At 34.1% G+C, this 57,671-nt stretch carries 43 protein-coding genes and 1 pseudogene (2 of these 44 running past the window's edge); 34 read left to right on the top strand and 10 right to left on the bottom strand.

Going from position 1 to position 57,671, the window contains the following annotated elements; translation table 11 throughout:
- The 3 genes in view from BM239_RS00790 to BM239_RS00780 are tightly spaced (at most 23 nt apart) and all read left to right on the top strand, a layout consistent with a single transcriptional unit that may run on beyond the window.
- A protein-coding gene (locus BM239_RS00790; RefSeq protein WP_092205754.1) for a heavy metal translocating P-type ATPase crosses the window boundary here: on the top strand, window positions 1-644 show its end. 1,615 nt of this gene lie to the left of the window's left edge; 644 of the gene's 2,259 nt are visible here — the last part of the coding sequence; the start codon falls outside the window, past its left edge; its stop codon occupies window positions 642-644.
- Window positions 645-667: 23 nt separating this feature from the next.
- The gene (locus BM239_RS00785; RefSeq protein WP_092205753.1) at window positions 668-880 is read left to right on the top strand and encodes a heavy-metal-associated domain-containing protein; all 213 of its coding nucleotides are present in this window, start codon (window positions 668-670) and stop codon (window positions 878-880) included.
- Window positions 881-895: 15 nt separating this feature from the next.
- On the top strand, window positions 896-1,669 hold the full coding sequence (locus BM239_RS00780) for a M90 family metallopeptidase (RefSeq protein WP_092205752.1): 774 nt from the start codon (window positions 896-898) through the stop codon (window positions 1,667-1,669).
- 116 nt (window positions 1,670-1,785) lie between these two features.
- Here BM239_RS00780 and BM239_RS00775 read toward each other — a convergent pair whose 3' ends face one another.
- Genes BM239_RS00775 through BM239_RS00765 form a run of 3 tightly spaced genes read right to left on the bottom strand, consistent with a single transcriptional unit; the run spans window position 1,786 to window position 4,783 of the window.
- Entirely contained in the window at window positions 1,786-2,565 is a 780-nt protein-coding gene (locus BM239_RS00775; RefSeq protein ID WP_092205751.1) for a hypothetical protein, read from the bottom strand.
- 3 nt (window positions 2,566-2,568) lie between these two features.
- On the bottom strand, window positions 2,569-3,513 hold the full coding sequence (locus tag BM239_RS00770; protein ID WP_245758164.1) for a hypothetical protein: 945 nt from the start codon (window positions 3,511-3,513) through the stop codon (window positions 2,569-2,571).
- Between the two features lie 55 nt (window positions 3,514-3,568).
- On the bottom strand, window positions 3,569-4,783 hold the full coding sequence (locus BM239_RS00765; RefSeq protein WP_092205749.1) for a site-specific integrase: 1,215 nt from the start codon (window positions 4,781-4,783) through the stop codon (window positions 3,569-3,571).
- Window positions 4,784-5,181: 398 nt separating this feature from the next.
- Between BM239_RS00765 and BM239_RS00760 the strand changes: the two genes are divergently transcribed.
- Window positions 5,182-6,165 carry a DNA topoisomerase IB gene (locus BM239_RS00760; protein ID WP_092205748.1) on the top strand — a complete coding sequence of 328 codons (984 nt, stop codon included), beginning with the start codon at window positions 5,182-5,184 and terminating at the stop codon, window positions 6,163-6,165.
- A 45-nt stretch (window positions 6,166-6,210) separates the two neighbouring features.
- Here BM239_RS00760 and BM239_RS00755 read toward each other — a convergent pair whose 3' ends face one another.
- The 5 genes from BM239_RS00755 to BM239_RS00735 form a co-directional block, all read right to left on the bottom strand.
- Window positions 6,211-7,803 carry a Kelch repeat-containing protein gene (locus tag BM239_RS00755; protein WP_092205747.1) on the bottom strand — a complete coding sequence of 531 codons (1,593 nt, stop codon included), beginning with the start codon at window positions 7,801-7,803 and terminating at the stop codon, window positions 6,211-6,213.
- Between the two features lie 225 nt (window positions 7,804-8,028).
- Window positions 8,029-10,932, bottom strand: a complete 2,904-nt coding sequence (locus BM239_RS00750; RefSeq protein ID WP_092205746.1) for an alpha-amylase family glycosyl hydrolase — start codon at window positions 10,930-10,932, stop codon at window positions 8,029-8,031.
- Between the two features lie 64 nt (window positions 10,933-10,996).
- The gene (locus BM239_RS00745; protein ID WP_092205745.1) at window positions 10,997-12,346 is read right to left on the bottom strand and encodes a SusF/SusE family carbohydrate-binding protein; all 1,350 of its coding nucleotides are present in this window, start codon (window positions 12,344-12,346) and stop codon (window positions 10,997-10,999) included.
- A gap of 19 nt (window positions 12,347-12,365) precedes the next feature.
- Window positions 12,366-13,910 (bottom strand): RagB/SusD family nutrient uptake outer membrane protein, encoded by a 1,545-nt coding sequence (locus tag BM239_RS00740; protein ID WP_092206733.1) that lies wholly within the window; start codon window positions 13,908-13,910, stop codon window positions 12,366-12,368.
- Window positions 13,911-13,920: 10 nt separating this feature from the next.
- Window positions 13,921-17,040, bottom strand: a complete 3,120-nt coding sequence (locus BM239_RS00735) for a SusC/RagA family TonB-linked outer membrane protein (protein WP_092205744.1) — start codon at window positions 17,038-17,040, stop codon at window positions 13,921-13,923.
- Window positions 17,041-17,274: 234 nt separating this feature from the next.
- Between BM239_RS00735 and BM239_RS00730 the strand changes: the two genes are divergently transcribed.
- From BM239_RS00730 to BM239_RS00690, 9 genes are all read left to right on the top strand, one after another.
- Window positions 17,275-18,315, top strand: coding sequence for a LacI family DNA-binding transcriptional regulator (locus BM239_RS00730; RefSeq protein ID WP_092206732.1), 1,041 nt, complete (start codon window positions 17,275-17,277; stop codon window positions 18,313-18,315).
- A gap of 131 nt (window positions 18,316-18,446) precedes the next feature.
- Entirely contained in the window at window positions 18,447-19,820 is a 1,374-nt protein-coding gene (locus tag BM239_RS00725; protein ID WP_092205743.1) for an MFS transporter, read from the top strand.
- Window positions 19,821-20,477: a beta-phosphoglucomutase gene (pgmB, locus tag BM239_RS00720; protein WP_092205742.1), complete on the top strand. Its 657-nt coding sequence runs from the start codon at window positions 19,821-19,823 to the stop codon at window positions 20,475-20,477.
- Window positions 20,478-20,532: 55 nt separating this feature from the next.
- On the top strand, window positions 20,533-22,839 hold the full coding sequence (locus BM239_RS00715) for a glycoside hydrolase family 65 protein (RefSeq protein ID WP_092205741.1): 2,307 nt from the start codon (window positions 20,533-20,535) through the stop codon (window positions 22,837-22,839).
- A complete protein-coding gene (locus BM239_RS00710; protein WP_092205740.1) occupies window positions 22,840-24,705 on the top strand; it encodes a glycoside hydrolase family 13 protein in 1,866 nt (621 codons plus the stop codon).
- A gap of 8 nt (window positions 24,706-24,713) precedes the next feature.
- On the top strand, window positions 24,714-28,196 hold the full coding sequence (locus tag BM239_RS00705; RefSeq protein WP_245758163.1) for a TIM-barrel domain-containing protein: 3,483 nt from the start codon (window positions 24,714-24,716) through the stop codon (window positions 28,194-28,196).
- Between the two features lie 5 nt (window positions 28,197-28,201).
- On the top strand, window positions 28,202-29,641 hold the full coding sequence (locus BM239_RS00700; RefSeq protein ID WP_092205739.1) for an alpha-amylase family glycosyl hydrolase: 1,440 nt from the start codon (window positions 28,202-28,204) through the stop codon (window positions 29,639-29,641).
- A gap of 3 nt (window positions 29,642-29,644) precedes the next feature.
- Window positions 29,645-31,300, top strand: coding sequence for an alpha-amylase family glycosyl hydrolase (locus tag BM239_RS00695; RefSeq protein ID WP_092205738.1), 1,656 nt, complete (start codon window positions 29,645-29,647; stop codon window positions 31,298-31,300).
- 128 nt (window positions 31,301-31,428) lie between these two features.
- A complete protein-coding gene (locus BM239_RS00690; RefSeq protein ID WP_092206730.1) occupies window positions 31,429-33,804 on the top strand; it encodes a GAF domain-containing protein in 2,376 nt (791 codons plus the stop codon).
- Here BM239_RS00690 and BM239_RS00685 read toward each other — a convergent pair.
- Window positions 33,801-34,994, bottom strand: a complete 1,194-nt coding sequence (locus BM239_RS00685; RefSeq protein WP_092205737.1) for a Pycsar system effector family protein — start codon at window positions 34,992-34,994, stop codon at window positions 33,801-33,803. The genes BM239_RS00690 and BM239_RS00685 overlap by 4 nt on opposite strands.
- Before the next feature lie 303 nt (window positions 34,995-35,297).
- Between BM239_RS00685 and msrB the strand changes: the two genes are divergently transcribed.
- From msrB to BM239_RS00630, 11 genes and pseudogenes are all read left to right on the top strand, one after another.
- A complete protein-coding gene (gene msrB, locus BM239_RS00680; RefSeq protein WP_092205736.1) occupies window positions 35,298-35,744 on the top strand; it encodes a peptide-methionine (R)-S-oxide reductase MsrB in 447 nt (148 codons plus the stop codon).
- Between the two features lie 23 nt (window positions 35,745-35,767).
- Entirely contained in the window at window positions 35,768-36,007 is a 240-nt protein-coding gene (locus BM239_RS00675; RefSeq protein WP_245758162.1) for a glutaredoxin family protein, read from the top strand.
- Window positions 35,992-37,566: a protein adenylyltransferase SelO gene (locus BM239_RS00670; RefSeq protein ID WP_245758161.1), complete on the top strand. Its 1,575-nt coding sequence runs from the start codon at window positions 35,992-35,994 to the stop codon at window positions 37,564-37,566. The genes BM239_RS00675 and BM239_RS00670 overlap by 16 nt, the downstream gene beginning before the upstream one ends.
- Before the next feature lie 36 nt (window positions 37,567-37,602).
- Complete coding sequence (msrA, locus tag BM239_RS00665; protein WP_092205734.1) at window positions 37,603-38,097, top strand: peptide-methionine (S)-S-oxide reductase MsrA; 495 nt, start codon at window positions 37,603-37,605, stop codon at window positions 38,095-38,097.
- A gap of 28 nt (window positions 38,098-38,125) precedes the next feature.
- Window positions 38,126-38,405 (top strand): annotated as a pseudogene (locus BM239_RS00660) (DUF427 domain-containing protein).
- A gap of 3 nt (window positions 38,406-38,408) precedes the next feature.
- Entirely contained in the window at window positions 38,409-38,954 is a 546-nt protein-coding gene (locus BM239_RS00655; RefSeq protein ID WP_092205733.1) for a peptide-methionine (S)-S-oxide reductase, read from the top strand.
- Window positions 38,923-40,140: a bifunctional alpha/beta hydrolase/OsmC family protein gene (locus BM239_RS00650; protein WP_092205732.1), complete on the top strand. Its 1,218-nt coding sequence runs from the start codon at window positions 38,923-38,925 to the stop codon at window positions 40,138-40,140. The genes BM239_RS00655 and BM239_RS00650 overlap by 32 nt, the downstream gene beginning before the upstream one ends.
- A complete protein-coding gene (gene egtB / locus BM239_RS00645; protein ID WP_092205731.1) occupies window positions 40,141-41,286 on the top strand; it encodes an ergothioneine biosynthesis protein EgtB in 1,146 nt (381 codons plus the stop codon).
- A gap of 1 nt (window position 41,287) precedes the next feature.
- On the top strand, window positions 41,288-42,229 hold the full coding sequence (locus BM239_RS00640) for an L-histidine N(alpha)-methyltransferase (RefSeq protein WP_092205730.1): 942 nt from the start codon (window positions 41,288-41,290) through the stop codon (window positions 42,227-42,229).
- Complete coding sequence (locus tag BM239_RS00635; protein WP_245758160.1) at window positions 42,214-45,921, top strand: metallophosphoesterase; 3,708 nt, start codon at window positions 42,214-42,216, stop codon at window positions 45,919-45,921. Before BM239_RS00640 ends, BM239_RS00635 begins: the two co-directional genes overlap by 16 nt.
- A 75-nt stretch (window positions 45,922-45,996) precedes the next feature.
- Window positions 45,997-46,866 (top strand): acyl-CoA thioesterase, encoded by an 870-nt coding sequence (locus BM239_RS00630; RefSeq protein WP_092205729.1) that lies wholly within the window; start codon window positions 45,997-45,999, stop codon window positions 46,864-46,866.
- Here the strand turns inward: BM239_RS00630 and BM239_RS00625 are convergent.
- Window positions 46,863-47,651, bottom strand: a complete 789-nt coding sequence (locus BM239_RS00625; protein WP_143094864.1) for a hypothetical protein — start codon at window positions 47,649-47,651, stop codon at window positions 46,863-46,865. The two genes, BM239_RS00630 and BM239_RS00625, sit on opposite strands and share 4 nt — an antisense overlap.
- Before the next feature lie 72 nt (window positions 47,652-47,723).
- On the opposite strand from BM239_RS00625, the gene BM239_RS00620 reads away from it, so the two are divergent.
- The 10 genes from BM239_RS00620 to BM239_RS00575 form a co-directional block, all read left to right on the top strand.
- On the top strand, window positions 47,724-48,416 hold the full coding sequence (locus BM239_RS00620; RefSeq protein ID WP_092205727.1) for a glycerophosphodiester phosphodiesterase: 693 nt from the start codon (window positions 47,724-47,726) through the stop codon (window positions 48,414-48,416).
- On the top strand, window positions 48,413-49,624 hold the full coding sequence (locus tag BM239_RS00615; RefSeq protein ID WP_092205726.1) for a BaiN/RdsA family NAD(P)/FAD-dependent oxidoreductase: 1,212 nt from the start codon (window positions 48,413-48,415) through the stop codon (window positions 49,622-49,624). The genes BM239_RS00620 and BM239_RS00615 overlap by 4 nt, the downstream gene beginning before the upstream one ends.
- A 122-nt stretch (window positions 49,625-49,746) precedes the next feature.
- Window positions 49,747-50,277, top strand: a complete 531-nt coding sequence (locus tag BM239_RS00610; RefSeq protein WP_092205725.1) for a DUF1697 domain-containing protein — start codon at window positions 49,747-49,749, stop codon at window positions 50,275-50,277.
- A gap of 9 nt (window positions 50,278-50,286) precedes the next feature.
- Window positions 50,287-51,396, top strand: coding sequence for a diphosphomevalonate decarboxylase (locus BM239_RS00605; protein WP_092205724.1), 1,110 nt, complete (start codon window positions 50,287-50,289; stop codon window positions 51,394-51,396).
- Between the two features lie 63 nt (window positions 51,397-51,459).
- Complete coding sequence (locus BM239_RS00600) at window positions 51,460-52,389, top strand: mevalonate kinase family protein (protein WP_092205723.1); 930 nt, start codon at window positions 51,460-51,462, stop codon at window positions 52,387-52,389.
- Window positions 52,390-52,399: 10 nt separating this feature from the next.
- Window positions 52,400-53,305, top strand: coding sequence for a geranylgeranylglycerol-phosphate geranylgeranyltransferase (locus tag BM239_RS00595; protein ID WP_092205722.1), 906 nt, complete (start codon window positions 52,400-52,402; stop codon window positions 53,303-53,305).
- 93 nt (window positions 53,306-53,398) lie between these two features.
- A complete protein-coding gene (locus tag BM239_RS00590; protein WP_092205721.1) occupies window positions 53,399-54,274 on the top strand; it encodes a pseudouridine synthase in 876 nt (291 codons plus the stop codon).
- A gap of 336 nt (window positions 54,275-54,610) precedes the next feature.
- On the top strand, window positions 54,611-56,011 hold the full coding sequence (locus BM239_RS00585) for a type III PLP-dependent enzyme domain-containing protein (RefSeq protein WP_092205720.1): 1,401 nt from the start codon (window positions 54,611-54,613) through the stop codon (window positions 56,009-56,011).
- Complete coding sequence (speB, locus tag BM239_RS00580; protein WP_092205719.1) at window positions 56,001-56,942, top strand: agmatinase; 942 nt, start codon at window positions 56,001-56,003, stop codon at window positions 56,940-56,942. Before BM239_RS00585 ends, speB begins: the two co-directional genes overlap by 11 nt.
- Window positions 56,932-57,671 carry the 5' portion of a deoxyhypusine synthase family protein gene (locus tag BM239_RS00575; protein ID WP_092205718.1) on the top strand. Its footprint extends 235 nt past the window's final position, so the window shows 740 of its 975 coding nt (coding positions 1-740); the start codon lies at window positions 56,932-56,934; the stop codon falls past the right edge of the window. The genes speB and BM239_RS00575 overlap by 11 nt, the downstream gene beginning before the upstream one ends.

Below are 57,671 nucleotides of genomic sequence, written 5' to 3'. Positions count from 1 at the left end.
TGCAAACAGCAGAAAGCCTCGAAGAGCAAGCGAAAACAGTCATTTTCTATGGAAATGATGAACAAGTGCTGGCGATACTCGCTATTGCAGACAAGATTAAGCAAACTTCAAAAAAGGCCATAGCAACGCTTCAAGAACGAGGCATTGATGTCTATATGCTTACAGGAGATAATAATAAAACTGCATCTGCTGTCGCAAAACAAGTAGGAATAACAAATTACCAAGGCGAAGTGATGCCTTCAGAGAAAGCAGCTTTTGTGGAAAAACTGCAAGCTGATGGTAAGATAGTAGCTATGGTTGGTGATGGCATCAATGATTCCCACGCTTTGGCACAAGCCAATGTAAGTATCGCAATGGGTAAAGGTTCGGACATAGCAATGGACGTTGCGAAAATGACATTGATAACGTCTGATTTGCAATCTATTCCAAAAGCGTTGGAACTATCAAAAAGAACCGTATTGGGCATACGTCAGAATCTATTTTGGGCATTCATTTATAATCTCATTGGTATTCCAATTGCAGCAGGCGTTTTGTATCCCGTAAATGGATTCTTATTGGACCCAATGATAGCAGGAATGGCAATGGCATTCAGTAGCGTATCTGTAGTTCTAAATAGCTTAAGGCTTAAACGAATAAAACTTTAATATTAATTATAAATTCAAATACAATGAAAACTTTAAAATTTAAAACAAATATCAATTGTGGCGGTTGTGTGTCAAAAGTTACCCCTTTTTTAAACAAGCAAGAAGGTGTAGAAAGCTGGGAAGTGGATACGAACAATCCCGATAAGATACTAACCGTAGAAACCGATAGTGCGACGGAAGAAGAAGTGAAGGTTACTTTGCAAAAAGTAGGGTTCAAAGCGGAATCCATAGATTAATACTTCTGAATAAGGATGGTTTATGTAATTCTCTTAGGTGTCGTCATTTTTTTTGCCATTCATTTTTACAGAAAAGCAAGGCGACGAAAGGTTAAACCTTTTCCAGAACATTGGCACGGGTTGTTATTAGAAAATGTGCTCTATTATCGCAATCTTTCAGAAGAAAATCAAAAGGTTTTTCAACAGCGAATGATGCAATTTTTGAGCGAAGTCTATATTGACGGAGTGAAATTGGAATTGGAAGAGCTCGATAAAATTCTAATTGCTGCGAGTGCGGTAATACCCGTGTTTGGCTTTAAAGAATGGCATTACACCAATTTAAGCGGAATACTTTTATATCCTGACAATTTTAATGAGGATATGCAATTTGGCAGTAGGGATAAATCTCGCAATATTGGTGGGATTGTAGGGAACGGACGATTTGAAAAGCAAATGATTTTGTCCAAGAAAGCGTTATACCACGGTTTCAATAATAAAAGTGATAAAAACAATACTGGCATCCACGAATTTGTACACCTAATAGATAAGCTCGATGATAGAACGGATGGGGTACCAGAACGATTATTGCAGCACCAATATGCGATACCGTGGTTAAACCTAATCCATAAAGAAATGGAAGCGATTAACGATAACCATTCCGATATTCGTAAATATGGCGGTACAAACCAAGCGGAATTTTTTGCGGTTGCGTCAGAGTATTTTTTTGAGCGTCCAGACTTGTTAAAAAAGAAACATCCGGAACTTTATGGGATGTTGGTGGAATGTTTTAGGCAAGAACCGAGCACTTGATAAAATGAATAGACAAACTATAGAGACTTCAGTTTACAATCTCGTGTAATGTGCTCAAACGTTAGTTTACTATGATGTCGGCATATCCCGCAAGTTCCTATACGTTTCAAATTATCTTATGAATCCAGTTTTTTGATTTTATCAGTTAGTTCTTCAGGTTGTAAAACTGGTATTGCTTCACGCTCTACACGCAATCCTAATCCTTTGGTCTGATTTATATGGTTCGTAGTAAATTGATTAATGTGGACGTAAATAATTCCAATATCATCACTCATTCGGGTTTGCCAGTCAAAACCATACAATTCTTTTAGCCATTTTGAAGTAGTAGTTCTGAATATAACATTGGGGTTTTTGTAATGCCGACCATCATCCAATAGTATGATTAGCAGATAAACCCTGTTGAATCCAATTTTGGTATATCCATTTGCCTGAATAGTTCCCTTTTTTTGAACGCTTGTAATCTTGTTTATCTTTGGTGGTTGATTTTCAAGCGATTCGGTTTTTACTATTTTACATTCTATTCCAACCGCATTTTGTTCCTTTCCTTGCTCATACAGAAGAATGTCAATATCCCCAGGCATTTTGTTTGGGATTGTGATAGGTTCTTTAACGCCACAATGGTATTTCACCGAATTTGATGATGGAAATACATTGCTAAATAACATCCTTTTGAAATCTCGATTTCCCATAAGCCAATTAACAGCTTGGTCTTCACTATCAAAAGTTCTGGTAACACTTACATCTGGCTTGGGATTGTTTACGAAAAATGAAATGGTCGAAGAACCATCAAGAGGTTGTCTGTCCGAAAACACATATTCTGTTACCTCATATTCCAGTGGTGGTTCTTTTCGGAAAAATTGAACTATTCTATTTTTAATGTCTGCCCATATTCCCATACGTTAAAATGGAAATATTTGGTCAGTAAATTGTTTAAATATGTCGCTGGCCAAAGTTTTGTCAAAGGCTTTGGCTGCGACCAAATCGCCAAGTTTTGATTTTAATAACTGACCAAACGATTTTTTGCTTAGATGCGGAATGTCATTGCGCAACTCATCAAACTCATCGAAGATGATTTGTTGACCATATCCTGATTTTTTAATCTCGGATAATATCTCTTTCAAAAGTTCTTTTAATTCTTCATCAGAATCACTAATTTTTGAGTAGTCGGGTACCTGTGCTTTTCTGGCTTGTTCAATGGCATACTTTCCCTCAAGTTTTAGTTTGGCATTTACCTCACGACCATTCATAGTCTCAATAAGGCCTCGTTCTTCAAGCATTCTACCATAGTCCCAATCTTCACTACGCCCACTCAACTTTAGGCCGTTACCTTCAAGAATCCACTTAATAGAGTAGTATTTCCCATCATTATACAGTTCATATAGTTTAGAAAGTATAAGGTCAAGAATGCCTTCGGTATCAAGGTTTTTACGCTCTTCTAAATCAATGTCATCAGCTCGCACAATAGCATCTGAAATGGATAATATTTTTAAATAGTAATCAAGCCCATTAATTTCATCTTTGATGGTTTGAATAGTGTTTTTGACTCTTTGGTCGACACCTAATTTCATTCCGAAATTATACTCTTGTTGAGCCTTAAACTCGTATGCAAAATTGGTGTGTTCAGGGTCAAAAGAAGCCTTTACATAACTGATTACATCGTTTTCCCACGATTGTTTTTCCTCTTTCAACTCATTTAATAAATCCTCAGTTCTTGCTGCTTTATATTTTTCAAGAAGCGCATTTCCTTTGGACTGAAAACTTTCAAGACTGCTTTTAAATTCAGTCCATTTAACCTTTAACACCATAAACATAAAATTATGCTGGCAAAGGTAAGGGAATGGCAATTGAATATGTTGAAATATGACTTTAAAATATTTTCAGATGGCTGCTAATAATAGTTCAAAAATTTACCACACTATCCAAAGCATCATCTGCTTCTTTGTGAATAAAATTAGCTTGATAGTTCAATGTGGTTTTTAAATCGCTATGACGATACAATTTTTGCAGCATTAAGGGATGGATGGTATCACCAGCGATATTACCAAAAGTATGCCTTGCAATGTGCATAGTAACCTTCTTATCTATTTTTGCCTTTTTCGCAATGGATTTTAGGTTGTCATTGAATTTTTTGGTGGCTGTCTTTCTTTTGTTATAGATGTCTTTTGCATCATCAAGATTCGCTTTTTTTAATTCTGGGAAGACAAAATCCGTTGCATATCTCTTATCATCTCTGTAATAATCCAAAATCTTTAAAACTTTAACGGGAATTTTCAAGGATAGTAACTTTGAGTTTTTGTTCATTCTATAATGCAATCTGCCGTCATATATGTCTGACCACTTTATCCATAGCACATCAGTAACTCGCATTCCTGCAAAATTGAAGCTGAAAAGCCAAACGTTTCTTGTGTGCATTTCGGCTAACGTTAAATTATCAAGAGCCTCTATAGCTCTTACTTCAATAATATTCAACCCAATTTTATTTGTTTCCGGAAATTTAATTTTAATCTTATCACCACCAAAAGGGTACAATTCCCTACTAACAATTTTAAGCTTTATTGCCCTATTGAACAATAAGCGGATAAATACCAGTATATTCATTATTGACGTTTCGGCTAGAGAATGTTCAACTTTTAGATATATCATCAATTTCTTGAGGAAACGCTCGTCGATTTCCTGAAAAGAAAGTTGTTTGGATTTATTGAATTTTAAGATATAACTTACCAAAGCACTATCTGTGGATAGGCGGTTTAATTTTTCAGCAGCTTTCAATTCATCGAGATGCTCTTGGGCAAGTTCAAAAAAGGTAGAAGTATTACCCAATGCGTATAGCTCTTTTTTGATTTGGTTTGCAGAAGCATCTTTGTGTTCTGATTGCAAATCAATAAGTGCTTTATTGGCATCAGAAAGTTCTTGTGACAACAACTTGTTTAAACTGTCCGCGTTTGGATTTGATTTTTTTACTCGAATGTTTTTTTCGTCCCAATCCTCTAAGTCGATATAATGACCGACATATTGATATGTTGAGCGACGATTTTTTGTGATACGAATAGCTAGTGGATATAGACCTTTACTGTTCGGTTTTTTGCGTAGTACTATTTTTGCATTTGATGACATAATTGACCTGTTTTGAGTACGAAAGTCAAATCAGGTACAACATAGGTACAACATTCCATTTTGAATGTATTCCTTTACCTAGGAACACCATAAAGATACGAAATTATTGTTCTTTTCAGGTACAACATAGGTACAACAAATGTTGAAATCAATTGATATTAGATGATATTAAAGAAAATGCAGAAACATATAATCAATTGAAAATGAATGACTTTGATGTAATTTGGTGCAATATACGCTAGACTTAGGATCTAGTGCCGCAAGGTGTGGGAGTTCGAGTCTCCCCGCCCGCACAACGACTCGAAAAGCTTCTGTGAAAACGGAAGCTTTTTTTTTGAGTTAAAAATTCATGCATTCGAATTCTATTTTTTTTCTAATTTAGTGATTCAAAAAAAAAGATGTATTGGAGAAAAAAGCATGGAAAAGGGTTTCGGTATGTTAATAAATCCAATGAAACCGTTAAAGATCAGCGTTTAAAAGAATGGTTTAAATCTCTTGTTATTCCACCTGCTTGGACAGATGTGGAAATAAATAACAACAAGGGAGCTAAAATTTTAGTTACTGGTCGTGATGATAAAAATAGGAAGCAATATATCTACAATCCTAAATTCATAGAAAAGCGAAATCAAGAAAAGTTTGATAGAATAATTATTTTTGCTGACCAGCTAGAACACATGCGTCGCGTTACGGGTCAGCATCTTAGAAAACGTTCTTTAACGCGTGAGAAAGTTTTGGCGTGTATGGTTCGGTTATTAGAAACAGCCTATTTTAGGCCAGGTAGTGATTATTACACGAAAGAGAATGAAACTTATGGTTTAACAACTATGAGAAGTAAGCACTTAACCATTGATGGTGGTGAGTTGATTTTTAATTATATTGGTAAGTCCGGTAAAGAGCAAGAACGGCATATTGTAGACGCCAAATTAGCAAAAATTGTTAAAGAAATTGACGAATTGCCTGGTTATGAAATTTTTAAATTTATAGACGAAAAAGGCCAGAAGCAGGATGTCAATAGCGAACATTTAAACGACTATATAAAAGAAGTCATGGGAGAAGATTTTTCGGCTAAAGATTTTCGTACATGGTCAGGTACTGTAATTGCTGCCATGGCATTAGATGAAATTGGTGCACCCGAAAAAAAGGACCAAAAAGAGCTTGATAAAAATATTAAAGATGCCGTAATAAAAGTTAGTGAACGTTTGGGTAATACCCCATCTGTAGCCAGAAGCTCCTATATTGACCCACGTGTTATTGATGAATATAATAACGGTAAAACAATTAATTTTTTTAAAAAAGAAGTGAACCGATTAATTAAAAAGAATGAAAACCTTTCTCGAGAGGAATTAGGTGTATTATGTATGCTAAAAAAGAAACTTGGATAATTCTTACAAAATTAATCAACTTATATATTTGTTAATGAACAAGTCTTATTCTTTAAGTAATTTACCTGTAAATTGCTCTTGATTTGTGTTGAGAGCTTTTATAATATAGAGCCCATCCGAAAGTTCTAAAACGTTAAAATAATGAGTGTCCCCAAAATCTCCAGAAAAATCTTTTATGAGCTTACCTGTTAAATCATAAATCTGTAATTTAGAAACCGACTGATTAATGGAAAACGAGTTTTTTGTAGGTGATGGATACACAATGATTTTTTGGTTCATCTCTTGTAATGAGCTTACGGATAATGTTGGGTTTAAGGTTCCTTCTAGAGCAATTGTTAATGTGTTAGTGTTGTTGTAAGTAACTGTTACTATGCCCAAGCTAGTATCTTGCGTCGTATTGTTAAGAATTGCTTGAATAGTAATATTGGAGTTAACATCAATTAACCGATTAGTGTAGGTGTTAGCTAATGTATAGTCAGTTCCGGATATGGAAATATCATCTATATACGTTCCTGTGGTTCCGCCAGTATTGCTTAATTGAATGTTTATAGTTACAGTACCAAAATCAGGTCCATACTCAAAAAATTTGGTAGTTTCATCAGCTGTAAATGTGCTATTAATATTTGGTGCTCCTGTTGCATTATCTGGTCCTAGATATTCCATGTTTCGGATAACAATACCTCCTGAAGAGCCTCCTGCAACATACATAGTATTCCCAGAAACTATGGGTTGAAAACCATGTCTTGGATAATTTAAACTACTTTGAGTTGTCCATGAATTTGTTGTTGGGTTCAATGATTCAACAATGGATACTTGACCATTGTTGGGTCTGTTAAATGTGGTCTCGCCGCCTAGCGTATAAATTTCGTTATTAAAGACAGTAACACCCAGACCTGCTCTTGGATTAGGTAGGTTATTACTGGTATTTAAAGTGGACCATTGCGCGGTTGTAAAATCATACACATCTACTTCAGGAACTTGGGGCTCAAATAAGCCTCCTGGACCACCTGTTAATCGCCCTCCAATAGCGTATAATTTATCACCATAAACAGCTGCTTGAAAATGATCTCTAGGTCTTGGTGCATTGTTTAATGAAGTCCAGTTTCCTGTATTTGGGTTATATTCGTCAAAATATGATACATAGCCACCACTATGTCCGTTATTATTTCCACCTATAAGATAAAACTTATTGTTATAAACAGCTAATCCTGCAGACCCACGTTTTCGTGACTCGGGAATTTCCATTCCTTGAATCCATTGTACTGTAGCAGGATTATACATGTAAATATAATCTGCATTTTGTTCCGGGTTTGGTGAATTTGTTTTGAAGGCTCCAATTACCCAAATTAAACCTTGGTATTGGATGGCTTGAAAATGATTGAATTCTTCTGGAGCCACTCCGCCTTGCTCCCAAGTATTATTGGCATAATCATAAACGTCTAACCTTTGTGATGATTCACGACCGCCAAACATGATAAACTTATCACCAATTTGAACAAAGCCACACTCATGCCTTGCTACATAGTTTTCGCTTTCATTTTTTTCCGTCCAGTTTTGGGAAAAACTAGTAAGGTTTAAAAAAAAACTTATACATAATAGTAAAATAGGACATGCACGATATGATGATGAAACTAGCATTATTCAAATTTCGATTTAATAATTAAAATGAGTGTCTCAAGATATTGATTTTGAATGTAAAGCGTTCTGAATTGAATAATAAATCGTTAAACGCTCAAATTTCATCGTTTATTTAATTTTAGAAGTGTAAATGAGGGTAAACTTATAAAGTAAAAGAATAAAAAAGGTTCGATTAAATATCGAACCTTTTTGGATAAAAAAAGCTATTAATCACCTAAAAATAAATCAGATTTTTACAAGTTTAGTGGTTGTTTGACTTCCTGAATTATTTTTTGCTTTTACGATATAAATGCCATTTTTAAGATTTGAAATATTAAACTCTGAATTTTTTATAAAGGAACCTTGATAGGCTTTGACTAATTTTCCTGTTATATCATAAATTTCCAAATTAGAGATAGCTGTATTTATAGAAAATGAAGTATTTACCGGATTTGGATATAATTTAAAGGTCTCATTATAACTAAAATCAGTTGTATTTAAAGTACTGTTGGTATTCCCAAATATTCTAAATTCGCCAGCAGGTACTGAAATTGGTGCGGAAACATTTGATACGTTGATAGTTGATGCTCCAGTTTCATCCATTAAATCATACCATGTACCAGTAGAAGTAAAATTAGGCACTATACTTTGCGCAGTGACGTCAAAATTAATTAGAACAATAACACTATTTAGGCTCGTATTAGGCAAATTTGCATCAGAGACAGAAATACGTTGTTTGAGGTTAGAGTTTTGGGTTTCAATACTGTAAGTGCCCTCAAAAACAGGTTCATTAATTTTAAGATTAATTAGGCGAGACCAGGTATTATAAATACCATTTCTGTTAACATCATTTGGCCAGTTTTGAGCCCATTGTGGTTGCGGTTTTGTGTCTAGTTTACAGTCGCCATTACCACCTCCAGGTTCATTAACTGTGCCATTATTACAAGTGAAAATGGAATTTTCCATACCGAGTTCGCCAAAATGCCAAATCATTTTTGGACCCGGAACCGTAAACAATGCAGCACCAACACTAGACATGCGTTTTGTTCTATTTTCTAGAGTTTGTGTATTTTGTCCGTTGGTGTTTCCGTGAGTTAACACATCATATAGAACACGTTCCTCATCATGACTTTCTGCATAACCAACCAATCTGTTTGCTGCAAAACCACGGCTTTCACTCCCAACACCTGTAAGGTTTCCGCCAGCACCATTATTAACGCCATTCGGATCTGTAGCATAACCTCGTGCTAATACAGCATATGGGTCTGTCATTTTACCCCAAAGCATGATGCCTTTTCCTTCATCTAATCTATAATCTGCCCATTGACGTTCTTCGGCTGCAGAACCTAAATGTTCAAATATAACATAATGTGTGTCATCAAGACTCCAGCTATAATCAGCATATTCTTTTAAAACGGCAACGCGATCTGGTTGGGTGCTATTAGTACAACCTTCGTCGTTTGGAGAGCAGTTTTGTGTAAACCCTTTAGTTAAATCCCAGCGAAAGCCATCAATGTGAAATTCTTCAATCCAATGTTTTACAACACGTTTGGTATAATCTTTTGTTCTGGGGTTTGAGTGATCAAAATCACTACCAACACTATAACTATGTGTGGCAACTTGATTAAAATAAGGGTTTTCAGCGCTAGGTCCTCCCCAACCATCACCATCAGGATCATCCATCCACATTCGTACCATTGGGTTTCTTCCAAAAGCATGATTTAATGCTACATCTAAAATAACGGCAATACCATTTTGATGACAGACATCCACAAATTCTTTGAACTTATCTTCAGTTCCATAAAATTTATCCAGTGCCATATGAAAAGCTGTATTATAGCCCCAACTTTCATTACCCTCAAATTCCATTACAGGCATTAATTCAATAGCGTTAATGTTTAGATTTTTAAAGTAATCTATTCTGTTAATTAGATCTTGAAAATTTCTATTTAAATCAAAATCACGGATAAGAACTTCATAAATCACTAAATCTTCTTTTTTAGGTTTTTCAAAGTCCGTTACTTGCCAATTGTAAGGTGTTTGGCCAGTTTGTAAAACAGTAACTTCACGTTCTTGACCTTGTGGATAAGCTGGTATGTTTGGATACGAATTTGAAGGAATTCCTGGGTCATCAAACGGAGAAAGAACGAGCGTAGAATATGGGTCGGCTGTTTTAACAACTGAAGGTGAATTTGCTAAGGGAGTTTTGTCCACCACCCAATATTGATAGGTCTCTATTTGTCCTGGTGTTAATCCAGTAAGTGTTATCCAAAATTTATTGTTTCGCGTAGGATCTTTCTTCATAGCATATGCTGAAGTGGGTTGGTAATTATTAAAGCTACCTGCTACATATACAAAATCTTTTGCTGTAGCATATAAAACGAGAACTGCTTCCGAATCATTTAAATAAGTGATACCATCTTGGTAGTTTGTTGGCATAACAGCAATTTGATTTCCAGGGTCAATAAGCACATTAAACCTTTTTGTTATAGTGCTACCATTTAATGACACTTCTAGCTCATAATTTTTGTTGGTAACAATGTTTGAGTCAGTATAGGAGTAACTGGCTATGTTGTTTTGCGTGTTTATAATAGTTCCGTTGGCTTTTAATACATAGTTTGCATTGCCTCCAATATTTGAGGCCGTAATTTCAAAATCTTGGTTTTGATTTAAAATAGTAGTTGAGTCTTGACTTGGACTGGTAAGTGTAACTTGAAAGGTTCCAACATCAAAAATAAAATTTGAACAGCCAGTAGCTTTCAGTTCTTGAGTGCCATCTGCATTTCTAAAAACCATCCCCATTTTGGTAACAACTTGTTCTTGTTGAGGTGTTAGCGAAAAATAGGTGTTGGGTGTTAACGTAATACTCCATATACCATTTCCATTGTTGGTCATTTCACCTATTCCATCGTCTTGGCCCCAGTTTCCTACAACACTTGTTCCATATTCGTTACCATCTGTTCCTAAACCTAAATGGGCATATACTTTACTTGGATTATTTAGTCCATTACAGTCAGTAGCATTACTGTTTAAATTAACAGTAATAGTTATGGACTCATCAATCTCAAATGGATTCGGAGAAACAGATACTTGTCCAAAAGTTATTTGTGTTAAGAATAAAGAGATACAAAAGCAGTAGAAATTTTTCATAACTATTTTTTAAATTGAAAAAGGGACTGATTAATAAAACAGTCCCTTTTTATGAATAAGTGTATTATTGAATTTTATTCAGTTGGTATGTTCCAGCGGCTAAATCAAGTCTTACACGATATAAACCTGCGGTAACGTCTATGTTATCACCACCAGCATCTAAAGTGCCATCGGCTCCAGTATCACCAAAATCACTATCCCATGCATTGTTATAACGGAATTTTATTTGACCATCAATTAATGTTACAATATCGCCTACAAGAATATCAGGTTGAATTTCACTTAATGAAAAATCTGCTGTTGCTCCCCAATCATTATAAGCACCACCAACAACACCTAAAATATCATCTTCAACTATAGAATAAACATTATTATTAAAATCCAATGTTATTAAATAATGTCCAGCGGTAACATCTATATTATCTCCGCCAGGCTCTAGTGTTCCGTCAGCACCTGTATCACCAAAATCTGTAGTCCATTCGTTGTTCTGTCTGAATTTAATTTGGCCATCCAATAATCTAACACCAACTTTAAAAGTGTCTGTTGTGTAGTCATAATAGAATTTAGCATCCTCAAAAGCACCCCAATCATTGTAACCATCACCTACAACACCCCAGGAAAACTCTTCCATGGTATAAGTATTATCGTTTAAATTGATTGTAATTTTGTAGTTACCAGCGGTTACAGGAATATTTGCGCCTCCAGCTTCTAGACTTCCATCTGTATCATTATCACCTAAATCGCTATCCCATGCATTATTTTCACGGAATTTAATTTCACCATCTACTAGCGTTACATAAGATACAATTACGTTAGCTTCGCTGGTTGTGTAAAATTCGCCATCGGCAAAAGCACCCCAATTATTGTAACCACTACCAACAACACCCCAAGAAGCAATTTCTATTCCTGAACCACCACCTGTTGTTGCTGGTGGTAAGTACACGGTTATTGGTTGTGCTGGAGAAAAAGATTCTGTTGTTGAAATAGCGTCACCAACAAAAGCACGGACTCTAAAAGTTAGCATGCCTGTATCTGGTTCAGGACTTCCAGAATCATTATCAAGACCAGCTTCTGTTGCTAATTCCTTTAACTTACCAATAGATAATGTTAAGTAGGTTTCAGAAGTTGCTTCACTAACAACTGTTGCATCTGTAAAATCTCCTAAAAGTGAATGTTGAATTTCGTAAGACACATTCGTTGGAGTGTCAAAATCGGCTGGATTCCACGTAAACGCAACACCAATATTATCATTGGCATCTGTGCCAGGTGTTAAAACATATTGTTGTAAAAATGTATTTGTAAAAACGAGTTCACCTTTGGGTTGTGCTACAAATTCCAAATCATCGTCTGTTTGACATGCCTGAAAACCTAGGCTTAAAAGAAAAATAGCAGCTATAATTTTTATTGTTTTCATAATAATTGTTTTTTAATTTTTAATATCCTGTGTTTTGTTCAAGATTTGGATTTGCACTAATTGCTTGTTCGGGAATAGGGAACAGGTTGTAATATTCCGGAATAGATGCCCCATTTTGGACATTTCCTTTCCATGGCCAGACGTAGCTTCCTCCTGTGAATCTTCCAAATCTAATAAGATCAGTTCTTCTATGACCTTCTAAATTTAACTCACGAGCGCGTTCATCAATAATGAAGTCTAGAGTTAATTCACTAATTGTAATTGTAGACGCGTTAGCACGTTCTCTTACATCATTTACCAAATCGCGCGCTTTACTTAAGTCTGCACCCGCAGCACCACGAATAGCACATTCAGCATACATGAGGTTGGCATCAGCTAATCTGTATAATGGGAAATCGGTACTAGAAAATGATGTTGTTAGGTTTGTTGGATTGAAAAAATCTGTGTTTCTGAATTTAATAGATGGATAGCCATCGGTCCATTCTTTATAATCTGTCATGGTGTAATTATGACCATCGGTCCAGAACAGTTCAGCACGTGTATCTGTTGAGGTGCTTAAATCACCAAATAAACCATACCATGCTTCTGTTGCTCGGTGACCTTGCCATCCTTCTGCAGCACCAAAGTCTGATAATGTCATGGTATCGGAACTTAAATTTCCATTAACGATATAAGTTGTGTTCCCAAAACTCTGACTATTTACAGCATCTGCTAATAGCGGGAATATTATTTCTGGAGATCTATCATTATCACCAGAAAAGTTTTCAAGGAAATTATCTGCTAGTCTATAACCACCTTCATCAATTACTTGGTTTAAATAAGTTACAGCGGCATCATATCTACTTTCGCCTATATATACTTCTGCATTCATGTACAATTTAGCAAGTAACATGGCTGCTGTAAATTTGTTGGCACGACCATAGCCATTGTTAGGAGCCATAGTTGGTTGAATTTCTAATAATTCAGATTCTACGTAATCAAATAACTGGCGTCTAGTTGCTTCTGGTAGAGGATCGGTTTGGCCTAAATTTTCTTCAGTTGCTAACACGCCTTTTCCAAAAGTGTCTATTAAATAAAAATACGCTAACGAACGTAAAAAACGTGCTTCAGATAGTGCTTCAGCTGCGTCTGGAATATCTGTAGAGGTGTTTAAAATGGAAATTAAGTTATTACACTGTGGAATGGTATAATACGCTCGGTTATATAGATATCTAAAAAACTTATTATTGGCGTCCCAGTCTGATGTTGTTGTCAATTGGTCTAAACCATCATCTCCCCATCTATTTTTCATGCCGTCGGCTGTGAAATCTTGAAGGTTAATAATACCTCTTAAAAATGGCGATTCACCAGGATCATCGCTAATGTCTGAACTTCCAGGTCCATTTGGTCCCGAAAGTGCAAAAGACGCATATAGTCTGGAAACAATACCTTCAATGGCATTTGGATCGTCTTCTAAAATCTGTTCCAAAGTTAATTCAACCTTTGGTTCTGTATCTAAATCATCAGTACAAGACACCATAGTTAGTGTCAAAAGTCCTATTAATGTTAAAAATATTTTTCTCATAGTTATTTTTTTAAAAATCAAAATTAACACCCAAGGTGAAGGTCGTTGGTCTTGGATAAAAATCACGCTCAATACCACCTGGGTTTTCAGGATCTAAACCTGAATAATCTGTTATAATGAAAGGATTTGAAACCGCACCATACATTCTAACATTTCCATTTTTAATCATATTATCAAATGTGTAGCCTAGCACAATATTGTTACAACGTAAAAATGTAGCATCTTCTAAGAAATAATCTGAAAATTGAATATTGCCGTTTACAGTTTCAAAAGCTGGATTGGCAGCACCATCATAAAAATTTAATGCATTGGTAATGCTATTATTATTTGCTGGTACGACTGCATCTGTAAATCCATAGTTTAATTTATTAAAATTATATAAATTTCCACCCACTTGACCTACAAATCCAGATGATAAATCCCATTTTTTATAGCTTACGTTTAAACCAAAACCATAAGTCCAATTTGGTGCTATTTGAGCATAGTATCTATCGTTATCATTTATGATGTTATCGCCATTTAAATCAACAAAAGCACCTGGAATTGGGTTTCCATTGGTGTCATAAACCTGTTTAAAAACATAGGCGCTTTGTGCTTGCTCTCCCACAACATCACTTAATAGGAAAGATCCTGTGCCACGTAAACTTCCTCCTCTATTTATGTTTGCTTGACCACCAATATCGGTTACCTCGTTATAAACATATCCAACATTTCCATTTAGTGATATGTTCCAATCTTCCGTTTGATAGGCATTCATATTTAAGTTTACTTCAAAGCCTTTACCTTCAATTTCACCCACATTTTTAACAAATGTATCAGAGAAACCTTGCCCTGGTGGTACGGTTACACGTGCTAATAAATCGTCAGTGAATTTCTGATAAATATCAAAAGAACCAGAGATAAAGTTGTTTTTAAAGAAACTAAAATCAATACCTAAATTATAGGTGGTAGTTTTTTCCCAAGTTAAATCTGGGTTAAATGGTAAGGCAGAATATAGGCCTGCTCCAGGAATATACTGACTACTGTTACTTCCTGCAACAAATAATGGTGTATTTGGATAATATCCTACAGCAGCGGTAATATCTTGTTGGCCTGTTTTACCCCATCCAATACGTAATTTTAAATCGTTTACGAAATTGGCATTTTTCATAAAATTCTCGCTTTTTATTTTCCATGCAAAGGCAGCAGCTGGGAAAAAGCCCCAAGCATTGCTATCCCACGGGTCATCTGCAACAAAAAGTGAAGATGCATCCGCTCTTAAAGAAAACGTGAATAAATAACGGTCTAACAGATCTACATTAGCTCTACCAAAAAAGGACTGTAAATTCATTTCGTTGTAATAACGGTTATTTAAATTTGCAGGATTTTCGTTAACTTCTCTCAATCCAGTTATTTCGTTGTACCTGTATTGTTCTGAATTTCCATCATTTTTAAAGTTTTGATAAGAGTATCCTAATTGTGCATCAAACTTACTTACAAACGTATCGTTATAGGACTTGGTGTATTGCGCAAAGGCATCTAACGTGGTATTTGTAAGGGTTTGGTTTTCTCGGTAGTTTACACCAGGGTTAAAAACAAAGTTATTATTAATGTCTGTGTTTTCACTATTAAAACGATAGGTTGCTGCTGCATTATCATAAAAACGTTCTGTTTTATCGGATTTTGAAGCATCTAATCCTAAATTCACCACAGCACGTAAGCCAGGTAAAAAGTCGAAGGCATAATCTAACTCTAAATTACCTAAAAAACGCGTAGTGCGTTCAGGACGATCACGTTGCTCTAAAAGTGCCAATGGGTTGTACTGCCCATCTAATATTAAATTATTGCCATCTACATTGGTGTTAAAATAGTAGCCACCAAAACGATTGTCACTAGCTGTATTATAAACAGGTTTAGTAGGGTCAAAAACTAATGAGCCACCTAATGCACCACCAACATCGGCTGCGTTTTTATCAGCATACGTTACTTTGGCATTTGTTGTTACTTTTAGTTTATCATCAAAAAATTTAGGGGATAAGTTTAAGGAAGCGGTTACACGCTCATAATCATCTGTTTTAACAACACCTTCGGCATTCGTATAACCAACAGACGCTCTAAATGGCAATGCATTAAATAAGTAAGCACGCGAACTAAAATTGGTGTTGGATGTGAAAGCGGTTCTCAATACATTGTCTCTCCAATCGGTGTTATAAATTGCTCTACTTTCTAAATCTCCATCACTATTTGTGACTTGTATAATTTGTGAAATGGCTTCATTTGTTTGAACAGATCCTAGTGTCACACCAAGTTTGTTTGCTAATTCAGGATGGTATTCTTGAATAAAACGCACATATTCGTTACTCTCAAACATATCTAAACCATCTTTAGCTTTGTTGATAGACATGTCTGTAGAAAAATTAAATTGAGGTGCTCCTGAAGTTCCTTTCTTGGTGGTAATTATAATAACACCATTGGAAGCTCGTGAGCCGTAAATAGCCGTTGCAGATGCATCTTTTAATACAGAAAAACTTTCTACATCATTTGGGTTTACTAATGATAGTGGGTTACTAACTCCTGCAGGATTAATATTGGATAATGGGACACCATCAATAACAATAAGTGGGTCATTTCTACCACTTAATGATGAGCCACCACGAATTCTAATATTTAAGGCAGAGTCTGGTTGTCCACCAGAATTTGTAATACGCAATCCGCCTACTTTACCATTTAATAATTGGTCTGTGGAAACAATATTACCTTTGTTGAAATCTTTTGTTGTTACCAGTGAAACAGAGCCTGTAGCATCACTCTTTTTAACACTGCCATATCCAATTAAAACGACTTCGTCTAATTGGGCAGCATCTTCGGCAAGAACTACATTTAATGTGTTTTCATTACTGTATGTAATTTCTTTGGTTACATAACCTACATAAGAAAAAACTAATATATCGCCATTCGTTACTTGTAGTTGGTAGTTGCCGTCAAAATCTGTGGCAGTACCCTTGGTGCTTCCTTTAATTATGACATTCACACCAGGTAAAGGGAATGAAGATCCTTCTTCAGTTACTGTTCCAGAAACTTGATTTTGAGCTACTAAAAAAGTTGGCAACAAAAGCAATAGAAACAGTATGCTATTAAAAGTTGTTTTCATAAATTTTTTTGAATTAGTCTTAAATTTATTTAATCATATTTTCACTTCTCGAGGTTAAATCTATGTAAATTTTAAGGAAAAAAAGTGCCCATCTTTGTTATATCCTTAACGAAAACGTTTTCGTGTTAACAACTTTTTAACAGATTGTAATTTTGGGCAATAAAAAGCATAAAATCTGATAATGGAAGCTGTTATTATGATATATTTATGCAAGATTTTTTGAAAAAAGAAGCTATGAAGCGAAAAGTAACCTTAAAACAAATTGCAAAAGAATTGGATGTTTCTATTTCTACTGTTTCCAAAGCTTTAAGAAATAGTAAAGAAATTAGTGAAGATACTTGTAATAAAGTTCAAGCTTTTGCAAAACTGTATAATTACAGACCTAATAATATTGCATTAAGTCTAAAAAACAGAAAAACAAAAACCATCGGTATTATAATTCCTGAAATTGTACATCATTTTTTCTCCAAAGTAATTCGAGGTATTGAATTGGTTGCCAATAAACGTGGTTATAATGTTATTGTTGGTTTATCTAACGAATCGTTTTCGAAAGAAGTAATTAATATGGAAATGTTAGCTAATGGAAGTATAGATGGGTTTATTTTATCCATTTCAAAAGAGACTTTATTACAGCAAGATTACCACCATTTTAATGAAACTATAAACCAAGGGATGCCAATTGTTATGTTCGATCGAGTGGTTAACGAAGTTAATTGCGATAAAGTAATTGTCGATGACTTATTAGGCTCCAAAAATGCGGTTAAGAAATTAATAGATAACGGCTGTAAAAACATTGCACTTATTACAACTAAAGATTATGTAAGTGTTGGTAGGTTAAGAACTCAAGGATATTTGGAGGCATTAGAAGAAAATAAGTTAGAGCCACAATCTAACCTTATTTTAAAAATTGTTGAAGAGTTAGATTCAGAAGATCATTTAGAAGATTTAGAGGCTGAAATTGAGGGACTGTTTAGAGGGAATAGTAAAATAGATGGTGTCTTTACAGTTAATGAATTATATGCCTTAACGGCTATGAAAGTAGCCAGAAAACTTGGAAAAAACATACCCGAGGATGTTCAGATTATTGGGTTTACAGACGGTGTTTTGTCTAAACACGCTACCCCAAGTTTAACAACAGTAAGACAACATGCCCAGCAAATGGGCGAAAAGGCTGCTGAATTATTAATAAACAGGTTGGAAGCCGAAGAGGACGATGAGCACTACAAGACCGTAGTTATTGAAACTAAAATAATTGAACGTAATTCAACCAAATAAAATTTAACAGCTGCTTATTTAAAAACTTTTATATATTTACACCCAAATCAAAACTTATATTTTCACTTCTCGAATAGGTTTTGATGAGTTCTAAAAGCTTGTCAAAATAGTATAAATTAAAACATACTATTATGAAAAAGCATGCATTAGGGTTTTGGGAAATCTGGAACATGAGTTTCGGTTTTCTAGGAATCCAATTTGGCTTTGCATTACAAGGAGGCTTCATGTCTCGTATCTTTCAAACACTTGGTGCTGAAAAAGATGCCATTCCATTATTGTGGATTGCTGCACCTTTAACAGGGCTTTTAGTGCAACCTATTATTGGGTATTTAAGCGATAGAACCTGGAGTCCTAAATGGGGACGCAGACGTCCATATTTTTTAATTGGTGCTATTTTAAGTTCTTTAGCGCTGTTTTTCGTACCTCATTCGCCTGCTTTATGGGTGGCAGCAGGACTTTTATGGGTTTTAGATGCGTCTATTAATATTTCTATGGAACCATTTCGGGCTTTAGTAGCCGATAAGTTACCCAATTCTCAACGTTCCTATGGGTTTGTTATTCAAACATTAATTATCGGTATCGGAACCTGGATTGCTAGTAATTTACCTTGGGTTGTCTCACAACTTGGTGTCAGTGATGCTGCTCCGCAAGGTGTTGTGCCTATGTCTGTGAAAATTGCTTTTGGTATTGGTGCTGCCGTTTTTTTATTAAGTATTCTTTATACAGTTTTTACAACTACAGAATATCCTCCAGAAGATATGGAAGAATTTGAAAAGGAAAAAGCTAAAAAAAATCAATTTATACCAGACATTCTCAATAATATTGGAAATATGCCACTAACCATGAAAAAATTAGGGCTAATTCAGTTTTTTAGTTGGTTTGCTTTTTTTACTATGTGGAGTTTAGCTAATCCCGCTTTAACCGAACATGTGTTTAATACACCTGCTCCCATTGAGTCAGCTTACGATATGACTATTTCTGCTCAAGCACAGGCATTTGATGTGGCCAATACAGCTTTTCAAAAATCATCCAATTTAGTAGGTTCCGCTATGGGAATTTATGGGTTGTCGTCCATGGCATTTGCTTTAATTTTAGCATTTTACACCTCCAAACGCCGAATTAATAGAAAATACGTGCATTTAGGCTCCTTAATTCTTGGCGGAATAGGGTTTTTGTATATGTACTTTGCAACTCCTGAAACTTTAAAATACAGCTTCATTCTTATAGGTATAGCTTGGGGAAGTATCTTGTCCATGCCGTATGCTATGTTATCTAGCTCAGTAGACCCTAAAAAAATGGGTGTTATTATGGGTATTTTCAACATGTTTATTGTTATTCCACAAATTATTGCTGCCTTGGGCGGTATTAATTTTGTGTCTAACTTGTTAGGAGAAGAAACAATAAATGCCATGACGGTTGCTGGAATAAGTTTAATAATAGCAGGCTTATGCAACCTACTCATAGTAAATAAAGATGCTATTTCATATCAAATAGAAACGGATTAAATGATGAAAAAAGGATTTATATTCGATTTAGATGGCGTAATTGTAGATACTGCAAAATACCACTATCTGGCTTGGAAAAAGTTAGCGCAAAGTATCGATGTGCATTTTTCGGAAGCTGAAAACGAACAGCTCAAAGGTGTGAGTCGCGTAAAATCGTTAGAAAAAATTTTAGAATGGGGAAATAAAACCATTTCAGAATCTGATTTTATGAAATTAATGGCGCTAAAAAACGATGATTATCTAGGGTATATAAATACGATGAACGAATCGGAAATTCTGCCAGATGTTCTAAAAGTTTTAAAGTTTTTAATAGAAAAAGAACAAGGCATTGCTTTGGGGTCGGCTAGTAAAAATGCACGAACCATTTTAAAGAAAGTCAATTTGTTTCATCATTTTGAAGCTATAGTAGATGGTAACGATGTGGTAAAAGGAAAACCCAATCCAGAGGTATTTCTTTCAGCTGCAAAGGCCTTGAATATTAATCCGGAACACTGTATTGTTTTTGAGGATTCCGTAGCTGGAATTCAAGCGGCCAATACCGCGAATATGATTAGTATTGGAATTGGAGAATCATCTGTTTTACAAGAAGCAGATTTTGTATTTGCAGATTTTACACACATCAATTCTCAATTTTTAAACGAATTAATTAATAAATAAAAATAAGTAACTGCCAAAACATCTAGTTACACACAATCTATTAAGTACAGCATTCATGAATTTAAATTATATACAACCAAATAGTTGGTCCATTATAGAAGAGGGTTTTAACGCTAATCACGTTAAAGCGTCTGAAAGTTTATTTAGTATCGGAAACGGTGCTATGGGGCAACGTGCCAATTTTGAAGAGCGTTATTCGGGTTCCAGTTTTCAAGGAAGTTATATAGCAGGTGTCTATTATCCCGATAAAACACGTGTGGGTTGGTGGAAAAATGGGTATCCAGAATATTTTGCTAAAGTCATAAACGCTCCAAGCTGGATTGGCATTAACGTGATTGTAAATGGAATTGATTTAGATTTGTTCACGTGTAAAAAGGTATCTGACTTTAAGCGGGAATTAAATATGAAAGAAGGATGGTTAAGTCGCACCTTTACGGCTATTTTGCCCAATGATATTGAAGTAAAAGTTGAAACTAAACGTTTTTTAAGTCTCGATTTAGACGAAATAGGAGCTATTAATTATCAAATAACACCCATTAATACTTCGGCAGAAATAGTGTTTCAGCCTTATATAGATTCTAATATTAAAAATGAAGATACCAATTGGGAAGATAAATTTTGGAACACCACTAAAGTAAGTCACGAAAATAATCAAGCATTTATTTTAGCAGAAACCATGAAAACGGCATTCCATACGTGTACATTTATGGAATCTAAATTGTTTCTTAATAACGAGAAACTTGAAAAAAATCCAGAGGTTGAAACAAATGAGCAACAAGTTTGTTTTAAGTATACCCAACATGTTAAGGCAAACGAAACGTACAGCATTCATAAGTTTGGTGGCTATACCGTTGATAGAAATCATAATAAAAATGAATTAATTATAGCAGCCAAAAAGGTTTTAGAAAAAGCGACTAATTTAGGTTTTAACGGTTTACTACAAACACAAATTGCACAATGGGCAAATATTTGGAAGCTTGCCGATATTACTATTGAAGGCGATGTAAAAGCACAGCAAGGTATTCGTTTTAATATTTTTCAATTAAATCAAACGTACTTAGGTACGGATTCCCAATTAAATATTGGTCCAAAAGGTTTTACCGGTGAAAAGTATGGTGGAAGTACTTATTGGGACACGGAAGCGTATTGTATTCCTTTTTACATGGCAACTAAAGACCAAAAAGTTGCACGAAATTTATTAGAATATCGTTACAATCATTTGGAGAAAGCTATTGAAAATGCTGAAAAATTAGGCTTTTCACACGGAGCAGCCTTATACCCAATGGTCACAATGAATGGTGAAGAATGCCACAACGAATGGGAAATTACTTTCGAGGAAATTCATAGAAATGGAGCTATTGCTTTTGCTATTTTTAATTACTATCGTTTTACTAACGATTATTCATATATCCCTGAAAAAGGACTGGAAGTTTTAATCGGTATAGCTAGGTTTTGGCAACAGCGATCCACCTTTTCAGCAGACAAGAATCAGTATGTTATTTTAGGTGTTACAGGTCCTAATGAATATGAAAATAACATTAATAATAACTGGTATACAAATTACATTGCTAAATGGTGTATTAATTATGCACTTGAAAATCTAGAAATAGTTTCTAAAGAGCATAATTCAGATTTCAAACGTATTTGGGATAAGACAAAATTAACAGATTCCGAATTGTCTAAATGGAAATCCGTAGCAGAGAATATGTATTTTCCTTTTTCTGAATTGAATGACGTATTTCTTCAACAAGATGGTTTTTTAGATAAAGAATTGATTACGGTTCAGGATTTGGATGCCTCTCAACGGCCTATAAATCAAAAATGGTCTTGGGATCGTATTCTGCGTTCACCATATATAAAACAAGCAGACGTTTTGCAAGGTTTTTATTTTTTCGAATCAGATTTTACAACGGAACAATTGGAAAAACATTTCGATTTTTATGAGCCATTTACTGTTCATGAAAGTTCTTTGTCTCCTTGTGTTCATAGTATACAAGCTGCAAAATTAGGCAGAATGGAACAAGCCTATCAATTCTATTTACGTACCTCACGTTTGGATTTAGATGATTATAATCATGAAGTTGAAGAAGGCTTGCATATTACCTCTATGGCAGGAACTTGGATGAGTATAGTAGAAGGTTTTGGCGGTATGCGTGTTGTAAATAATATGTTGTCTTTCCAACCCAAAATTCCAAAACAATGGCAATCGTATTCTTTCAAAATAAACTTTAGAAATCAAATACTGAAGGTTCATGTCTGTCATGATGGGAATCAATTTGAATTGGATGGGACTGAAGAACTTGAAATTTTGGTAAACGGCGAATCCATTAAAATTGTACCAAATAACTTAATAGAAGCATAAATGTTGAATCGTCTTTTCCTTCTAATTATACTGGCTATACCAGTTTTAAGTTTGGCACAAATCGAGCGTGTTGAACCACCAAATTGGTGGGTTGGAATGAAGACAAACACATTGCAACTTTTAGTTAAAAATCCAGATATTGGTAATGCAACGCCTAGTATTACTTATAAAGGCGTCCGGATATTACAGGTTCATCAGGCAACTAGCAAAAACTATTTGTTTATAGATTTAGAGATTTCAAAAGATGCTCATCCAGGGACTTTTGAAATTGTTTTTCAGTCAAATACTGGCGAGAATTTAACCTATAACTACCAGCTTTTAGAACGTGAAGTGCCAGCAGAGAACCTTATGGGTTTTAGCAGTCAGGATGCTATTTATCTTATTACGCCAGATCGTTTTGCAAATGGTGATTACTCAAATGATATTGATATTTCACTTCAAGAAAAAACAATAAATAGAAACGATGATTATGCAAGACATGGTGGTGATATTCAAGGTATAATTAATCATATAGATTATATTTCCGATTTAGGTTTTACTGCAGTTTGGCCATCGCCACTACTGACAAACAATATGAAATCTGCTTCGTATCACGGTTATGCTATAACCGATTTTTATCAAGTAGACCCACGTTTTGGGACACTAGCCAATTATAAAAGTTTGGCTGCTAGTTTACGTAAAAAAGATATGAAGTTAATCATGGATATGGTAGCCAATCACTGTGGAAGTAATCATTGGTGGATGCAAGATTTTCCGTTTAAGGACTGGGTTAATCAACAAAGTAATTTCGAAAATAAACGGCCAATAAACAATTCAAATCACAGACGTACTACCAACCAAGATCCGTACGCTTCTAAACGTGACAAGGCAGAGTTTCAAGAAGGCTGGTTTGTTGAGGCCATGCCAGATCTAAATCAGCGCAATCCGTTTATGGCAACTTATTTAATCCAGAATAGTATTTGGTGGATTGAAACACTTCACCTAGGTGGTATTCGTCAGGATACCTATCCGTATCCAGATAAGGATTTCATGGCAGATTGGGCTGGTGCAATTATAACAGAGTATCCCAATTTTAGCATTGTAGGCGAAGAGTGGAGCGTAAACCCTTTGCTTATTGCTTATTGGCAAACTGGACATAAAAATAAAGATGGTTACGAATCTAATTTAAAGTCTACAATGGATTTTGCCATGCAAAAAAATATTGTTGATGCGCTCAACGAACCCGAAAAGTGGGATCAAGGTTTGGTTAAAATCTATGAAGGATTGGCAAACGATTTTAGCTACACCAAGCCAAGGGATATTATGGTATTTATGGATAACCACGATATGAGTCGCATTTTCACACAGTTAAAGCAAGATGTTACAAAAACTCAAATGGCTTTAGGGTATCTATTAACGCTCCCAAGAATTCCACAAGTGTATTACGGAACCGAAATTTTAATGAGTGATCATGAAAAGCCTGGCGATCACGGATTAATACGAACTGATTTTCCGGGTGGTTGGGCGGACGATTCTATAAACGCTTTTACAGGCGAAGGCTTGTATAAAGACCAAAAAAATATGCAAAGTTTTTTGAAATCTATACTAAACTACAGAAAATCTAGCAAAGCCATTACGGAAGGTAAAACCGTACATTTTGCACCTTTTTTAGGAACATATTTTATGTTTCGAACGTTTAAAGATGAAACCGTGGTTGTTATATTAAATAAGAATGAAACACCAATAACTATCGATTTAAAACGCTATCTAGAAATAGGTTTAACGGGTAAAACTTTAACGAATATTGTTTCAGGAAATCAAGTAGAATGGTTGGAATCAATGACTTTTAATACATCAGGTATAACCATACTTTCAACTAAAAAATAGTTTTAAAAATGATACAAAAATTAGGGTGTTTTCTAGCGTTGTTTATAGGTTTTAATGCCTTTGCTCAAGTCACTATTCTGGTTGAAGAACTTCCTAAAGAAACGCCAGAAAATGCATCAATATTCATTTCTGGAAATTTCGAAGGCTGGACTGGCGGCAATAAAAAGTATCAATTAAATAAAAAAAATGATACTTATAGTATCACACTGCCTAAACAACCTGAAGCAATTCTTTTTAAATTTACACAAGGTTCTTGGGCCTCTGTTGAATGCGATAAAAACGGATTGGCTTTAGATAACCGAACCTATAAATTCACTGAAACAGCAGATACGTTACGGGTAAAAATTGCCAGTTGGGATAATTTATTTAATCCAGAAAAAGGCAGGTCTGCAGCATCAAATGTGACAATCTTAGCCGAAGACTTTTACATGCCTGAACTGGATAGAAATAGACGTATTTGGATTTATTTACCTCCAAATTATAACACTTCAAACAAATCATATCCTGTTGTTTATATGCATGATGGTCAAAATTTATTTGATAAAAGCACGGCATATTCTGGCGAATGGCAAGTAGATGAAACGTTAAATAATTTATCAGAAACTAAAAATCTGGAACTTATAGTTGTCGGTATCGATCATGGAGACGACAAGCGTTTAGATGAATATTCGCCATGGAAAAATAATAAATATGGAGGTGGTGAAGGCGATAAGTATCTTGAATTTATAGTTAATACTCTAAAACCTTATATCGATTCCAAATATAAAACCCTTCCAAATAAAAAAGATACCGCAATTTTTGGAAGCTCTATGGGTGGCTTAATATCCTATTACGCGGCTTTAAAATACCCAAAAACATTTGGGAAAATTGGTGTTTACTCACCTTCATTTTGGTTTTCTCCAGAGGTTAGTGCGTTTTCAAAATATAACGACAGCCTTAAGGATACCGATATCTATTTTTTAGCCGGAGGAAAAGAAGGAGGTAATACTACATTCGAAGAAATTAATCAGACCGTCAGGGATATGAATCGTATTTCTGGGACGCTTCAGGAACAAGGTTTTCCAGGTCAAAATATGCATATAAAGGTTGTTCCAGAAGGTGAGCATAATGAAAAATTATGGCGCACTAGCTTTGAAGAAACCATACTTTGGCTTTTTAAAGACCGAGTCAAACAGCGTGAATTTATCAGTGCCAAAATAGCTAATAACACAGTTTCAGTTTCGGTTTCTGATGGCGACTATTATATTAAGTTTTATTCGCCTCAAATTGCAGAAACAACATTCGTTCCTGAAGGTGAAATTCAAAATAAAAAATCACATGCAGTTATTTTAACAGATAATTATTCCGCTACACAATACCTGGAGACAGCTAAAAAAATTACATTTAAAACCTCTGAATTATCTGTCCAAATTGATAAAAAACCATTTCATATTTCCTATTGGTATAACGGAAAAGAAGTTACATCAGAAAAAAATGGCTATCAAAAAACAGACGGATATGAAACCATTCAGTTTAATTTAAAAGATTCTGAAGTTTTATATGGAGCAGGTGCCAGAGCACTTGGGATGAATAGACGTGGAAATCGACTCCAGCTTTACAACAAAGCGCATTATGGTTATGAAACGCGTAGTGAATTAATGAACTTTACCTTGCCAATAGTTATATCATCACATACCTATTTGTTACATTTTGACAATGCACCAATTGGCTTTTTAGATTTAGATAGTCATGCTAATAATACATTGACCTACGAAACTATTTCTGGACGAAAAACCTATCAAGTTGTGGTAGGAGATTCTTGGTTGAATTTAATTGATAACTATACCAATTTAACTGGAAAACAACCCCTGTTACCACGTTGGGCTTTGGGTAATTTTTCCAGTCGTTTTGGTTACCATTCGCAGGAAGAGGTTATGGAAACAATTGATAAATTTATAGAAGAAGATATTCCAGTAGATGCTGTAATTCTAGATTTATATTGGTTTGGGAAAGATATTAAAGGTACTATGGGAAATTTAGAGTGGCATAAAGACTCTTTTCCAAATCCTAAACAGATGATAAAGACTTTGCGAGCTAAAAATGTCGAAACTATTTTGGTAACCGAACCGTTTATTTTAACAACATCTAACCGTTGGGAAGAAGCAGTAGCTACAGATATTTTAGCAAAAGATTCCATTGGAAATCCTTTTAAATATGATTTCTATTTTGGAAATACAGGTTTAATAGACATTTATAGCAACCAAGGTAATACATGGTTTAAAAATATATATAAAGGGCTAGCCACACAAGGTATAGCTGGGTTTTGGGGCGATTTGGGAGAGCCTGAAGTACATCCTTCTAAACTCATTCATGCAACAGGAACTGCTAACGAAGTTCACAATATTTATGGCCATGATTGGGCAAAATTAGTATATGAGGCTAATTTAGAAGTCAATCCAAATAAGCGACCTTTTATTTTAATGCGTGCTGGATATTCGGGGTCACAACGTTATGGTTTAATTCCTTGGTCTGGTGATGTGAATCGTACTTGGGGAGGATTGCAGAGTCAGCCAGAAATTGCACTCCAAATGGGTATGCAAGGATTGGCATATATGCACAGCGATTTAGGTGGTTTTGCAGGTGCCAATTTAGATGATGAGTTGTACGTTCGTTGGTTACAGTATGGCGTTTTTCAACCTGTTTATCGACCACATGCTCAAGAGGAAGTGGCAAGCGAGCCTGTTTTTAGAAGTGAAAAAGCCAAGAATCTAGCCAGACAAGCTATTAAGCTGCGCTACGCTCTTTTGCCATATAATTATAATGTTATGTTTGAAAACCATCAAACTGGTGCACCACTCATGCGTCCTTTGTTTTTTGAAGAACCTAATAATCCAAATCTGTCAGGTTATTCGGAAACATACCTTTGGGGACACGATATTTTGGTAGCTCCAATTTTGAAACCAGATGTTAAGGAAAAGACTGTTTACTTTCCTAAAACAGGTAATTGGTATGATTTCTATACGGATGAAAAAATAGTTGGTGGTCAAACACAAACAATCCAAACCAATGAAAATAATATTCCAACCTATGTTCGTGCTGGTGCTATAATACCAATGACTTCAGAGTTACAATCAACAAAGGCTTACAACGGAAACAATCTCGTTTTACATTATTATTTTGATGCTTCTATAAAAGAAACCAAATCCACTGTGTATAATGATGATGGAATAACAACCAATGCTTTTGACAAAGGGGAATATGAATTATTGACTTTTGAAACAGAACTACAAAAGAATGGTTTTGAATTCGAAATGGAAGCTGAAATAGGGGCAAATTTTCAAACTACTAAAAAGAACATAACTCTTGTAATTCATAACATAAGAGCAGCACCAAAACAGATAAAAATTGGTAAAAAAAAGGTTGTGGTTCCCTATAACCCTCAAACCCATACTATAACAATTCCAGTAGTTTGGGACACTGAAAACGAAATAGAAATTAAAATTAAATACTAGTTAAAATGAAAAAGTTACCCGTATTATTACTTGCTATTGTAATGGTTTTTTCTTGCAAGCAGGAAAAATCTGCAAAACAAGTTTCTTCTAAAGTTGAAACTGTAGAAACTGAAACCGCACAATTAGAACCTATTTCAGATAGTATTATGGAAACAGCCGTTATTTATGAAGCAAATATTCGGCAATATTCACCCGAAGGAACGTTTGATGCGTTCACTAAAGATATTCCGCAACTGAAACAATTGGGTGTTAAAGTTATTTGGCTTATGCCTGTTTTTCCAATTTCGGAAACTAAACGGAAAGCCACAGGAGGTGAGAACAGTAAATTTGCAAGCGATTTCCCTGAAGAGGAACAATCTAAATATTTAGGAAGCTATTATGCGGTGTCAGATTTCACCAAAATAAATCCTGAATTTGGCACTATTGAAGATTTTAGAGAGCTGGTAGCCCAAGCTCATGAAAATGGCATCTATGTTATTTTAGATTGGGTACCAAATCACACAGGATGGGATCATACCTGGATTAAAAATCATCCAGATTATTACACCCAAAATGAGGCTGGTGAAATTATTCATCCAAAAGATACGGATTGGACAGATGTTGCCGATTTAAATTACGATAATCAAGACATGCGTAAAGAAATGATTGCGGATATGGAATACTGGATTACCAATGAAAACATTGATGGCTTCCGTTGTGATGTTGCTGGCTCTGTTCCTACTGACTTTTGGGAACAAGCTATTCCAGAATTACGAAAACAAAAGGATATTTTTATGTTAGCTGAAGCTTGGGAGCCAGAATTGCTAAAAGGCAATCTTTTTGATATGGCATATGCATGGGATGGTCATCATTTATTGAATAGTTTAGCGAAACAAGAGAAAAGTTTGAAAGATTTTAAGACCTATATAGATAAGGTTTCAAATGACTATGAAGCAAATGATATTTTGATGAATTTTGTAACCAATCATGATGAAAATTCTTGGAATGGAACAGTAAAAGAACGTATGGGCAAAGCATCAGAAGTTATGACAGCCTTAACTTATGTATTACCAGGAATGCCTTTAATTTATTCGGGTCAAGAGTATGATTTAGACCACAGATTAAAGTTTTTCGAAAAAGATTCATTTCCAAAAAATAAAGGAAATACCTGGAAATTATTAGAGCAGTTAGGTGTATTGAAACAAACAAATGATGCTATAAATGGTGGCAAGAATCCAGCATCTTTTAAAATTTTGGAAACCTCGAATGTAAATATTCTTAAAATTGAACGTGAGAAGAATGGTAAGAAGTTGGTGTTTATAGCCAATATATCTGATGCTGTTCAAACAGAAAAAAATACCCTTGTTGGTACTTTTTTAGATTACATGGCTGACAAAACCGTAGATTTTAAAGCAGATGAAACAATAGCGTTACAACCTTGGGAATACAAAATACTAATTAAATAAATTATGAGGCAATTATTATTTCTATTCAGTATTCTAGTTTGTATAAGTTGTAAAACTGAAACTACCAATCAAGTTACTGAAACACCAGCCTTACCATTTGTTTGGGAAGGTGCCAATGTGTATTTTATGTTAACGGATAGATTTAATAATGGCGATACGTCCAACGATGTAAATTTTAATAGAACTGCCGAAGCTGGAAAACTTCGTGGTTTTGAAGGTGGTGATTTAAAAGGTGTCACTCAAAAAATTAATGCTGGATATTTTACAGATTTAGGCATTAATGCCATTTGGATGACACCAGTGGTAGAGCAAATTCATGGCGGCACCGATGAAGGAACGGGAATAACGTATGGTTTTCACGGTTATTGGACTAGCGATTGGACAGCTATAGAGCCCAATTTAGGAAGTAAAGCGGATTTAAAGGAGCTGGTTCAAGCTGCACATAAAAAAGGTATTCGCATAATTTTAGATGCCGTAATTAATCATACAGGTCCAGTTACCGATAAAGACCTTGTTTGGCCAGAAAATTGGGTGCGTACCGAGCCTCAATGTACTTACCAGAATTATGAAACAACAGTTGCTTGTACGTTGGTAAAAAACCTACCAGATATTAAAACAGAGCGTAACGAGCCTGTAGAATTACCAAATCATTTAATAGAAAAATGGAAGAAAGAAGGCCGATATGAAGAAGAAATAGCAGAACTAGATGCTTTTTTTAACAGAACAGGTTATCCTCGTGCGCCTCGTTTTTACATCATGAAATGGCTTACGGATTATATTACGGAGTTCGGAATTGATGGTTATCGGGTAGATACCGTAAAACATGTGGAGGAGTCTGTCTGGCAAGAATTTAAAGTAGCATGCGATTATGCTTTTTCTAAATGGAAAAAAAGTAATCCGGATAAAGTTTTAGATAATAACAACTTTTATTTGGTAGGCGAAGTTTATAATTATGGTATTTCAGCTGGAAAAGCTTTCGATTTTGGGGATAAACAAGTTAATTATTTTGATAATGCTTTTAATAGTTTGATTAATTTTGAATTAAAATGGCAGGTAGCACAACAAACACATGAAACTATTTTTAGCACCTATTCTAATATACTGAATGGAGATTTAAAAGATTATGGCATCATGAATTACTTGAGTTCTCATGACGATGGTCAGCCTTTTGACGCTAGTCGCCAAAAGCCATTTGAAACAGCCACCATGTTATTATTAACACCTGGAACATCTCAAGTTTATTATGGTGATGAATCAGCACGTTCATTACAAATAGAAGGCGCTGTTGGCGATGCTACCTTGCGTTCTAAAATGAACTGGCATGATATAAATAATCGTATTCAGACTCAAAAAATATTAGCACATTGGCAAAAGCTGGGGCAATTTAGAGCCAAACATCCAGCTGTAGGCGCAGGTATTCACCAGATGATTTCCAATGAGCCCTACGTTTTTAGTAGAACCTACGAAACCAAAGATTTTAAAGATGAGGTGGTTATCGGTTTAAATCTTAATCCAGAACCATTAGTCTTAAATGTTTCAAATATTTTCAAAGATCAAACAGAACTACATGACGCTTATTCTGGGCAAACTGTTCGTGTAGAAAATGGTAAGATAACATTAAGCTCACCTCAAAATATAGTGCTTTTAGAACGACTTTAATTTTAGCCAACGAATAATTTAAAAGACCTTATTAGCTATTGAGGTCTTTTTTTTGTTATTTATGTTAACATTTAGATGCTAAATCGACTAATATTAAAATTCGTAACTTTAGGGTTGCAAAAATGAGTATGAAAGATATTAATGAAAATATAGATTCACCGCTTACGTTGAAAGTTAGTTTCAATACGGTTTTAAAAGAATACGATACTTTAGTTAAAAGTGGCGATTCGTTTGAGGCTTCTCATGCTAAAAAAGTATTAGAAATAGCAGAAAAAAATCCTGTTTTACGTGAAGGCTTTTCAGATCCAGAACTATTAAATACTTATAAAGAAGAAATTGCTTTTATTTTAAGAGACACCTTTAATCCAATTCTTACTAACAATGAAATTAAAACAGCATCTGTACCGTTTCATAATTTGATTTTTAATGCTTCAAATCGTTTTAAATCTATTATGAACAATGCAGGTAAAGATTACGATTTAGGTATAATTAATATGCATGATAACGACAGGTATATTATTGCATGTACACTTATTTTGAATTTTTGTTATGGCTATAAACTAAATTTAAAAAGACCTTTTTATTATGAAATTCCCGATGAAAATGGAATTTTAAGGTATTATAAAATATTATATAATGCCGATTTTACAGAAATTATAGCCCATGAAGATGCTCCTAAAATAACCATTGATGATTATAATGAATTACTAGATAATTTTGAAAATATTGCCATTTGGAAAGAAAAATTCCCACCTAATTCTTATACATTCAAAGGGTTTGTCATTGCCAATATTTTTGATGTTACCGATGATCAGTCCATTTCAAACATTAAATCCTCATTAATTGGCCAGCACAAGCGTAAAGATGAAGGATTCATGAAAGATTTTCATGAAATATTTCAATCTCTTTTTGGCCTAAAAGATATTCATGTGGGATTTTCAACCCACAATAAAAGTAATGATACTTTTGAGCGTGTTCATGGAAAAGGCATGACCAGTTATTTATTGGATAATTTGGATAGTGTGAGTTGTGAAGATGCGCTTTGCGAATGGTCCTATAAACGTCTTTTAGAGGATAAACATTATTTTTCTGTGTCCGATGTTGATGCTGCCTACAAAAAATCGCATGGCGATGCACCACACATTAAAGCATTATTTGATCAAAAAATTAAAAGTGCCATTTTTGCGCCTATTGCAAATAATGATGGGCTATTAGGTGTACTTGAAATTGTTTCTCATAAACCTAAAATATTAAACAGTATAATAGCCAACAAATTGGTAGATGTTATGCCATTTATTGTTTCGGCAGTAGAACGATCTAAAAATGACCAAGACAATTTAATAAAAGCTGTTATTCAAAAGGAATGTACCTCAATTCATGAGAGTGTTTATTGGCGTTTTGAAAAGGAAGCCAAATTATTCATCATGAATAAAAATAGAGGAAAAGAGGCTATTTTCAGAAAAATTGCTTTCGAGAAAGTGTATCCGCTTTATGGACAAATAGATGTGCAAGGTTCTTCGGATGCTAGAAATAAAGCTACCAAAGATGATTTGACTATGCAGCTCGAATTGGCTAAAAGCATTCTATTAAAAGCTAATAAGGTTGAATCTTTGCCTATATATGATCAATTTACTTTTCAATTAAATCAATTTATAAACGATTTAAATGAAAATTTTCAAGTAGATAGTGAACAGAAAATCATTGCTTTTTTCAAGCAAGATATAGAGCCATTGTTATCACATTTAAACGCTTATGATGCCTTGCAGGATATGATATCTGAATATTATGACCATTTAGATAATCAAGCCAGTGAAATTTATTATCACCGTAAAGATTTTGATGAAACTATTCTTAAAATAAATAAAACAATGGCAAAAATTCTAGATGAAAAACAGCTAGAAGCACAAGCCATGTATCCACATTATTTTGAGCGCTTTAAAACAGATGGTGTTGAACATAATATGTACATCGGTGAGTCCATTACCAAAGACGTAAGTTTTAATCCGATTTATTTATATAATTTAAGATTATGGCAAATGCAGATAATGTGTGAAATGGAAAATATGCACTATCAAATGCGTGAAAATTTACCAATTTCTTTGGATGTTGCTTCGCTTATATTAGTCTTTAACCAGCCATTGAGTATTAGTTTTAGAATGGATGAAAAACAATTTGATGTTGATGGAACCTATAATGCGCGCTATGAAATTGTTAAAAAGCGTTTAGATAAAGCCTTTATTAAAGGAACCAAGGAGCGTATTACCCATAAAGGGAAATTAACAATTGTTTATTCGCAAAAGCAAGATGAAATAGAATATTTAAGATATGTTGAGTTCTTACAGTCTAAAAAAATGTTAGACCATGATGTTGAAATTTTTGAAATAGAAGATTTACAGGCCGTAACGGGTTTAAAAGCGCTTCGTGTAAGTGTTCTTTATAATAAGGATTCTGACAGTAAAAGCTTATTCACGTATAATGATTTGATTCAAGAAATTAATGCCTAATTAAATTCAGTAACCTTAAAAGCTATACCAAAAGCAATTACTGAAATAATAAAACCAAGCATGAATATTGTGTAGGTAATTCTTAAAATACGGTATTTTCTATTTAGCACTTTTCCTAAAAAATACAAATCTTTTGTTAATGAGCCATACACATAGTTTTTGTCTTGTAAGAGTTCATCAATAGCCCATTCAAACTCCTCCAATTTCATTTTATGAAAGTTTCCAAAAAAGGTTAAGTTAACGTTTTTATTTTCAACATCTTCTTTAGTGAATTCACCGCGCGTTACATTGGGTCTTGTAGCTATAATAGAAAGTATCATAGAAATAATACTAAAAAAAACGAATATCATGGTTGGAATAATTAGATAGGAGTTAGATGGGCTATCTAATTTTGAAAACAAATTAGAAATCATTAACGAAATAATTATAGCGTTAACAGATAGTAAAATATTTGCTTTAGTGTCCGCAATGTCACTTAATTTTATGTGGTTTCTTAAAGCAACTCTATAAAATGTTTGGATGCCACGCTCTGGACTATCATTTTTATAATGCGCTTTATATTTAGCCTTCATTTCTTCTTTTTTTCGGCGTTTTTTCTGCTTGTTTTTTGTCTTTATTAAACTAGCTAAATTTTGCTCTTTTTGCTTTTGCCAATTCTTTAAAGCATAATCAGTAAAAAACTGATGTTTCTCGGCAAGCATCTTTATGTTTTCGTCAAGCCATTCCGTTATAGTGTAATAGGCAACATCTTGAATTTCTAATTCTTTTCTTAAAAACTCACTGGCTTCTTCAAAATAATCTTTACCAAAATGAGAGGCATCCGCATCACGAATAATCTTATCTAATTTGTTAGTAGGGACATCAGAAAATTTAGTAGCCAAAATGCAATTGCATACGGAGTCTATGATAGAGGGGTGAACATCATTTTTTGATAAAAATGCGCTTGCAATAGCAGCACTCTCTTCTTCGTGATTTTTTCTAGATTTTATATAACCAGTATCGTGAAATAAAGCAGATAAGCGTAAAATTTCCACTTCTTTATCTGTTAAATCAGTATGTTCAATAATTTCATTAATACTTTTAAAAACTCGAGCAGTATGGGTGTAATTATGATATAAATAAGAAGGATTTAATTCGGCCTTAAATAAATCAAACACGAATTTTTTAGATGCTTCAACAAGGTTTGTCATAGTTCTATATAGTTTTTCATCACTTTAGACGCTTAAATTACTCAAAAATAACTGGATTTAAGAATCATTTTGGGATGTATTGCTTTTTTCAATCTCAAAAGTAAGCTTCAGGTTTTATTATAATTAACCCAATGCATAATAATATGGCTTATTTTAACGCTTAATTAATATTTTATTGGGTAAAATCCACTTGGATTTGTGTATATTAAAAGTTTAAATAAAAGGTGGAGTACTTCAAAATTGGCAATTGTCTAATTGGCTGTATGCTAGCCTTAAAAATAAAATATAAACAAAAAAGTAGCTATGTTAACTTGGAAAGATATTATTAGTTTTAGTGTGAATGGAAATCCTATTCCTAACCGTCGTGTTGAAAAAACGGAAGCTGAATGGCGTGAAATTCTTACAGCCGAGCAATTTAGAATTACCAGAAAAAAAGGAACTGAAATGGCTGGTACTGGAGCATTATGCAGTGTTTTTGAAGAAGGCCAATATAATTGTGTATGTTGTAATGAACCGCTTTTTGATTCGACTATTAAATTCAATTCCAGTTCAGGATGGCCTAGTTTTACTCAACCTATTCAGGAAAATGCTATTAAATATGAAAAAGATTCCAGTTTTGGGATGGTTCGTGTTGAGGTGATGTGTAATACCTGCGATGCTCATTTAGGGCATGTATTCCCTGATGGTCCAGAACCAAGTGGTTTACGATATTGTGTGAATTCAGAGTCGATAGTATTGGAAACTAAATAGTTAAATTAAAGAAAGAATTTTCAGTGAAAAGGATTGTGTTATATGGTAGTTCAAAATGCCATAAGTCAAATTATTATCAACGTTTTTTTGAATCTCGAAATCTTAATTATACGTTTCAAGATGTTATAAAAAATGAAAGTTTGGCTCAAGAGTTATGCAGTTTATACCCAAATGGAAATTTGCATTTTCCAACAGTATTAATTGATAATAAACGGTTACGAAATCCTAATGATAAGGAGCTTTTAAAATGGTTAAACAAATAAATGTTAACATACAGGATAGATTTAACAGGGAATTGCCAGCCGATCCTGTTTTAGAAAATACCAGAAGACAGGTAGCAAAAGCTTGTTTTTCTTTTGTAAGTCCAAAACAGACAGCCAATCCAGAACTGCTTCACGTGTCTCCTGAAATGTTAGCGAGTTTAGGGTTAACAGAAGAGGATAGTAAATCAGACGCTTTTTTAAACATTTTTACAGGCAATACAGTAGTTAAAAATACGCAACCGTATGCTATGTGTTATGGTGGTCATCAGTTTGGTAGTTGGGCAGGACAATTGGGTGATGGTCGGGCTATTAATTTATTTGAGGTTAAACACAATACTAAATTTTGGGCAGTACAATTAAAAGGAGCTGGAATAACACCTTATTCCAGAACTGCTGACGGATTGGCTGTATTGCGCTCATCCATTAGAGAGTATTTGTGTAGTGAGGCCATGCATCATTTAGGAGTGCCTACCACAAGAGCATTAACTTTGGCATTATCTGGTGATAAGGTCCTACGAGACGTGATGTACGACGGAAATCCAGCATATGAAAAAGGCGCTATTGTTTCAAGAGTTTCACCGAGTTTCTTACGTTTTGGTAATTATGAAATTTTAGCAGCTAGACAAGATACTCATACATTAAAAACGCTTGTAGATTATACAATTCGTCATCATTTTTCTCATTTAGGGCAACCGTCTAAACAAACCTATATTCAGTTTTTTTCCGAGGTGTCTCAACGCACCATACAAATGATTGTTCACTGGCAACGGGTAGGCTTTGTGCATGGTGTAATGAATACCGATAACATGTCTATTTTAGGGTTAACAATAGATTATGGTCCTTATGGCTGGTTGGACGATTTTAATTTAAGTTGGACGCCTAACACAACAGATAGCCAGCATAAACGCTATAGATATGGTAATCAACCCAATATTGGTTTGTGGAATTTATACCAATTAGCCAATGCACTTTTTCCATTAATTGATGATGCAGAAGCACTAGAAAGTATTTTAAATCAATATAAAACTGATTTTGAAACACAGTCCTTACAGATGATGCGTTATAAATTAGGTTTAGAAAAAGCTGATGAAAAAGATTACCTTCTCATTCAAGATTTAGAAGATAATTTACAGCAATCAGAAACAGATATGACAATTTTCTTTAGAAGCCTCGCCGATTTTAAAAAAGCCAATCCAAGTGAGGGATTGAAAATAGTAGCGGAATCATTTTATAACCCGACCGCAATTTCTGATGTAATTAAACAAAATTGGAATGATTGGTTAATGCGTTATGCTTCTAGGTTACAGTTAGAAACCGCTACTGATGAGGCAAGAAAAAAACAAATGAATACAACAAACCCAAAATACGTGTTGCGAAACTATATGGCACAATTAGCCATCGATGCAGCTGATAAAGGCGATTATAATTTAATAGATGAGTTATTTCAGCTTTTAAAAAAGCCTTATGCTGAACAGCCACAAAACGAAAAATGGTTTGCAAAACGACCAGATTGGGCGAGACATAAAGTGGGTTGTTCCATGTTGTCATGTAGTTCATAAATATTTTACTATTAAATTTTAAATAAAACATAAAAAATGAGCAATTATAAAAAAGCATATATAGCAGGAGGCTGTTTTTGGGGTATGGAAGATTTATTTCGCACTCAAAAAGGTATTAAAGATACCGAAGTAGGTTACATAGGAGGCCAGAATGATAATCCAACTTATAAAAATCATCCAGGTCATGCGGAAGGTATCGAACTTACCTATGATGAAAATGAAACGTCTTTTAAACATATTTTAGATTATTTCTTCCGAATTCATAATCCAACTACGGTAAATAGACAGGGAAACGATATTGGGTCTAGTTATCGTTCGGCAATATTTTTTCAAAATGAAGAAGAAAAAAATGTAGCTGAAGCAATGATTAAATTGGTTAACGATTCTAATAAATGGGAAGGTACAGTAGTAACCACATTAGAACCGTACTCAAAATTTTGGCCAGCTGAACCAGAGCATCAGGATTATTTGGTGCGGAAGCCAGATGGATACACGTGTCATTTTGAGCGCTTCAGCGATAGTTTTATTTAAAAACATTAATAGTGTAAATAACCGGATTATGAAAGCCATATGGAATAATAAAATTATTGCAGAAAGTGATAAAACAGTGGTTGTTGAAAACAATCATTATTTTCCTCATGATAGTATAAAAAAAGATTTTTTTAAGCCCAGTAAAACCCATACAACTTGTCCGTGGAAAGGAGAAGCGTTATACTCTAGAGGTTGATGGGAAACTGAATCCTGATGCAGCTTGGTTTTATCCAGAAGTTTCTGCTTTAGCAAAAGGTATAAAAAACCATGTGGCATTTTGGAAAGGAGTCCAGGTTGTTAAGGATTAAAACATGAAATCCAATTCTAAAATAGCGTTTGGAGGAGGCTGTCATTGGTGTACCGAAGCTGTGTTTCAATCAGTAATTGGTGTTGAAAAAGTGGCGCAAGGGTATGTGGCTTCAATTGACGAGAATAATACTTTTTCGGAAGCTGTTATAGTTCATTTTAATACTAATTGCGTTAATTTAAACGTGTTAATTCACATACATTTGTTAACGCACAAGAGTTCATCTAATCACAGCATGCGTAACAAATACCGTTCAGCAGTATATACGTTTTCAGAAGCGCAATATGCTGAAGCTTGTTTGGTTATGGAACGTTATCGTCTGGATTTAGGTCAAGATTTAATTACTCAAATCTTGCCGTTTTCAGAATTTAAAGCATCTCGAGAGGCTATTCAGAATTATTATAAAAAGAACCCTGAAAAACCGTTTTGCGAAACATTTATTAATCCAAAGTTAACGTTATTATTAGAGCAGTTTACAGATTATGTTAACCACAATACATTAAGTCATTTAAAAACCAATGAAAAGTACAAAACTCGAAATTCAGAATAAAAAAGGCTTAACACTTCAAGCTTATTTGGAGCTGCCAGCTAATCAAAAACCGAGCTATTATGCCATTTTTGCGCACTGTTTTACCTGTACAAGTACGTTGAGTGCTGTAAAAAATATTAGTCGTGCCTTAACAAATCATGGTTTTGGTGTGGTACGTTTCGATTTTACAGGATTAGGGAAAAGTGAAGGTAACTTTTCGGATAGTCACTTTTCGGCGAATGTTGCGGATTTGCTGGCTGTAAATTCTTTTTTAAATGAAAATTATAAAGCGCCTAGTTTATTTGTTGGTCATTCTTTGGGTGGTGCTGCAGTAATTACAGCAGCCTCTAAACTGGATAATATAAAGGCCGTTGCAACTATTGGTGCTCCAGCAACAGTTGGCCATGTTACTAAATTATTTTCTCATAGTTTGGATGAGGTAAAAGCAAAAGGAGATGTTGAAGTAAATATTGGTGGTCGACCATTTAAAATTAATCAAGAATTTATTGACGATTTTAGTAAAACCGATTTACCAGAAATTACTAAAAATTTACGCAAACCACTATTAATAATGCATGCGCCTTTTGATGCTATAGTTGGTATAGATAATGCCGAAAAGCTATACCGCAATGCACACCATCCTAAAAGTTTTATTAGCTTAGATGGTGCAGATCATTTATTGTCTAATTCAAGAGATAGTCTATATGTAGGAAATATGATTGGAAATTGGGTGCAGCGCTATTTTGACCCTAAAGAAAACATAATGTTAGATACTGAAGGCGAACAGTTGGTTGCGCATTTAAATTTAAAAGAAGATAATTTTACAACAACTATTCAAACTAAAAAGCATTATCTCATTGCAGACGAGCCAGAATCTGTTGGTGGTAATGATTTTGGACCATCGCCATACGATTATTTAAGTACTGGGTTGGCTGCCTGTACAGTAATGACTTTGAAGTTATATGCCGAACGCAAGAAGTGGGACTTACAGGAAGTTTTTGCTTATATTACCTATTCTAAAAAACATAGTAATGATTTAATGCTGGATATAGAAAAACCAAAACGTATGGATCATTTACAAAAACGATTGAAATTTGTAGGAGATTTAGACGAGGATCAGAAAAACCGTTTAAAAGAAATTGCCTCAAAATGTCCTGTGCATAAAACCTTACAAAACGAAGTAATTATAGAAACCGAACTTGTTTAAATGACCATTAAAGAACAATACCAATATACAAGAAGCCGATTTTTAGAAATTTGCAAACCACTTAAAACCGAGGATTATTCAGTACAACCTGCCGTTTTTGTGTCACCTCCAAAATGGCATTTAGCACATTCTACATGGTTTTTTGAGCAGTTTGTTTTGAGTAAATTTGTTGAAAACTATCAAGTTTTTAATGAAGATTTTGCCTACCTTTTTAATAGCTATTACAACCATGCAGGAAAACGTGTGTTACGGCCAAACCGAGGTTTAATGACACGTCCGTCGGTAGATGAGGTTTATAAGTATCGCGATTTTGTAGATTTAAAAATGTTGGCTTTTTTGGATAATAACCCTTCACAAAACGCATTAAAAGTTATTGAATTGGGTATTAATCATGAACAACAGCATCAAGAGTTGTTTTATTATGATATTACGTACATTTTAGGAAACCAACCCACTTTTCCAACAATTGAAAACAAGATTGAATTAAATACACTTTCTTCACAATCAGACTTCATAAAAATACCCGAAGGATTATATGAAATTGGTTACAATGGTAACGGGTTTTGCTATGATAACGAATTAGGAAATCATAAGGTATTTCTCCAAGATTTTGAAATTAGTAATCAATTAGTTAGTAATGGTAATTACATCGATTTTATAGAAGCTGGCGGTTACCAAGATTTTAATTTATGGCATGCCGAAGGTTGGGATTTTATTCAGGAAAACAATATTATGGCACCTTTATATTGGCATAAAGTAAATGAGACTTGGTTTCAGTACACGTTAAATGGTTTCGTACCTGTAGATAAGAATAAACCAGTAACCCATATTAGTTTTTATGAAGCTTTTGCGTTTGCAGAGTGGAAACAAATGCGCTTACCAACCGAGTTTGAGTGGGAGGTAGCTTCCAAAAAAATAGATTTTGGACAATTATGGGAATGGACTAACAGTGCCTATTTGCCATATCCAAATTTTAGTAAAGCCCCAGGAGCTTTAGGTGAGTATAATGGCAAGTTTATGATTAACCAAATGGTGCTGCGTGGTGCATCAGTGGCAACGGTAAAAAACCACAGTAGAAACACATATCGAAATTTTTTCCATCCAGATATGAGATGGCAATTTTCGGGTATAAGACTTGTAAAATAATATGAATAAAACGTTTGCAATAGACGTGGTAGATGGTCTAACCGCTAAAGATAAACACCTGTCTTCTAAATATTTTTACGACGATAATGGTAGTCGCATTTTTCAGGAAATAATGAATATGCCAAGCTATTATTTAACCGATTCAGAATTTGAAATCTTATCGCTACAAGCCAAGCAAATTGTAGAGGCATTAAAGTTTAATCAGCCATTTAATATTATTGAATTAGGAGCTGGCGATGGTTTTAAAACTTTCAAACTATTAGAGTATTTAGTCAATACACATATAGATTTTAATTACGTGCCTATTGATATTTCCGAAGAGGCCATAAACATCCTATCAGAAAAATTACACGAACGTTTACCAGAATTATCAATAAAACCACAAGTAGGAGATTACTTTGAAATTTTAAATAAAAAGTTCCAAGGAAATATGCCCAATTTATTACTCTTTTTAGGAAGTAATATTGGGAACTATTTGAAGGATGATGCCATTGCGTTATTAAAATTATTTAATAAGGTTATGAATTCAGGTGATAAGCTTTTAATTGGAATGGATTTAAAGAAAAATCCTATTACTATTAAAAATGCTTATGATGATAAAGACGGCATAACGAAACGGTTTAATTTAAACTTGTTAGTTAGAATGAATCGGGAATTAGAGGCCGATTTCAAAATAGACGATTTTGATTTTTATTGCTACTATAACCCAGAGACTGGCCGTGTAAAAAGCTATATAGTTAGTTTGAAAAAACAAACGGTTTTTTTGAAAAAAATTAATAAAACCATCGCTTTTAGTCAAAATGAATTGATTTGGACAGAGTTATCTAAAAAATACAGTCTTAAGGAAATTGAAAAATTAGCTCATATTTCTGGCTTCCAAACAAAACAACATTTTTTAGATTGCAAACATTACTTTACAGATAGTTTATGGCAAAAAGAATAATAAATAAATTACAGGATACCATGATAAATTTTGATAGTAGGTGGTTGGTTTTAACGGTCTTTATCTTTTTTGGTTGTGCAACCTTTAAAACACAATATGAAGAAGCTGATTTTCAACTATCACCTTCAAAAAAAGCTATTGAGCATAGTTTTTATTTAATTGGAGATGCTGGAAACTCACCAATAGGAACAAAATCACCAGCATTAAAAGCTTTTGAAGAGGCTTTAAATAAGGCTTCTAAAAATAGCACAGCACTTTTTTTAGGAGATAATATTTATCCAAGTGGTTTACCAGAAAAAGACCATAAAAGCTACGGATTTGCCAAGCACCAATTAGATGTGCAAATAGATGCCGTAAAAAACTTTAAAGGAACCACATTATTTATTCCAGGTAATCATGATTGGTACTCTGACGGTTTGGTGGGTTTAGAGCGGCAAGAAGACTATATAGATGATATTTTGGGGAAGAACTCCTTTTTACCAGAAAACGGTTGCTCCATAGAAAATGAAACTATTACAGATAATATTGAAATGATTTTTGTAGATGCTAAATGGTATATGGCCAATTGGGATAGGCATCCAACTATGAATGACAAATGTGATATTAAAACCCGTGATGCGTTTCTAGATGAGTTTGAAAGTAGAATTAAAAAGGCGCGTGGAAAAACCACTATTGTTGCCATGCACCACCCTATGTATACCAACGGCTCTCATGGCGGACAATATTCGTTTTTAAGTCACATGAAACCATTTCCTATTTTAGGAACAATTAAAAATATTCTTCGGAAAACAACAGGTGTCAGTCCAGAAGATATTCAGAATAAGCGTTATAATGATTTGCGAAAACGATTAATTAGACTCGCACAAGAAAATGACCATGTTATTTTTGTTTCAGGACACGATCATAATTTACAATTGTTGTTTCAAGACAATCTAGCTCAAATTGTTAGTGGTTCAGGCTCTAAATCCACACCAACTCGAAATATAGGGAGTGGTGTTTTTTCATCCAGTAAAAACGGTTTTGCACGTTTAGATGTTTTTGATGATGGTTCATCTGAAGTCACTTTTTTCGATGCTGATAGCAAAGAGCCTTTATTTAGACATAGCGTTTACGAACCAATTGTTCAAGAACCAAGAGAATACCCAAGCTCGTTTCCGCAAACAACCACAGCATCTATTTATTCGGAAGAAGAAACCGATAAAAGCGGCTTTTATACCTTTCTTTGGGGAGATCGTTATTCTCAAGCTTATAGCACACCTATAAAAGCTAAAACGGCTATGCTAGACACTTTATATGGTGGTTTAACAATTGTACGAAAAGGTGGTGGAAGTCAGTCTAATTCCTTAAGGTTAAAAGATTCTTTAGGAAGAGAATATGTCATGAGAGGGCTTCGTAAAAATGCGTTGAATTATATTCAAGCCTTTGCTTTTAAAGATCAATATGTGGAAGGACAGTTTAATGAAACAGCTGCTCAAGATTTAATTTTGCATGTATTTACAGGAGCACACCCATACACACCTTTTGTAGTAGCACGTTTGTCTGAATCTATTGGTGTTTTACACACCACGCCAGAATTATATTATGTGCCACACCAAAAAACAATAGAGCCTTATAATGATACGTTCGGAGACGAGCTTTATATGATAGAAGCACATGCAGGAGATGACCATGGCCATAAGCCTGGTTTTGCTTATTCTGATGAGTTAATTGGAACAGATGATATGTTGATTGAAATTTGTTCTGATGAAGATATTATAGTTGATGAAGAGGCCTACATCCGAGCGCGACTATTTGATATGTTAATTGGCGATTGGGACAGACACCATGACCAATGGCGTTGGGCAACTACCGAAGAAAATGGTAAAACGGTATACCAACCTGTACCTCGTGATCGTGATCAAGTTTTTTCAAATATGAACGATGGATTTTTAATGGGTCTGGGTTCCTATTTAATTCCAGCAGCACGTTTATTACAGCCTTTTAGTCCAGATTTAAGAAGTCCAAAATGGTTTAATTTAGAGGTGTACCCACTCGATCAAGCATTAATAAGTGAATCAACACACGATGTCTGGAATGAACAAGTACAAATAATAACTTCTAATTTAACAGATGCCGTTATTGAAGAGGCTTTTTCTAATATACCCGAAGAACTACAAAACGATGCTATAGATGAAATTAAATTCAATTTAAAAGCACGAAGAGACAATCTTCAAAAAATATCAGATGAGTATTATGCATATATTAATAAAATAGCTATTGTAAGAGGTACCGATAAGGATGATTATTTTGATATTGAACGGTTACCTGATGGAGAAACTCACATTAAAGCATTTAGAATAAAAGGTGGTGAAAAAAAAGACTTGTTTCATGAGCGTAAATACACCAAAGAAGAAACGCGAGAAATTTGGCTCTATGCTCTAGATGATGACGATGTTCTACATGTACATGGTGAAGGTGATAATCTTATAAAATTAAGATTAATAGGTGGTCAAAATAATGATATATACCATATTGAAAATGGCAAACGCGTGGTTATGTACGATTATAAGTCAAAAGAAAACACCTTTAAAACAAACAAAGGACGTAAAAAGCTTGAAGACGATTATGATATTAATGCCTACAATTATTTTAAGTTAAAAAATAACCAGAGTCAATTTTTTCCAATTGTAGGATATAACCCAGACGATGGTGTGAAAATTGGTGCTTCTGGTACATATACAGCTTATGGTTTTGAGCGAAACCCGTTTAGCTCTAAACACACCATTAAAGCAGCTTATTATTTTGCAACAAGTGGTTTTGATGTTACCTATTCTGGAGAAATAGCCAAAATATTTGGACAGTTTAATTTAGGAATAGATGCAGCTATTACAAGTCCAAATTACAGTGTAAATTTCTTCGGGTTTGGAAATGAAACTACAAACCCAAATGCAGAAAATGATGATCTTTTTAATCGCGATTACAATCGTGTAAAACTTCAAACATTGAGTGTGGCACCTTCTTTAATTTATAAGGGTATGTTAGAAGGGGAATTTAAATTAAGAATTTCTTATCAAACTATTGAAGTTGAAGAAACGAATGGACGTTTTATAAATGATTTTTATAATACAAATCAAATTGAAAATAGAAATAACTTTATTGGAGCTCAAGCGTCATATCATTTTGAAAATCGTGATTATGAAGCCTACCCAACATTGGGCTTTGAAACAAATTTAAAAATGGGCTACCGAACCAATTTAGAAAATTCTAATGATTTTGGTTTTATCATTCCAGATGTGAGTATTGATTATAAATTGATTCCCAATGGTAAATTGGTTTTAGCAAGCAAAATGAAAGCGCATTTTATTTTAGGTGATGGATACGAGTTTTATCAAGCAGCTTCAATAGGTGCCAGTGATGGACTTCGCGGTTACAGAAATCAACGTTTTACAGGTAAAAACTCGTTTTATCAATTAACGGATGTACGCTATATGTTTAATAAAATGAAAACGGGAATTTTACCAGTTAATTTTGGTATTTATTCTGGTGTGGATTACGGACGTGTTTGGCTTAAAAACGATCCTTCAAAAAAATGGCACAATTCTTATGGTGGTGGTTTGTTGTTAATGGCTGCAGAAGTGTTCACAGGAAATATATCTTTATTCCATAGTGACGACGGATTAAGATTTGCATTTGCATTGGGATTAAATTTTTAATAATTATTTCTAGTTTAAAACTATTCGTTTATTAACAATTCTGTTATAAATAATACTTTGTAAAAAATAATGAACATGAATTCAGTAAATAACTTATTACAAATACTTCAATTAACACATCTTAAAGACAATCAATTTGAAGGTGTCAGTAAGACTGTTGGAAGTCCTAATGTTTTTGGTGGTCAAGTTCTGGCGCAGGCTTTAAATGCCGCCTATAGAACCATAGATAATCATCGTGTGTTACACTCCTTACACGCTTATTTTTTAGAAGCAGGCCATTTAGATTATCCAATACATTACGACGTGAGTGTTATGCGTAATGGAGGCAGTTTTTCGGTACGTCGTGTAACGGCCAGTCAGAATGAGCAAACTATTTTTATTTTATCAGCCTCATTTCATAAAGACGAGGAAGGATATGCGCATCAAATAGCTATGAAGTCGGATATTAAACAGCCCGAAGACCTTATGAGTTGGTCCGATATTCTAAATGAATATGGAAGCATGTTACCGCCAAAGACTAAAACATTTTTAGAAATTCCGCGACCTGTAGAATTTAAACCAACACATATTCCAAATCCTCTAGATAGAAAAGATTTACCTCCTTTTACAGATATATGGTTTAAACTAAAAGGTAATATTGGTAATTTAGAGTTGGCTATTAAACAGCAAATTTTAACCTATATTTCAGATTACAATATTTTATCTGTGGCTATCCAGCCACACGCTAGTAAAGCACATTGGGGGAATTTATTAACCGCTAGTTTAGATCATTCCATGTGGTTTTTTCGCGATTTTGATTTGAACGATTGGTTATTATTTTCGTTAGAATCACCGAGCACGGGAAATGCAAGAGGATTTGCTAAAGGCAATATTTTTACTCGAGAAGGAACTCTTGTGGCTTCTGTTGCGCAGGAGGGTTTAATGCGTTCAATTACGAAGTCTTAATCTAAAGGTAACTCATATAGGTTTCCGCCTTCATTTTTCTTGTATTCATCGGTAATATATAGTGTGTTGTTAATTTCAAAAACGCCCTCTTTTTGGGTGTTATGATCAAAAGGGATGCTTGTTATTTTACCTTTAAAAAAGTTGTCATTATCAAAACCTGAAATCTCCCATACTTTATCATGATTTAGTAAATACATGCGTTTGCCATCTTGACTCATAGCCGCAGATGTAATTTTATTGTTTTTCCCGTTTAAATTGAATTCAGAAATAACCTCGGCTTCGTGACTTCCAATACGGTTAGGTATTTTTAAAGTCATAAATTTTTTGGTTTCTTTACTAAACACATAAAAATAACCGTGATGAACAAAAAAGGCTTCAAAATCTTTGGTTTTAACATCTTTAGGTAAGCTGAAATGAATAAATTCGGCTTTGGTATTTTTAATATTAGCTTGAGGATTTATTATTTTTATAATGGTGAAATGCGTTTCATCTTTATGGTTGTTTCCAAAATCACCAATATATAAATTGCCTTCGTTATCCGAAGTCAAATCTTCCCAATCTCTATTTTTGGCATTTTTTACAGTAATATCGGCTTTAATATTTCCTTGGTTGTCTAACCCATAAATATGGTTGTTATTTCCAGCATCTTGAATTACCCAAAATAAGTTACTTGTTGTTGTTTTTTCAATTGCAGAAACTTCTGGTAAGCTACTTGGTAAGTTGGCAATGACTTTCGGGTTTCCATTTTGGCAAGCTATAAATGTTGCAATGAATAGAGTAAGCATGGTTTTAATTTTCAAATCCTGTATATTTTAGCCTAAATTTACAAACATAAAGTGACACTAAAAATTTTGAATATGCAGAATGCTTCAACACGTGTTTTTGGTCATCGAGGTGCTAAAGGGTATTTGGCTGAAAATACTCTGGAGTCTATTGAAAAAGCATTAAACTTTAATGTGGATGGTATTGAAATAGATGTACATCTGTGCGCTTCTGGTGAATTAGTCGTTTTTCATGATTTTACATTGGATAGAATGACTAATGGAACCGGTGAAGTTGGAAAACAAACGCTGAAAGCTTTGAAGGAGTTAATAGTAAATGGTGGTTTTCAAATTCCAACGTTAGAGGAAGTATTAAATTTAATTGATAAAAAATGCCTACTGAATATTGAGCTAAAAGGAAAAAATACAGCCATAAAAACCTGTGAAATAGTAAGTAATTATGTTCAGAATCGTGGATGGGATGATACAGATTTTATTGTATCCAGTTTTCAACATACCGAATTAGAAACCATGTTTCAAACCAATAAAAATATCCCGTTAGCAGTTTTAACAAAAGCAAGCGTAACTGAAGCTGTAGAGTTTGCAAAGACCATTCAAGCTAAAATAATTCATCCTAACTTTGCTTTATTAACAAAAGATAACGTGAAATTGGCCCAAAGTTTAGGTTTTGAAGTTAATACCTGGACGGTTAATGATGCGGATACCATTTTACGTATGAAGCAGTATGGTGTAAATGGTATTATTTCCGATGTGCCAGATAAAATATGAAACAACAAGACGTACTTATAATAGGAGGTGGTGCAGCAGGTTTTTTTGCAGCCATTAACATGGCGGAATTAAACCCAGATTTATCCATCACTATTTTAGAAAAAGCGAAAGAAGGTTTGCAAAAGGTGAAAATTTCGGGAGGAGGCCGTTGCAATGTTACTCATGCTGAATTTATACCTGCTGAATTAACACAGAACTACCCACGAGGTGAGAAGGAATTATTAGGACCCTTCCACCAATTCATGACAGGTGATACAATTTCCTGGTTTGAAAAACGAGGCGTGGAATTGAAAATTGAAGACGATGGCCGCATGTTTCCAGTTTCAAACACATCGCAAACAATTATTGATTGTTTCTTAAAAGAAGCGCAAGCGCGACAAGTTAACGTGCAGTATAGTCAGAATGTTACGGCAATTGCCGTTCAAAATAATTCTGAAGGTTTCCTTGTTTCAACAAAAGATGAAATTTATAAAGCTGATAAACTACTTATAGCAACAGGTAGTTCTGTCAAGTTTTGGAAATTATTGGAAGGTTTAGGGCATACCGTTGTGCCACCTGTTCCCTCTTTATTTACCTTTGATATTCAAGATGAACGGATCCTAGATATTCCAGGGGTAGTAGCGCCAGACGTTAGTGTTTCTGTTGTTGGAACAGATTTATACTCTGAAGGGCCTTTGCTTATTACCCATGTTGGAATGAGTGCACCAGCTATCTTAAAATTATCTGCCTTTGGTGCTTTAGAATTAGCAAAACGGAATTATAATTTTAAAATAGAAATAAATTTTATTAAGCAATCTTTTAATGATTGTTTGAATATATTAAAGGAATGTAAACAGCAATTGGCAAAAAAAACCGTTTATAAAGCGGCACAATTGGATTTGCCAAAACGCTTATGGCGAAAATTGGTTTTAGCTGCAGGAATTTTGGAAGCTGACCGATGGGCAGATTTAAACAAGCAACAATTGGAAGATTTGAGTAATCAATTGACTAGCGCTATTTTTCAGGTTACTGGAAAAAGTACGTTTAAAGATGAATTTGTAACAGCTGGAGGGATTAATTTAAAAGAAATTAACTTCAAAACTTTTGAAAGTCGCCTTCATAAAAACCTGTATTTTGCAGGTGAAGTTTTAAATATCGATGCGGTTACTGGTGGTTTTAATTTTCAGAATGCTTGGACTGGCGCTTTTATTGTGGCTAAATCTATATAAATTCGCTATAATAATGTAAGGTTAGTGCATCTTGAATATTTTAATCATACAATTCATTATGCCGTCTTTAACAACGAAATCGTTATTTTAAATATTTTAAACAAATCACAAAATTTCTAGGAATGGGAATATACATCGTGCTTTTAAAAGGGATTAACGTTGGTGGACATAAAAAAGTTCCGATGGCGGATTTACGAAATTTATTAACCACATCAGGATTTAAAAATGTGAAAACCTATATCCAAAGTGGGAATGTTATTTTAGAATCTGCAACCAAAGATATCGCAAGAATAGAATCGGATATTACAGCAGTTATTTTAAAACATTTCGGTTTTGAGGTTTCAGTTTTAGTTAAAACACGAGTTGAATTGGAACGTATTTTTAAGGCGAGTCCCTTTTCCGAAGAAAAAAAGAAAGCCAGTTATTTTATCATGCTTCATAAAACACCAGATGCTGATTTAGTGCGTGAAGCTTCAGAAAAAGTTTACGAAGGTGAAGCATACCACATTATAAACGACTGTATGTATTGGTATTGTGAAAAGGGTTTTGGTCGCGCAAAATTCAATGTAAATCTTTTCGAACGAAAATTAAATACAATTGCTACAGCCAGAAACTACAACACAATGCTAAAGTTACTATCTTTGTCAGCATAAAATGAGTCGATGACAGAACAACATTTCATTCCAGAAAATTTTTCAGAAACACGTCCAAACGGTCAAGTTGCTTGGGAATCACCTAGTAATATTGCTTTAATTAAATATTGGGGAAAACGTAAAAATCAAATTCCTGAAAATCCTTCAATCAGCTTTACATTAAGTCATTGTAAAACCATTACCACGCTTTCGTTTAAAGCGAAAGAGACTAATGATACTTTTTCTTTTGATGTTTTTTTAGATGGTAATAAAAATGAAGACTTTAAGCCAAAAATTCAAACCTTTTTTGAACGTGTGGAGCAGTATTTACCGTTTATAAAAGATTATCATTTTACTATTGAAACTAAAAACACCTTTCCGCATAGTTCTGGAATTGCATCGTCTGCATCAGGAATGAGTGCGTTGGCTTTGTGTTTAATGAGTGTTGAAAAACAAATTATGGAAAAAGAGGTCACCTTGAACGTAGTTGAGAGGTCTTATAATGAAAAATACTTCAGCCAAAAAGCATCTTTTTTAGCACGTTTAGGATCTGGTTCCGCTTGCCGAAGTATTGAAGGCGATTTAATTGTTTGGGGCGAAACGAAGGTCGTGGAAGGTAGTAGCAATTTATTTGGAACAAAATACCCGTATCCAGTTCATGACATTTTTAAAGAGTATCAAGATACTATTTTATTAGTCGATAAAGGCGAAAAGCAGGTGAGTAGTTCGGTTGGTCACAATCTAATGCATAATCATCCGTATGCGCAAAACCGGTTTCAACAAGCCCATGATAATCTAGAAAAACTGAAATTGATTTTAAAATCAGGCGATTTGGATGCATTCATTGGATTGGTTGAAAGTGAAGCCTTAACACTTCATGCTATGATGATGACCAGTATGCCATACTTTATTTTAATGAAACCAAACACCTTAAAAGTCATAAATGCTATTTGGGGTTTCCGTGAAAAAACGGGTTTACCAATTAGTTTTACATTAGATGCTGGAGCAAATGTGCATGTGTTATATCCAAAACGTGATGCCGCTCCAATTCTAGAATTTATTAAGAACGAGCTTGTTACATATTGTCAAAACCAACATTTTATTTCAGACCAAATTGGTTTTGGTGCTAATCAAATATAATTTATTACGTATCTTTGTAATATAGTTTCAGAGTGCTGAATACTGATTACTGAAAACTGGCTTATGAAAGGACCCCTTTTTTACTCAAAAATATTACTCTTTGGAGAGTATGGAATCATTAAAGATTCCAAAGGTTTATCTATACCATATAATTTTTATAATGGTGCTTTAAAGGTGGCCGAAAACCCAACAGAATCCTCTATTAAATCTAATTTAAGTTTAAAGCGTTTTGCTGAATATTTAGAGCAGATTAACCCTGAGTTAGTCACTTTTGATATTACATCTTTAAAAGCAGATGTGGAAGCAGGCATGTATTTTGATTCGTCTATTCCGCAAGGGTATGGTGTTGGTAGTAGTGGTGCTTTAGTTGCTGCAATTTATGATCAGTATGCTCAAAATAAAATCACTGTTTTAGAAAATTTAACGCGTGAAAAACTCATTCAATTAAAAACTATTTTTTCTGAAATGGAATCCTTTTTCCATGGAAAGTCTTCGGGTCTCGATCCGTTAAATAGTTATTTAAGTATTCCAATTCTTATCAACTCTCAAGATAATATAGAGGCTACTGGAATTCCGTCGCAAACAGCAGATGGAAAAGGCGCTGTTTTTTTATTAGATAGTGGTGTGGTTGGCGAGACAGCTCCAATGGTGCGTATTTTTATGGAGAATATGAAACAAGAAGGTTTCCGTAATATGCTTAAAAATCAGTTCATAAAACATACAGATGCCTGTGTGGATGATTTTCTAAAAGGCGATGTGAAATCACTTTTTAAGAATACCAAGCAATTATCTAAAGTGGTGTTGAATCATTTTAAGCCAATGATTCCGTTGCAGTTTCATGAGCTTTGGCAGAAAGGCATCGAGACCAATGAGTATTATTTAAAACTTTGTGGTTCTGGTGGAGGTGGTTATATTTTAGGTTTTACCGAAGATATTGATCGCGCTAAAAAATCGCTTTCCAATTATAAGTTAGAAGTCGTTTATAACTTCTAAATTTATCCACATGTTTTCTCGCAGACAAAAACATATATTACTAAAATTTTTTAGTCTGTTTTCGGTTATACGTGGGTATAACATTCTAATTATAATTATTGCTCAATACCTTACAGCAATTTATATTTTGGCGCATGACTTGCCTTTGCGTGATGTTATTTTCGATTTAAACCTATTTATGCTTGTTTTAGCATCAGCTGCAACTATAGCAGGGGGTTATATTATTAATAGTTTTTATGATTCTGAAAAAGATTTAATAAACAGGCCTTATAAGTCGCAACTCGACCGATTGGTAAGTCAGAATACAAAACTTTCCTTTTATTTTTTATTGAATTTTTTAGCCGTAATTATGGCTAGTTATGTGTCGTTTAAAGCTGTAATTTTCTTTTCGTTCTATATTTTTGGTATTTGGTTTTATTCGCATAAGCTCAAGAAATTACCCTTTATTGGAAATTTAACATCGGCTATTTTAACCATCACGCCATTTTTTGCCATTTTTATTTACTACCGGAATTTCGAGACGGTTATTTTTGTACATGCTACGTTTCTGTTTTTAATAATTTCCATGCGTGAACTTACCAAAGATTTAGAAAACATAAAAGGTGATTTGGTTCAGAACTATCATACAATTCCAGTTGTTTACGGCGAAAAGGTATCAAAAATTATGCTTACGGTTTTAACATTACTCACATTAATTCCAAGCTATTTGGTATTGTATAAATTTGAAATTGGCCATATGTATCTATTTTTCTATACCTGTGTTTTATTACTTGTTATATTTCTTTTATTGCTTTGGCTGTCTAAAACAAAAACACATTATCTCATACTTCATAATATTTTAAAGTTCATTATTGTAGCAGGTGTTTTTAGCATTCTTCTAATTAATGTGGATTTGGTGCTTTCTAGAATTCTATAGTAAATTTTTAATCGCAGTTTAGCTCATTGAATCTGATGGTTAATACATTAAAATGTCAACTATTGTATTACCTTTGCCTAAAATTTAGTAATCATGAGCAGACAGCAAGGAAGTGGCGGAAAAGGAAAATCCGCAGGAAGAGGACAGCAAAACGGAAAGGATAAAGTTTCTGGTAGAGGAGCAAATAACAATAAAAGTAAAAGTTTTGCCAGAGGAAATGCGCCTGTAAAACCGAAATCCGTAGCCAATAAAAAAAGTGATTCTGGAGAAATCCGATTAAATAAATACATTGCTAATTCTGGAATTTGTTCCCGTAGAGAGGCCGATGAGCATATTGCTATAGGACTCGTAACCGTTAATGGAAAAACGGTTGTAGAAATGGGTTATAAAGTAAAACTAGAAGACGATGTTCGTTACGATGGCAGACGTATAAACCCTGAAAAAAAAGCCTATGTTTTATTGAACAAACCAAAAGGTTTTGCTACAACAACTAGCGAAGGAAAAGGAAGAACGGTTATGGATTTAGTGGCAAACGCTACCGATTCGCGTATTAAGCCAATAGGACGTTTAGGGCGAAATTCAACCGGTTTATTATTATTTACTAATGATGAAGATATAGTAAAGAAATTTACAAATTCTAAACATGGTGTTGCACGTTTATTTCAAGTGGAATTGGATAAAAACCTAAAATTTGAAGACCTAAAGAGTATTCAAGAAGGTTTAAAAATTGATGGTAAATTGGTCCCTGTTGAAGAGATTAGCTATATTGAAGGTCAGAGTAAAAATTTAATTGGTTTGAAGATTAAAAATACAGGTAATACAATTATCCGTACCATCTTTGAGTATTTAAAATACGATATAATCAAAATTGATTGTGTAGCCATTGCCCATCTTACCAAGAAAGATATTCCAAGAGGTCATTGGAAACATCTTACAATTCAAGAGATTAACACGCTTAAAATGTTGTAAAACAGCAGGTTGACGCATTAAAAAAAATAAACAAAAAAAGCCTGAAATTCAAAAAAATATATTTCATTTGCAGAGCATTTAGCTGAACAAATTGAAAACTGTTTTTATTTTCGGGCTTTTGACTTTCAGGAAGTCATTTTCAAAAGCCGCTTACAGATTAAGTAACCGAATTTTAGAGCTAACTTCCGTTTCTTATATTGCTTCAAGCCAACATTTATTTGGCTTTATTCCTACGACTCATCCTCAAATTCAAGTTTGATAGTTTTATAATTTAATGTTATATTATCGCTGAAAAAAAAATCAGTTCGTACCTTTAAATTTTAAACATCAAAATTAATGAACACAAAATATATTGACTTAATCAGTCAAACTTTTGATTTTCCACAAGAAGAATTCAAACTGGAAGATAAAACCCTAGAATTCCACGATGTAGACCTAATGCAATTGGTTGAAGATTATGGAGCGCCTTTAAAATTTACCTACTTGCCACAAATATCCAACAATATTCAACGTGCTAAAGGTTGGTTTGCAAAAGCCATAAAAAATAATAAATACAAAGGCAAGTATAATTATTGTTACTGTACTAAAAGTTCGCACTTTAAGCATGTTTTAGATGAAGCCTTAACAAATGATATTCATATAGAAACATCATCAGCTTTTGATATAGATATTGTTGAAAGCCTAAAAGCCGAAGGTAAAATTACAGATAAAACCTATGTTATTAGCAATGGGTTTAAACGATCTCAATACGTAACCAATATTGCAAGGTTAATTAATAACGGACAGAAAAACTGTATTCCTATTATTGATAATTATGAGGAAATTGACTTGCTTTCAGAAGAAATTAATGGCAAATATAATATTGGAATTCGTATTGCATCAGAAGAAGAACCAAAATTTGAGTTCTATACCTCACGGCTAGGTATTGGCTACAAAAATATTGTGCCTTTTTATAAAAATCAAATTCAAGACAATAAAAAAGTAAAGCTTAAAATGCTGCACTTTTTCATTAATACAGGTATTCGTGATAATGCTTATTATTGGAATGAATTGGCAAAGTGTTTAAAAGTGTACACCAGTTTAAAGAAAATTTGCCCTTCACTAGACAGCTTGAATATTGGTGGTGGATTTCCCATAAAAAATTCACTAGCGTTTGATTTTGATTATGAGTATATGATTGATGAAATTATTAATCAGATAAAATTAGCTTGCGAAAATGAAGATGTAGCTGTACCAAATATCTTTACAGAGTTTGGAAGTTTTACTGTTGGCGAAAGTGGTGGTGCTATTTATGAGGTATTATACCAAAAACAACAAAACGATCGTGAAAAGTGGAACATGATTAACTCATCATTTATAACTACCTTACCAGATACTTGGGCTATTAATAAACGATTTATCATGCTGCCAATTAACCGCTGGTATGATAGTTATGAACGCGTGCTTTTAGGAGGCTTAACCTGTGACAGTGATGATTATTATAATAGCGAACAGCATATGAATGCTATTTATTTGCCAAAATACAATAAAGATAAACCACTTTATATAGGTTTTTTTAATACTGGAGCTTATCAAGAAACAATTGGTGGATTTGGCGGATTACAGCATTGCTTAATACCATCACCAAAACATATTTTAATTAATAAAGATGCTGATGGCAACATCACCACAAAATTATTTAGCGAACAACAAAAAAGTGAAGACTTACTTAAAATTTTAGGTTACCATGGACAATAAAACGTATGCAGGAATAGAAGAGCAGTATTCTAAACTAGAAAGCTCAAAAATTGTACTAATTCCCGTACCATATGACGGTACAAGTACTTGGCAAAAAGGAGCTGATAAAGGTCCGGAAGCCTTTTTAAATGCTTCAGAAAATATGGAGCTTTATGATATTGAAACAGGAACCGAGGTATATAAACAAGGGGTTTATTTAGCAAAACCTGTAACCGAAAATGAATCGCCAGAACGTATGGTAGATGCGGTTCATGAGGCGACAAAAAAATATATTAAGCGTAACAAATTTGTAACGGCTTTTGGTGGTGAGCATTCTATTTCTATTGGAACTATTAGAGCTTTTAACGAATGTTTTGATAACCTAACAGTTTTGCAATTGGATGCCCATGCCGATTTACGTAAAGACTATCATGGAAGCACATGTAATCATGCTTGCGCACTTTATGAAGCTAGCCAAACAGCTAATTTAATTCAAGTTGGTATTCGTAGTATGGATGTTATCGAAACAACCGTTATGGATTTCGATAAAACGTATTTTGCTCATGACATGGCCGTAGATGATACGTGGATGGATTCGGCAATCGATCAGATGACAGAAAACGTTTTCATTACAATAGATTTGGATGCATTTGATCCCTCCATTATGCCAAGTACAGGAACACCAGAGCCTGGTGGTTTGCTTTGGTATGAAACTCTGGAGTTTTTACGCCAAGTTTTTGCTGAAAAGAATGTAGTAGGCTTTGACATAGTGGAATTATGTCCAAATGAAAATGAACGTTCTTCCGATTTTTTAGCAGCCAAGCTATATTACAAAATGTTATCTTATAAGTTTTTAGATGACGCAGCGGAAGATAGTTTCGATAATAATTTTAATGAATCAAAAGAAAACACGAACAAATTTTCTAAATTTAATGAAGACGATGACAACTAAAGGAGATATATCAAAATTTATAGAAAAGTATTATTTGCACTTTAACGCAGCCGCTTTGGTAGATGCTGCCAAAGGGTATGAAGAACAGTTAAATAATGGCGCTAAAATGTTGGTGTCACTTGCTGGAGCTATGAGTACAGCTGAAATAGGTAAAATATTTGCCGAAATGATACGTCAAGATAAGGTGCAAATTATTTCTTGTACAGGAGCAAATCTGGAAGAAGATATTATGAATTTGGTAGCACATTCACATTACAAACGTGTGCCAAATTATCGCGATTTAACACCTCAAGATGAGTGGGATTTATTGGAAAAAGGATTAAATCGTGTTACTGATACCTGTATTCCAGAGGAAGAAGCTTTCCGACGAATTCAAGAGCATATTGTAAAAATCTGGAAAGATGCCGAAGCTAATGGCGAACGTTATTTACCACATGAATACATGTACAAACTCCTGCTTTCTGGCGTTTTAGAGGAGTATTATGAAATTGATATTAAAGATTCTTGGATGTATGCGGCTGCCGAAAAAAACTTGCCAATTATTTGTCCAGGATGGGAAGACAGTACGATGGGTAATATTTTTGCTAGCTATGTATTAAAAGGCGAATTGAAAGCAAATACCATGAAATCTGGAATAGAATATATGACATTTTTAGCAGACTGGTATACCGATAACTCAGAAAACGGTATTGGTTTCTTCCAAATAGGAGGTGGTATTGCTGGCGATTT

It is taken from the genome of Algorimicrobium echini, from assembly GCF_900115185.1.
Taxonomy (GTDB): Bacteria; Bacteroidota; Bacteroidia; order Flavobacteriales; family Flavobacteriaceae; genus Algorimicrobium; species Algorimicrobium echini.
Note: the sequence above shows the minus strand (reverse complement) of the source record. Positions and strands in the feature narration are given on the sequence as shown.

What these genes read in the sequence shown, in the direction of transcription:
- BM239_RS00700 (WP_092205739.1), top strand. Translation starts at nt 28,202, where the DNA reads ATGAAAAAGTTACCCGTATTATTACTTGCTATTGTAATGGTTTTTTCT.
- BM239_RS00755 (WP_092205747.1), bottom strand. Translation starts at nt 7,803, where the DNA reads ATGCTAGTTTCATCATCATATCGTGCATGTCCTATTTTACTATTATGT.
- msrA (WP_092205734.1), top strand. Translation starts at nt 37,603, where the DNA reads ATGAGCAATTATAAAAAAGCATATATAGCAGGAGGCTGTTTTTGGGGT.
- egtB (WP_092205731.1), top strand. Translation starts at nt 40,141, where the DNA reads ATGACCATTAAAGAACAATACCAATATACAAGAAGCCGATTTTTAGAA.
- BM239_RS00655 (WP_092205733.1), top strand. Translation starts at nt 38,409, where the DNA reads ATGAAATCCAATTCTAAAATAGCGTTTGGAGGAGGCTGTCATTGGTGT.
- BM239_RS00745 (WP_092205745.1), bottom strand. Translation starts at nt 12,346, where the DNA reads ATGAAAACAATAAAAATTATAGCTGCTATTTTTCTTTTAAGCCTAGGT.
- BM239_RS00620 (WP_092205727.1), top strand. Translation starts at nt 47,724, where the DNA reads ATGCAGAATGCTTCAACACGTGTTTTTGGTCATCGAGGTGCTAAAGGG.
- msrB (WP_092205736.1), top strand. Translation starts at nt 35,298, where the DNA reads ATGTTAACTTGGAAAGATATTATTAGTTTTAGTGTGAATGGAAATCCT.
- BM239_RS00715 (WP_092205741.1), top strand. Translation starts at nt 20,533, where the DNA reads ATGAATTTAAATTATATACAACCAAATAGTTGGTCCATTATAGAAGAG.
- BM239_RS00740 (WP_092206733.1), bottom strand. Translation starts at nt 13,910, where the DNA reads ATGAGAAAAATATTTTTAACATTAATAGGACTTTTGACACTAACTATG.
- BM239_RS00710 (WP_092205740.1), top strand. Translation starts at nt 22,840, where the DNA reads ATGTTGAATCGTCTTTTCCTTCTAATTATACTGGCTATACCAGTTTTA.
- BM239_RS00765 (WP_092205749.1), bottom strand. Translation starts at nt 4,783, where the DNA reads ATGTCATCAAATGCAAAAATAGTACTACGCAAAAAACCGAACAGTAAA.
- BM239_RS00670 (WP_245758161.1), top strand. Translation starts at nt 35,992, where the DNA reads ATGGTTAAACAAATAAATGTTAACATACAGGATAGATTTAACAGGGAA.
- BM239_RS00725 (WP_092205743.1), top strand. Translation starts at nt 18,447, where the DNA reads ATGAAAAAGCATGCATTAGGGTTTTGGGAAATCTGGAACATGAGTTTC.
- BM239_RS00685 (WP_092205737.1), bottom strand. Translation starts at nt 34,994, where the DNA reads ATGACAAACCTTGTTGAAGCATCTAAAAAATTCGTGTTTGATTTATTT.
- BM239_RS00600 (WP_092205723.1), top strand. Translation starts at nt 51,460, where the DNA reads ATGAAAGGACCCCTTTTTTACTCAAAAATATTACTCTTTGGAGAGTAT.
- BM239_RS00650 (WP_092205732.1), top strand. Translation starts at nt 38,923, where the DNA reads ATGAAAAGTACAAAACTCGAAATTCAGAATAAAAAAGGCTTAACACTT.
- BM239_RS00590 (WP_092205721.1), top strand. Translation starts at nt 53,399, where the DNA reads ATGAGCAGACAGCAAGGAAGTGGCGGAAAAGGAAAATCCGCAGGAAGA.
- BM239_RS00690 (WP_092206730.1), top strand. Translation starts at nt 31,429, where the DNA reads ATGAAAGATATTAATGAAAATATAGATTCACCGCTTACGTTGAAAGTT.
- BM239_RS00640 (WP_092205730.1), top strand. Translation starts at nt 41,288, where the DNA reads ATGAATAAAACGTTTGCAATAGACGTGGTAGATGGTCTAACCGCTAAA.
- BM239_RS00735 (WP_092205744.1), bottom strand. Translation starts at nt 17,040, where the DNA reads ATGAAAACAACTTTTAATAGCATACTGTTTCTATTGCTTTTGTTGCCA.
- BM239_RS00705 (WP_245758163.1), top strand. Translation starts at nt 24,714, where the DNA reads ATGATACAAAAATTAGGGTGTTTTCTAGCGTTGTTTATAGGTTTTAAT.
- BM239_RS00585 (WP_092205720.1), top strand. Translation starts at nt 54,611, where the DNA reads ATGAACACAAAATATATTGACTTAATCAGTCAAACTTTTGATTTTCCA.
- BM239_RS00615 (WP_092205726.1), top strand. Translation starts at nt 48,413, where the DNA reads ATGAAACAACAAGACGTACTTATAATAGGAGGTGGTGCAGCAGGTTTT.
- BM239_RS00760 (WP_092205748.1), top strand. Translation starts at nt 5,182, where the DNA reads ATGTATTGGAGAAAAAAGCATGGAAAAGGGTTTCGGTATGTTAATAAA.
- speB (WP_092205719.1), top strand. Translation starts at nt 56,001, where the DNA reads ATGGACAATAAAACGTATGCAGGAATAGAAGAGCAGTATTCTAAACTA.
- BM239_RS00730 (WP_092206732.1), top strand. Translation starts at nt 17,275, where the DNA reads ATGAAGCGAAAAGTAACCTTAAAACAAATTGCAAAAGAATTGGATGTT.
- BM239_RS00695 (WP_092205738.1), top strand. Translation starts at nt 29,645, where the DNA reads ATGAGGCAATTATTATTTCTATTCAGTATTCTAGTTTGTATAAGTTGT.
- BM239_RS00625 (WP_143094864.1), bottom strand. Translation starts at nt 47,651, where the DNA reads ATGCTTACTCTATTCATTGCAACATTTATAGCTTGCCAAAATGGAAAC.
- BM239_RS00775 (WP_092205751.1), bottom strand. Translation starts at nt 2,565, where the DNA reads ATGGGAATATGGGCAGACATTAAAAATAGAATAGTTCAATTTTTCCGA.
- pgmB (WP_092205742.1), top strand. Translation starts at nt 19,821, where the DNA reads ATGATGAAAAAAGGATTTATATTCGATTTAGATGGCGTAATTGTAGAT.
- BM239_RS00750 (WP_092205746.1), bottom strand. Translation starts at nt 10,932, where the DNA reads ATGAAAAATTTCTACTGCTTTTGTATCTCTTTATTCTTAACACAAATA.
- BM239_RS00780 (WP_092205752.1), top strand. Translation starts at nt 896, where the DNA reads ATGGTTTATGTAATTCTCTTAGGTGTCGTCATTTTTTTTGCCATTCAT.
- BM239_RS00605 (WP_092205724.1), top strand. Translation starts at nt 50,287, where the DNA reads ATGACAGAACAACATTTCATTCCAGAAAATTTTTCAGAAACACGTCCA.
- BM239_RS00610 (WP_092205725.1), top strand. Translation starts at nt 49,747, where the DNA reads ATGGGAATATACATCGTGCTTTTAAAAGGGATTAACGTTGGTGGACAT.
- BM239_RS00785 (WP_092205753.1), top strand. Translation starts at nt 668, where the DNA reads ATGAAAACTTTAAAATTTAAAACAAATATCAATTGTGGCGGTTGTGTG.
- BM239_RS00630 (WP_092205729.1), top strand. Translation starts at nt 45,997, where the DNA reads ATGAATTCAGTAAATAACTTATTACAAATACTTCAATTAACACATCTT.
- BM239_RS00635 (WP_245758160.1), top strand. Translation starts at nt 42,214, where the DNA reads ATGGCAAAAAGAATAATAAATAAATTACAGGATACCATGATAAATTTT.
- BM239_RS00595 (WP_092205722.1), top strand. Translation starts at nt 52,400, where the DNA reads ATGTTTTCTCGCAGACAAAAACATATATTACTAAAATTTTTTAGTCTG.